Source organism: Methylobacterium pseudosasicola (assembly GCF_900114535.1).
In the GTDB taxonomy this organism is placed as follows: Bacteria; Pseudomonadota; Alphaproteobacteria; order Rhizobiales; family Beijerinckiaceae; genus Methylobacterium; species Methylobacterium pseudosasicola.
In genome coordinates this window covers 1-56750 of the sequence record NZ_FOTK01000032.1, presented here as the reverse complement: position 1 = coordinate 56750, position 56750 = coordinate 1, and the positions used below count along the sequence as shown (strand labels likewise).

Here is a 56750-nt window from a genome sequence, read left to right as displayed (position 1 = left end):
ACGTGCGCATCGACCTACTCGTCACCGACGTCGGTCTGCCAGGCGGCATGAACGGGCGGCAGATGGCGGATGCGGGCCGCGAGCGGCGACCTGACCTCAAAGTGCTGTTCATCACCGGCTACGCGGAGAACGCGTTTCTCGGCAACGGGCACCTGGAGCCCGGCATGCAGGTGCTGACCAAGCCGTTCGCGATGGAAGCGCTCGCCTCGCGGATCAAGGATCTCATCCACGCACCGTGAGCACACCAAGGATCGTAGGCGGAACGTCCGCTTCCCGCTGAAAGGCCAAAGTCTGTTCCCCACCCTTCTCGGACCATCGCAAGGTCTTCTGGTGGGTGTCCGTGTGTTCACAATCGGAACCGATAAGTAAGAAATTTACATCCAGCCCGCAATCGAGATCGAATGTAAAAGATATACGATACTGAACGATTTACATTATTTCTATTGATCACCATATATTCACTGTGGTCAGCTCGTTTCAGGGCGCTGACGATTGAGGGACAGTGTGTGCTCTTGCCCGGAACGCAAGAGCACACGTGGCACCCCTCAAGCAGACCGACCTACGCAATCGCCTCCTGCGCGCGCTGCCGCCAGAGGACTTTGCTGCCCTGGCGCCTGCGCTTCGTCCCGAGGTGATACCCCTCAAGCGAGTGCTCATCTCGGCCAACACGCAGATCAGGACCGTCCACTTCGTGGAGGCGGGCATCGTCTCCGTCACCTCCGATGCGCCCAGCGGTCGCGTCGAGATTGGATTGCTCGGCCATGAGGCCCTGGTTGGTGCCGCTCCGGTCTTGCTCGGCGACGATCGCAGCCCGTTTACCCACTTCGTGCAGGCAGCTGGGCACATATTGTCGGTCGATGTGTCCGACCTGCGCGCTGAAGTGGAGCGACGCCCCGCCCTGCGCGGTCTCCTGCACCGTTACATCCAGGCCCAAACTATCCAGACCGCGCAAACGGCGTTCGCAAACGCACGGGGCGGTACGCCAACCCGCCTCGCCCGCTGGCTGCTGATGTGCGACGATCGGGTTGAGGGCGATGAGATCACGGTCACGCAGGAGTTCATGTCGCTGATGCTGGGCGTAGAACGGCCTGGCGTGACGATTGCGATGCAGTCGCTGGTGAAGGATGGCCTCGTCGCCACGCGCCGGGGCTGCGTCCAAATCATCGACCGTGAACGCCTGCTTGACCTGGCGGGGGACAGCTACGGCTTGGCCGAGATCGAGTACGCCCGACTGATCGAGGGGAGCGCCGACCCGGAGGCGCAGTAGCCCGAACTATCATCACGTTGTGGACGAGATTGAATGTCCGCTCTCGGGCTTTGTGCTAACCACTGCTTTCCACCCCAAGCCGAAGTTGCCGGATGGCTGACGAACGGTCCCTTTGGAGGAGTGCCGTCAGCGCTTCGCGCGGCTGGCATCGTCGGACAGCAGTCATGCAAGCTCGTCGCAGGCTCCCGGGACAGCATATTTCAGAGATAGCGCACCGTTAGCGCAGCTGTCCAAGATCGCCTTCCAATCAATGGCTTAGCGCTACTCTAGATCTATCATAACCTACTGCTCCGGCGACGCTGTCACCTTCTGCAACGGCAAGGATCCGGACAGCCCCGAGATGGACGCCTGCTTCAAGGCGAACTTGGACAAGATCTCGGAGAACTGCCGGCGCGCGATCACGGCTTACAAAGGCGGTGGGGGCAAGTAGCACCTCCATCGTGCTTATGAGATAGAAGCCGGCGCTGCAGGCGCTTGGCCATAGGAGCAGATGAGGGTGATCACGGGTCCCCAGCTCCGCGCAGCACGCGTGGCACTCGGCTGGAGACAGCAGGTCTTGGCTACCAGAGCAAAGGTCCCGCTGGGTGTGGTGGAGCGGGCTGAGAGCAGCCCCGGTGAGCCGGCCGTCACGATCGCGCAGCTGAACGCTCTGATGCAGACACTGCGCGCTGCGGGTGCCAGCTTCCCGGTGGCTGGCCCTGATGAAAACGTCAGCGACGCTCCGCCGTGAGCCGCTTCAGAGGCTGATGCTAGGGGAGTAGTCCGGTCCACTTCGCAATCACGAGTGCGACGAGGCCCACGACCGTCGCGGCGATGAAGCTGGAGAAACCGACGGCGGGCCTTTCCTTCGAGCGCATGGTCACGCCGGTGAGAGCACCGCAATGGGCGCAGATCCTGGCAGATTGATTGATGTGCCTGCCGCATGTCCGGCACGTCGAGTACAGCATCGGACCGCCCTATCGGCCTGAGCAGCGAGAGGGTGAGATAGGGCGCGAGGTAGCAAAATCCGCATCTACATTTGGATGGACTGCCGCTTGCAGAGACCTCCGCAGATGCGGAGGACTAGCGCGTGCGTCTCGATCTCGACAAGCAGGGTGGTTGGCGGATCAAACCTGCAGAACTGGCTCGCCGGCTTGGTGTAGAAGAATGGATACTGCGAAGGCAGGTCGCTCTCGATCGCATCGATAGCCGTCTCGATCGTGGATATGGCCGTGATGAAGGCCGCTCGCGGGTGACGATCACCGGCGACAAATTTGGCTGGCAGGGCATCTTTGGCGCCGATGGCCAGCTACTGACCGAATTCCGTTGGGAGCCTCGGCCCAGCGCCATGGCTGTCAACAGGCGCGAGGCTCTGCGGGACGTCGAGGCTGACCGGCACGGCAGCAAGGAGAGTACAGCTAACCTGAAGAGCGCCTGACCCTTCCCGTTCCGGGACCCTAGCCGGTCCTAGTCGTAGTGCTTCGACTAACTGTTCCCCGGCATCCTGTAACCCGTGCCGCGTTGCGTATCGGCTCCGCCGCAGGACCTGATAGCCCCGCCATCCCATGATCAGATCGGGCGGCGGGGCAGCAACGTTCGGATCAGGCTGCCTTGCGAGCTTTCCGACCACGCCCGGCCATAACGCTGGGCTGGCCGAGCCCGAACGACTTGGCGAGGGCGGAACGCCACTCGGCGTAGCTCGGTGCAACCATCGGGTAATCGGCAGGCAGGCCGTAGCGCTCGCGGTAGCCCTGCGGGCTCAGGCCGTTGGCTGTCAGGTGCCGCTTCAAGGTCTTGTAGGTCTTGCCATCGATGAAGCTGACGATCCCCTCCTGCTGGACCGACTTGCGGATCTGGGCCGGGCTCGGCCTTTGCACATCGGCGTCCATGACGACGGCATCGGGAACGCCGCCTAAGGTTAGCCCTGAAACTGTGCGTCGCACGCTGTGAATGAGCCCCGGAAGTCCGGCTACCGGCACAGAGTTGTTCGAGATGTACGCGGCGACGATGTCCGCGGTTAAGGTGACGATATCGCTAGGGCGATCGAATTTTGTATTTTCTTTCATGATTGAACCTGATAATTTTCGCTTTGCTGACGCTGATCATGATTATTAAATTCGGGACCGATTAATAAATCAAATCTGCGTCAGGCTGACGGCAATCTTCCACCGTAAGATGTACAGATCAGTGTGAACGATGCCGCTCACGCTTCACTGTGCGGATTTACCGGCACCTGCTTCCGCTGCGATCGGGGTGCTCTCCAACAAGACCCGGATCATCTCGGAGCGGTCTTCGAGCATCGTGGCAGGCGGCTCCCCCACCAGCGCTTTCCAGCCCGCGATGAATTCAGAGCGCGACATCTGGGTCAGCGTGTCCTCGGGCTGGGGAACCGGCTCGGTCGGTATGATGCGTTCGCTGCTCATGAGAGGGGTACGCACACCGCCCCACGCATGTTTCGACGCGCTAGGGTCAGGGTAAAGAAGTCGTTGCCTTGATCGCGGCGGCGGGGCCGAGGTGGTCAGGGCTTTACCAGCAGAACGTTCACGGCCTTGGCGAGGACGTGGACGGTGTCACCCTCCTTGAGGTTCAACTCCTCCACCGAGTCGATCGTCATCACCGAGGACATCCGGTAGCTCGTACCGACCAGTTCGACCTCGACCTGGGCCATCACGCCGCCGCGCTTGATCGCCGTCACGGTGGCAAGGATGTCGTTGCGGGCACCGTGCTTCATAGATCGTCACTTACGAGGTTGAGGTTACGCTCGCCCTATCGTCTCGAAACGGGACTAGTCTAGCGCTATCAAAGGAAGCCCAGTCAGAGCCCGATTTCCTCACGAAATCGTATGGGCTGTGCCTGGATCTATAGCTCGCAATCAGAGTTGGGCAACACAATGAGGCTCAGGCCTTTAGCCATCCAATAAGGTATGTCGTGTGACTAAGATCGTTCTGGCTGCAGCTCTCGCCGCGCTTTGCACTACAACCGTGCTCGCCCAGGCTGTCATCGAGACGCCGACCAGCACTACGGTCATCGTGCCGCCCGGTGCGCCTGGAGTGGTCACGCGCCAGCCCGGCTCGACCGGCGATGAGCCTGCCGCAACCTATTCGCCGACCGGACGCGCCGCCGATGGCATCGCCACCGACTCGGCCGCCGCGGGCAATGAAGGTCAGCCCTCTCGGATGGGATCGACGGGTAGCGGTGGCGGAAAGTGATAGTTCAGGCACAGGCATGGACCAGGCTTTGCTCCAAGCAATCCTGAGTTCGTTTCTGAGACCACGAACCATCTCAGCCCGCCCGGTTCGCCGGAGCGGGCTTTTTTGTTGGCTTTGTCTCGGCGTTCAAGCTGGAAGGATGTGGAGCATCGCGCCGATCGCCCCGAGCGTCCCCATACCGATCAGCCCCGCGGCGATGTACACTCGCATCCAACTTTGGTTGGCCGTCTCCGAAAAGCGACCTTCTTCAAGGTAATCAGACCAATCGACCACGGGTCCTCATCGGTTTGCGCAACCAGAGGGCGTGCTCCTATGCCAGTGCTACGACGTTGAGATGACCTTGGCCGTGTCGTGTGAGTTCGCTTAGCAAGCCTACTGCAAGTTCACTGAGCGTCCTCGTGGCTCTCAAACCGCACCTCGGTTCGAAGTCGCCTCAGAATATATGCCGAAGGATGAAGAACAGTGTTCCGGCGATCAGCATCGCCGCCGGCAGGGTCATGATCCAGGCGAGGGCCATGTTACGCACCGTGGCCAGCTGCAGGCCCGAGCCATTGGCCGCCATCGTCCCGGCGACGCCCGACGACAGGATATGCGTGGTCGAGACCGGCAGGCCGTAGAGTTCGGCCAGCCCGATCGTGCCCGCAGCGACGATCTCGGCGGAGGCGCCCTGGGCGTAGGTCAGGTGGGTCTTGCCAATCTTCTCGCCCACCGTGACGACGATGCGCTTCCACCCGACCATGGTGCCGAGGCCGAGCGCCAGGGCGACGCAGACCTTCACCCAGCTCGGGATGTAGCGGGTGCCGTCGTTGAGCAGCTCGGTGTAGCCCTTGAGGGTCTTGGTGTCCGCCTCTGACAGGGTTGCTCCGGACTTCGGCAGCAGGCGGATCGCGTCGGAGGCGAGGTACATGTCATTGCGCACGTTCGAGGTCGCCCCCGCCGGGACCTGCTGCAGCGAGCCGTAATTCTTCACCGAGGCCGCGATGTCGGTCGAGAGTGCGGCCAGGGCTCCGAACACCTCCGGCTTGTTGAGCTCTTTCGCCTTCAGGGCGTCGGCTACGGTCTTGCGGGCCTGGGCAGCATCGGGACGCGCGCCTCCACCGGCATGGCCCGCGAACACACCGCTGGCGGCCTCGGAGGTCTGGACGAAGGCGGGGGTCGCATCGGCATTCATGGTGCGGTTGAGCGCGTAAGCCGTGGGGGCAGCGCCGATCAGGATCAGCATGATCAGGCCCATGCCCTTCTGGCCGTCATTGCCGCCGTGGAAGAACGACACCAGGGTGCAGGTCAGGATCAAGAGGCCGCGGATCCACGCCGGGGGCGGGGCGTCGCCCTTGGGCGCCTCGTACAGGTCCTTGCGCCGGACCGTGAACTTGAGGGCAAGGAGGAGCAAGGCGGCTGCCACGAAGCCGCAGATCGGGCTGAAGGCGAGCGCCTTGAACACGCCGAGCGCCTGGGTCCAGTCGACACCGGAGGTGCCGTCCTGGCCGCCCATGAGCTGATTGGCGAGGCCGACGCCAAGGACCGAACCGATCAGGGCGTGGGAGGACGAGTTCGGCAGGCCGAATGCCCAGGTCCCGAGGTTCCAGATGATAGCCGCGATGAGCAGCGCGAAAATCATGGCATAGCCGGCCCCCGAGCCGACCTGCAGGATCAACTCGACTGGCAGCAGGGTGACGATGGCGTAGGCCACCGCGCCCGACGAGAGCATCACCCCCAGGAAGTTGAAGGTCCCGGACCAGATCACCGCCACCAACGGCGGCATCGAGTGGGTGTAGATCACGGTCGCCACCGCGTTGGCGGTATCGTGGAACCCGTTCACGAACTCGAAGCCAAGGGCGATCAGCAGGGCGAGGCCGAGGAGGACGAAGGCGCTCAGCGCCAAGGGCTCCTGGTGGACGGCGTTCATGTCGGCGATCAGGCTGAAGACGGCGTAGCCAAGCCCAGCGACGAGCACGAGCAGGAAGGCGATAACGCCGCCGGGATGAATGCCGTGGTCGAGCCGGGGCTTTCCCGTCTGCGGTGAGGCGCTAGCCGTTAGACTGGGAGGTGCCGCGATGGCATCGGACATGGAGGCCTCCCAAAAGTGCTTGTAGCGCTAGGCTACGGCCTTATTGAGCCCACATGACGGTCCCGTGACAGTTCTGCATCAAGTAGCCGAGCTTTTTGGCGTCCAACATAGAACCGATAGATTGTATATGCTAGGTATTAAGTCGGATCACGCGCTGGCCAAACGCCGTGAGCACGTTTTTTTTCGAGAGTTTGAAAGATGGCTCAGCGCCGATCCCGTCCTGAGAGCACTGACTAAAAGCGCTGCAGCAGAGCGCCAGATCTGATCTTGCGGATCGCCCCGCATCCTAGAGCGTTTTCGGTTTGGGCTGAGTCGGCTTGGTGGGGTTCACGCGGCGCTGGGAGGCTGATTCACTCGGCCGGTCGACAGCCGGAGTGATGCATGGGCCGCCCCTACAGCTTGGACCTGCGCGAGCGGGTGGTGACCGCGGCTGCGGCAACCTCGCGCCGTCAGGCGGCCGCCCGCTTTGGGGTCGGCCAGGCAACCGCGATCCGCTGGATGGCGGCGCTCGCCGCGACTGGAACGGTGGCCGCCCGGCCGCAGGGGCGTGCCCGCCGCTCCAAGCTCGACCCGTACGAGACGTTCCTGCGTACGCTGATCGACGAGAAGGTTGACATCACCCTGGAGGAGATGCGCGCCCGGTTGCAGGACGAGCATGGCCTCACCGTCGGACTCGGCACGCTGTGGGCTTTCCTCGACGCGCGCGACCTAACGTACAAAAAAAGACGGCCCACGCCGCAGAGCAGGATCGGCTGGACGTGAAGGCCGCCCGGGAAGCGTGGTTCGAGAGCCAGCCCGATCTCGACCCGGACCGGCTGGTGTTCCTCGACGAGACGTGGACCGCCACCAACATGGCCCGCACCCGCGGGCGCTGTCCCCGCGGCCAGCGGCTGCGCTCCCCCGTCCCGCACGGTCATTGGAAGACCACGACCCTGGTGGCGGGCCTGCGCCTGTCCGGGATCGCCGCGCCGTTCGTGCTCGACGGGCCGATCAACCGCGATGCCTTCCAAGTCTACGTCGATCAGGTCCTGGTGCCCGAACTCGCACCCGGGGACATCGTGATCATGGACAATCTCGGCAGCCACAAAGGCCCGGCCGTGCGCGCGGCGATCGAGGCGGCGGGCGCGCGGCTCCTGTTCCTCCCGCCCTACTCGCCGGACTTCAATCCGATCGAGATGGCGTTCTCGAAGTTGAAGGCGGGGCTGCGCAAGGCTGCCGAGCGCACGCGCGAAGGGCTCTGGACAACAATCGGGCGGCTCGCCGATGCCGTCACGCCCGACGAGGCCGCAAACTTCTTCGTCGCAGCAGGATACGACCCCGATTAAACCGAAACCGCTCTAGCGCAGATTTGAACAGGGTGGAGGGGTTCCAATCCCGCGGTCGTCTTCCTGTCGCGGAGTAGTGCCTACATTTCCGCCATGGCAAAGCGCCCGATGACACTCGACTTGTTCGTCACACTCGACATCGTCGATGATGATGTCTCGGCGGTCGTGGACGCCTATCTGGCCGATCCCACGTCTCGAACCATGAAGTTCGGCGAGGGCTATCGGATCAATCCGGCGGCGGCAGTAGCCTCATATCCATTCGCTCGGACGCTGATCTCACAGCCATGGGCAGATGTCGGCCTTCGACGCGCTGCTGTGCGAGCCGCGATCCTATTGGCGGAGCCGGAGAGGATCTGAAGCTATCTGTGTCCGCACGACGGTTCCGGGCGTCGCGTCATGTGGCTGTCGCACCCGCGATGGTAGCGCCGCCGCCTACGGCGAACCTCCCAAACCCTATGCCGTCACTCAGCCCGCCCGGCGCCGCCGCGGCGGGCCTTCTTTGGCCTGCGGTCCAGAGAGCAACCCAACCTTCGAAAGCCTGAGCGTGATCGCGTCGTCGCGGAGCATGGCGTAAAAGGCCGCACGCAACTCCATGGAGACCGGCAATGACTAAGGACAAAAAAAGTACCTTCCCCGGCTCAATGCGGGACCACCAGGACGCAGTGAAGGCCGAGGCTGTGAAGGTCAGCACCAAGATCGACGAGGCGTTCGGGAAACTCGCCAAGAAGATGCGTAAGCGTGCCGACAAGGCCAAGGGAAAGATGGACGGCGCACGGAAGCCCGAGAGGCGCGCTATCCTGCTGCGACGCTTCGAGTTGTACGCGGATGCCGCTAATCATCTCGAAGAGCGTCTTCCCCGCAGCGACGACTAAAGGCTTAGATAGCCCCGAGCCCCGCCAGCCCGTGATCGGATCGAGCGGTGGGGCCAAGTCGGATCACCACAGGCACGTAGAGCGATCAAAACAACGCTGGCGTGGTGAACGAGTAATCGATTTTGATGCCGACCTGATACTGGTTCGGGCTTCCAAACGGGCGGCGCACCAGAGGGCTATCGCCGGATGCACCTAGGATGCGAGTGTAGCCAGCAAAGGCCGTGTAAGCCCAGGTTTCATTCTGCGTGTAGGTCACCGCGCCGAGCGCGCCTGCCGAGTAAAAACTTCGTGGATCATAGGGCGTGACCCGGCCGTTCAGAGCCGCTTCAGCCGGCGATACGCCGAAATACTTTCGGGCAAAGCTCGCATCGCCGATATTGAAGCGTGGTCCGATGGAGAAAAGTAGCTTTTCTGTTGGGATCAGATAGTCGGCCGCCACGGAACCGACCGTGCCGTGATGTCCGTATACGCCCTGCCGAGCCTCGACACGGGTGCGGATGAAGGAGACGGGGTAGAATTCCGCGAACACGCCGGGCTCGACCGCGAACCGCGCGTCGCGGAGCCCGAACAGGTGGCGTCGGTCGTCGCCATAGTAGCGGCCGGGCACGATGCGAGCGGTCGGGCCGATGCGAAACACCGGATCATCATAGAGGGACAGACTGAAGCCGTCGTCTGGAGCCGAGAAGCGGCGCGGCTCTCCGAGACGACGAATGTCGATGGAGGGATAGCCGACAGGCGTGTAGTTGCTGGCGCCGGGATAACGGGGCACAACCTGGAGCGAACCGCTGACAGTCACCACCCAAGTGCTTGGGTCGACTTGAGTAAAGGTTGGCACCGGACGCGGCAGAACCGCGCTCAGATCCGCCGCATGGGGCGCTGCCGTACCGCATACGGCAAAGACTGCGCCTGCGCCGAGGAAGGCAGGAAACCGCAGCGCACGATGGGGTGATGATGACATGGCCACGCTTTATGGCGCCTTTTCATCCCGCCCGCATACGCATGACGTGCAATAACCGTCCGAACGCCTCGCAATAGGATCGGCCGTGACCATTCAGCAACGTTTCGCTTTGGCCGGATTTCCGAGAGTGAGGCCGCTTGGGCCGGGGAAACCCGGTGCTCAGATCAGCATTTAAATCCGCGCGATCTGTTAACGCGAACATTTATCCACGGCGAATTAGACCACTATCAATTCGGTGTCTCAATCCAGATAAACAGCGCTGTCGCGACTACTAGCAGCGCCCCAAAAATATAGGCCGCATAAAATTCTAACCGGCTCTGGGACGTTTTTCCGAACGCAGACATGATCAGCTTTACCGCCGTAGCGATACTGGCTCCCCCGAAGAATAGGATGAGGGCGAACAGGATCCAGCCAGCAAGCGTCTGAGGCATGGATCGCTCTACTGCAGTCTGCTAAGGGCGTCCATCGGACCACGGTGCAAACGGCTGACGAGACTGTTACCGCCATCGTTTCTTCATACAGGCCAGCACATAGACGGTCCGCATGCTCCGCTCCTTATCGCTCTGGGAACGCGCACTGCCCATGCAGGCCTCCATCCCGGAGGAGAGCAAGAGGCGATCAACATCTTTCGCGGTGGCGCAGGTGAAGATCGGTTGGAAGCCTTCGAACCGGCTCACTTGCCAGAAGATGACGACGAGCAACAGTAGGCAGAACGAGCAGACCATCAGCCTGCTGTCGTAGAACCACTGCCTGCCACCGGTGGTCATGGTCGTAGGCTCGATCATCCCTTCACCGGATGCGCCATCAGGATTGCGGTGCGGACAATGTTGCGCTTGTAGGCGTCCCGGTCGGCGAGCAGCGCGTCCTGGGAGGCCTTGTGTTCGGCGACCGCCGCGACCAGGTCGAGGATCCAGCCCTTCGCCAGCGGGTATGCCTCGCTCGCGAGATCTTGGAGCACCGCATCTACCGTGGCGGTGATCTCCTCGTCTGTCACCTCAGAGACCTCGCGGAGGTCGGACACGGTCGGGTTGCTGGCCATGCCGCAGAGCTATGTCAGGGCCCCAGTCCGTCCATCTTCGTCTAGGCATACCGATGAGATCGGCGTCAGCCTGTCTGGGTTCCCAGCCAAAAGAGGTACGTTCGAGGGCGCGGAAACTGCGTAGTGGGGGTCTCACCGATGCTGCTGAGAAGCGCCTCATGCCCCGCTACTTCATCGACTTGCACGACGGGGGTGAGTTGGTTCGGGACAAGATCGGCTACGAGTTGCCCGACCTTGCAGCTGCAAAAGCCCAGGCGGTGCGGATCATGACGAGGATCGCCCAGGGCCTTACGGACCTACCTGGACGGCAGGATTACGTCGCGGCCGTCCGCGATGCCGAGGGCGCCGTGCGCCTGCGGTTGCGTGTCTCGCTGGATGCTGACCCAATCGACTGACCGAACCGGCAGGCTGGTGCAAGCAGTCGAGGTCAACCGGATCGTGTTCGAGCGTAGCGCGGGCGACCGGAACACCTCAAGCAAGGTCTGGGGCGTGCCGGTCTGGGCGTTCAAGGCGAAGACCGGTTGAGGCGGCTCCGGTTGGAACGGGCTACGAACACGGCGAGGCACCGACCGAGAACGTTGCTATTCGTCAGCCGCATGTCACCAGCATCCGTGAACAGAGCGGGTCTCGGTAAGAAATTGTTAACCACGTAGGCCCAGGATGGCCGCTGCGACCAGCTTCGGCTGAGCACCGGAAGAGCAGCACCGGGCCGTTACACGGTCGGTCCCGGGGCGGCCTCGCTGGCGCAGTCGCAGCAGGCTCGCCTCAGTCCCCCTGGGCGGGCCTTGCTCGTTCAAGTGCCTGAACCTGCCCTACGCCGCAGCGACCAGCACAGTTCCAACCCGTCCAAGGGTTGCACCTTCAGGCTGGTAAGAACGCAGGTTACGGAGGCATCGGCCTCAACGTGCTCCAGCGCCGAACGTGAGTTATCGAAAGCCGTGACGGTGTGCCCACCGGCCTCCAGCATCTCTCCCACGGAGCGCCGCACCACGCGGCTCGGATCGACTAGGACGACGTGCACGCTTGCATCTCAGGGTTGTTATCTCGATGTTGACCTACGCCACCGGCCCCTCCCAAGCGCAAGCAATGCGGTCTAAGCTACAATTATATATCGGGCAACCGATCTGCAGCGCAGCATCATCCCTTGTAACGGTAAAGTGTGTGACTTGATTTTTGGAGAGAATAGAAGTGCTGTTGCACCCTATGGTCGGTCTCGGCGCTTAAATAGAATGGCTCTTTACGGTAGATCAAGGCGCCGTATGAGTTCGGTTTCAAACCTCTCGCGTGTCATCAACATGTGGTGGACCGAACTTACCGAGGGGAGGCCTTTGCGGAGCTCAACGCCCGCCGGCCCGGACCGATCCAAGCATTGCCGGAGCGGGAAAGCTCCGCCCGAACCATAATCTTAGGACGTCAGTCATAGGCCCATGCCGCAGCGCTTAATGCGGTCGCCTCCACGGAAGCCGCAACGGGCGCAGCGTCCAGCACGGCATATCCTTGCGTGTTTGGAGCGACAGGAGGAAGAGGGACTTCAATCGCGCGTAGCGCAGTGCTAGCGCAGCACCGTGGCGTCCCCTGCCCTATCAATGACTTAGCCGTGCTCGCGCTCAGATCATAATCCTTGTGTCGGGGGTTCAAATCCCTCCCTCGCTACCACAGTACTCCCACTACCGGCCGCATCAGACCAACTCGAATCGCCGATCAGTTCGTTCAGCCGGCCGCGGATCTCGACGCCGGCCCTTGGCCCCTCGGGGTGGATGGTGACAGTCTCGATCAGCGCCTGCAGATCCACCACAGCCTGAGACCCGCCTGACTGTTTGGTCCCGGTTCTCGGCATCGACTCGGTATTCGGGCCCTGCCAGCGTTGGCGCGACGAGGGGCCGGGCGAGAGCTTGATGCTGGTGCGGCCCGCGGTCGGGCGCCTCCAGGTGATTCAGGGCGGCCGTAGCGTCGCCCGCTGCTCCCGGGACGCGCTGCTCATCACCGCCAGCCGGGGCGCCGTCTTCGACGCGCTGGGCGTCGACTGGATCGACCTCCTAGCGATCGAGAGGGAACGGCTGACCGGCCCGCTCGCCGCGCTGGAGACCGGACGGGTCGTGCGGATCGGCCACGATTATCCCGGCCTGCAGACCCTGACGATCTATGGGGCGAGCCTCTTACGGGGATTGATCCCGGTCGGCTCCTTCGGCATCGCGGAGCTCGTCCGCGCGCATCTCACCGAGCTCCTCGCTTTCACGGTGCACGAGCCGGCGCCCATGACAGCCCCGCCCGGCCCAAGCCGGCGCGAACTGCGGATCCAGGCGCTGAAGGCCGAGGTCAAGCAGCGCCTCGGCCAGCCGGACCTGAGCCTGGAGGCGGTCGCGCAGGCGCAGCAGATCTCCAGCCGGCAGGTCCAGGCGATGTTCCAGGCGGAGGGTGAGATCTTTTCGGGCTTCGTCCTCACCCGCCGCCTCGACCGGGCGATGCAGCGCCTCACCGATGTCGAGGATGCCCGGCCGGTCAGCGCCATCGCCTTCGATGTCGGGTTCGGCGACCTCTCCTACTTCAACCGAACCTTTCGCAAGCGCTTCGGCCTCACGCCCTCAGAGGTCCGCCGGTCGGGCAGAGCCGCCGAATGAACGCTTGCCAAGCTCGAAGCTTGGTCGGCCGGAACGCTCGCGTTGGCGGACGCCCCGTGCGCGGGCAGGGAGAAGCTTCTCGGAGCCTATTTGAGCGCGATCCGTCTGGTGCGTCGAGCGCCACGGCCTCGACATCCACCTCACGACCCCGGCGCAGACGCGCCGCAGGCCCCCTCAAAAGCGCAGCTGCATGCGCGCGGTCCCGGCATGCGAGAGGCGGTTGCCTCCGATTTCGCCCTGATACGCGCCGGTCACCTTGATGCCGTCGCCGAGGCTGATCAGGAAACGAAGCCCTGCAATCATCGCAGGGTCGGTGATTCGCCGGCCTTCAGATGACGGTCCTCGCCCTCGGGACCGCCGAGCGAGACATGCGAATTCAGGCGCTCGAGATGTTCGAAGATGTGCTCGAAGGCGCGCGTGACCGCCTCGTCGAAGGAGCCGTCGCGCTCGCCCTGTGAAGCTCTGAGGGCGCGGAGGAGCTCCTGATGTTTCTCTTGGTCGCTCGACATATCGTTCCTCCCGCTGATCCTATCGCCAGCGAGGGGCCAAGTACTGGTGTCGGCATCGGTTCCTGCCGCAGACCTGTGGCTAACGTTTTGCCGAGGCCGCGACGGTGTTCTTGGCGATCCAGACTGCAAGCGGGATTTCCGTGAGCGAACGCTAACCGAGGAGAAACACCTCGCACAGGTCTTCGTCGGGCCGCTTCTTGCCAACCTCGGCGATCAAGAGGTCGAGGACGACAACGACGGCGTCTGATCTCTCGGACAAGGCGAGGCCGACGGTCTGCAATTCGTCCGTCATCTGTCCCCGTCGAAGGTCGCCGGCGACACGCTTGGCAAGCTGGAGCATTTTGGCCCGTGGGGCATTCACTGGAGCGGGCATCACGGAAGCGGCCTCGTGGATGCGGCGTTGCCAATTGATCTGGCGGTTCCGAGATCGGATCAATCAATTTTGGTCCGGCGGCGCCAGCCCGAGACGAGATCATCCTCGTGAACGCCCGGTCGCCGATTCCCACCGCTCCCCAGACGGAAACGCTCACCGGCATGGTCGCGCGGGTGACTGTCCGTCATGCCGATACCGGTCCGTCAGACCCGAAGCGAGCCGATCAGATCGTCCGCTCCAGCCGCATGAGCGGGCCAAGCGCGGTTTCTACGCGCGGAACGGACCAGAGGGGCAGTTGGACCGTGAGGCCCTGATCCGATACCGGGAAGTATCAACGACGGCCGGTGGTTAACGTCCCAGCCACCGTTCGAGGCCGAGATGGTCGCGAAGCGTCAGGCCGAGGGATAGCCCCCCATGCAGCAGGTCGACGGTGACGTAGAGTTCGCACCGTACATTCACCGAAATGTCCAGGTCAGCGTACGCGCGGCAGGATCTGCTCGGCGAACCGGCGCATCTCGGCCTCGAACGGCTGGAACTGCAGCATGAACAGGTCGATGCCGGCCGCGTGGAAGGCGCGGATCCGGGCCGCCACCGTCTCGTAGCTGCCGACCAAACCGGCTGCGGTGCCGCCGTTGGTGCCGACATGGCGGCTTGCCGCCGCGTCGGTCTTGGCGAACATCACGCTCTCCGTGTCGGTCCTGGCACGAGTATTAGCGCGCAACTCGGCGTCGCGCTGCGCCAGGGCGAGGAGGCGGGCGTGCTCGGCCTGCGCCGCCGCGTCGGTCTCGCGGGCGATGACGAAGGCCGAGAGGCCGTAGCGAGGCGGGCCGTTGGCAGCCGGTCGGCGGGCCACGTCGGCGATCAGGCCGCGGACAGCCTCAAGGGGCTGGCCGTTGATGAACCAGACATCGGCGTGGTCGGCCGCCAGCGCCCGGGCCGGTTCGGATTCGCCGCCGAGATAGATTCGGGGCCGCGGCCGATAAGTGCCGGCGGGGCGAAGCTGGTACTCCTCGATCTGGAAATGCGCGCCCGAGTAGGTGACGCGCTCGCCGCGCATCAGCCGGTCCACCAGGCCGATCCATTCGCGCCCGTAGGCGTAGCGGTCGTCATGGGCTGGGAACGGCAGGCCGGCCCGCTCGAACTCGGCCCGGTTCCAGGCATTCACGAGGTTCAAGGCGAAGCGGCCGCCGCTGATATGCTCGATCTGCAGCGCCATCTTGGCGAGCACCACCGGGTGATAGAGCCCCGGCTTGATCGCCGCGATGATCTCGATCCGCGTCGTCAGTGCCGCCAGGGCTGATGCGGCGGTCCAGGCTTCGAGCTGGTCGCGGCTCGCGTCGTAGGGGTTCATCGTGTGCTGGGCGACCAGCACCGAATCGAAGCCCAAGACCTCCGCCTCGCACACAAGGGCGCGGTTGCGCTCCCAGCTCGCGTCGTCCGGCTCGTCGGGATCGTGATGGGCGGCGCGGGAGCCGTGGACGGCGGCCCAGATGCCGAAACGGGGTGCATCGGCCATCGCCTCAGCCCTTCACAGCCGGCGGCGTCCAGATCCGGACGTCGGTGGCGTCGATCCGGCGCGGGATCAGCTTGGCTTCGAGGAAGGTGTCGGCGATCGCCTGCTGCTCGCCGAGCTGCGCCCGCTCCACAGGTTCCACCTGGTAGGTCCGCCGGGCATTGGCCGCGGCCACGACGGCGGGGGGCAGGTCGCCCCAGACGGGGGTGAGCAACGCCACCGCCGCCTCCGGGTTGGCCTTCACCCACTGGCCGGCCTCGACCAGGGCTTGATAGACCGTGGCGACCACCTTGGGATGCGCGGCGACGAAGCTGTCGTTGACCAGGTAATAGCGGTGGTAGCTGGTCAGGCCAGTTCCGTTCGCGATGGCGCGCACCGGGCGCTTGGCTTCGGCGAAGGCCAGGAACGGGTCCCAGATCGACCAGGCATCCAGGCTGCCCTGCTCGAAGGCGGCTGCCCCCTCGGGTGCCTGGAGATAGGCCGGGCGGATATCGTCGAAGCTCAGCCCGGCCCGCTTCAGGGCCGCGGCCAGGACGTAATGGCTGCCGGAACCGCGCGAGACGCCCACCGTCCGCCCCTTCAGGTCACCGACCGTGCGGATCGGCGAGTCCGCGGGCACGATGATGGCTTCCGCCGCCGGCGACCCGCGCTCGCGGGCGAAGAAGGTCAGCGGCGCCCGGGCGGATTGGGTGAAGATCGGGACCGCGTCGGCTACATCGGCGTGGATGTCGACTGCCCCGGCATTCATCGGTTCGATGACGCTGGTGAACAGGTGCCAGGTCGGCGTGAACCCGAGGGGCGCCAGGCGCTCGGCTAGGGTGCCCTTCACCTTCAGGACCGTGAACAGCACCGAGGAGCGCTGCATGCTGATCTTCACGTCGCGCGCCGCCGCATGCACGGCCGGCGACGCGAAGGGCAGCGCTGCGGCGCCGAGGCCAGCCTTGAGGAGCGTCCGGCGGGACGGGGACCGTCCTGCGGGCGTGTCGTCTGTCATCGTGGTCTCCGGTCGGTGGCCGCCCATCCGCCTACATGCGGGAACCGACGATCCCCGGTTCATCGGCTCCTGGACTGGGCGACCACTATTGAAGCCCGCCCCCGGGGGATCGATCAATGAAACAGAGTTCCGAATTCAGCGCGATTCGAAGGACAGTCCTTCTTCGGCGGCGACGGAAAACAGCACAGAGCCTTTGGAGATCGGGGAATCATGCGATGTCGAGCGACGCTCGGCCGACCGAAAGGTCAGCCGATTGCCAGCTCGGGCAAAAAATCGGTCTCCGTAATGAGGCTTCATAGAAAAATCGTTCTATGAAGCCGGGGAAGTATGTACCCGCCTTTCCTTGACCCCTCTCGGCGCCGACCGTCATACAGATCGCTTCCGTGAGACCTGACGTTGTCGCGGACCGCTTGGTCCCGATCGAGGAGCATCCATAGGCTGTGTCCCACCTGCCGCCGTCCCGCAATCCCGCTGACCGACCCCTCATCCGCTTCGAGAACGTCTCGAAGACCTATCCGGCGCGGAAGGGCGCCGCGCAGGTGGCGGCGCTCTCAGGGATAGACCTCGCCGTCCCGGCCGGCACGATCCTCGGGGTGATCGGACGCTCAGGGGCGGGCAAGTCGACGCTGATCCGGCTGATCAACGGCCTGGAGCGCCCGAGCGCCGGCCGGGTCGTCGTCGGCGACGCGGAGGTGTCGAGTCTGCCGGAGCGGGAGCTGCGGAATGTGCGCGCCCAGGTCGGCATGATCTTCCAGCACTTCAACCTGCTGTCCTCGCGCAATGTGGCCGACAACGTCGCCCTGCCGCTGGAGCTGGCGGGCTGGAAACGCGCGGCGATCCGCGCCCGGGTGGCGGAACTGCTCGCCCTAGTGGGCCTGGAGGCCCAGGCCGGCCGCTACCCGGCGGAGCTATCGGGCGGCCAGAAGCAGCGCGTCGGCATCGCACGGGCGCTTGCCACCGAGCCGGACGTGCTGCTCTCCGACGAGGCCACCTCCGCCCTCGACCCCGAGACCACCCGCTCGATCCTGGCGCTCCTGAAGCGGATCAACCGAGATCTCGGCCTGACCATCGTGCTCATCACCCACGAGATGTCGGTGATCCGGGCGGTGGCGGACGAGGTGGCGGTGATCGATCACGGCGCGATCGTCGAGCGCGGCTCGGTCTATGACGTTTTCACCCGGCCGCAGGCTGAGGTCACGCGCAGCCTGCTCGCCGGCGAGGTCGGGCTCGACTTGCCGGCCGGCCTCGCGGAGCGGATTTCGTCTGATCCGCGCTCCGGCGGCGTGCCGGTGCTGCGCCTCTCGCTTCGGGGGCCGCAGGCCGATACCCCGATCCTCGCCCGGCTCGCCCGCGAGACCGGGATCGAGGCCGCGATCCTCGCCGGGGCGGTGGACGAGATCGGCGGCCGGCGTTTCGGCTCCCTCGCGGTCGGCCTGTCCCCGGGACCGGACGTCACCGCCCGAACCCAAGCCTATCTGGCCGCGCTCGACATACCGGCCGACATCCTCGGCTACCTCCCGCCGGCGCAGGACATAGTCCCAGACAGCAACACAGAGATCGAGCCCGCCGTCGCCCGGGAGGCCGCCCGTGTCGCCTGAACTCATCAACCTCCTGGTCCAGGCCACCCTCGACACGCTGACTATGGTGGCGCTCTCCGCCATCATCGGCACCTTGCTCGGCCTGCCGCTCGGGGTGTTTCTGGCGACCAGCCAGCGGGGCGAATTGCTGGCGGCGCCCGCGCTCAACGCTGCCCTCGGCGTGATCGTCAACGCCACGCGCTCGACGCCCTTCATCATCCTGGTCGTGGCGATCATCCCGTTCACCCGCCTGGTGGCTGGCACTTCCATCGGGACCTACGCCGCCAGCGTGCCGCTGACGGTGGCGGCGGCGCCCTATATTGCCCGGCTGGTGGAGTCGGCGATCCGCGAGGTCGATCAGGGCCTGGTCGAGGCCGCGCGGGCCTTCGGGGCGAGCCCGTCGCAGATCATCCGCAAGGTGCTGATCCCGGAGGCGCTGCCCGCCATCGTCATGGGGCTCACCCTCGCGGTGGTGTCGCTGATCGGCTACTCCGCCATGGCCGGCGCGGTCGGCGGCGGTGGCCTCGGCGATCTGGGCATCCGCTACGGCTACCAGCGCTTCCGGCCCGAGATGATGCTCGCTGTCGTGGTCGTGCTGATCGTCCTCGTGCAGGTGTTCCAGACCGCGGGCGAGCGCTTGGCGCGAGGCCTCAACCGGCGCCATCGCCGGAGCTGATCCCCACGCATCACCCCATAGGCTCGCAGAATCCCGGGACGACGGTCTCGGTCGAAACGATTTGCGCCGAAGCTGCCGAGATGCGTTCGGAATAGGGACGCGCTTGGTGGAAAGAAGGTGCACGGGTCGCTCAACCGCGCTTCCGTCCAGCGAGAACGTTGTTTTCTTTCTCGCGTGTCGGAAGAAGCGGCTATTCGTGCAGAGCATCGCGACGAGATTGCATTTCCAAATCGATCGACAACGGTCGTTTTTCCTGCACGCCGTCTTGAGATCGTGGCCCGACTTGGCGAATCCATTGGTCTCGCGCCGAATGCCTTCGGGGGGGGCGGCAGCGAAGGTCTGGATGGGATGCGCAAGGCGATGTCGCAAAGGGATGCGGGTTGGGGCGCTGGCCCGAGCGAGCGCTACGAGGAGTTGGCCGAACGCTTCCGGCCCGTCTTCGCCGAGATCCGCGCCACGGCAGTCGAGCGCGACCGCACGCATGGCCTGCCGCATGCCGAGATCGGCTGGCTGAAGGAGGCCGGCTTCACCACCTTGCGCCTGCCGGTCGAGGCGGGCGGCCACGGCGCCAGCCTGCCCGAGCTGTTCAACCTGCTGACCGAGCTGTCGCAGGCCGATTCCAACGTCACCAACGCCCTGCGGGCCCATTTCGGCTTCACCGAGGACGTGCTCGGCTCGACCGCGCCGGAGTGGCGCGCACGCTGGATCGCCAAGATCGCCGCCGGCGAAACGGTGGGCAGCGGGGTCTCCGAGACCGGGACCGCCAAGGTCGGCCAGTTCGACACGGTGGTGCGCCGCCGGGGCGCCGACCGGGTCGTGTCGGGCAAAAAGTTCTACACCACCGGGTCGCTCTTCGCGGACTACATTCACCTCTCAGCCGATGACGAGGACGGCACCACCATCGTGGCGGCGGTGCCGACCGGGACGCCGGGGGTCGACATCGTCGACGATTGGGACGGGTTCGGGCAGGCGCTCACCGCAAGTGGCACGATCCGGTTCGACGACGTCGTCCTGTCGCCCGACCTGATCAAGCCGGACCCGGCCCGCTTCCCCTACGCAATGGCGTTCTTCCAGCTTGTCCATCTGGCGACGCTCGCCGGGATCGGGCGCGCCGCGGCCGAGGATGTCGGGCGCCTGGTGGCTGAGCGGACCCGAATCTACAGCCACGGCAATGCCGGGCGGACCGCCGACGATCCGCAGATCCTGGCCGTGGTCGGCCGGGTGCGCGGCAACGCCTACGCGGCCGGCGCCTTGGCGCTGAAGGCGGCCGAGGCGTTGCAGCGGGTCTACGAGCTGCATCGCGATGGAGGCGGCCAGGGAACCGAGGCCGAGGCGGAGCGCGCCATCGCCCTGGCCGATGTCGAGGTCAACCAGGCAGTCACCGTGGTCACGAACCTGGTGCTGGAGGCGACCACCATCCTGTTCGACGCGCTGGGCGCCTCCGCGGTGAAGCAGGGGCTCGGCCTCGACCGCTACTGGCGCAACGCCCGCACCATCGCCTCGCACAATCCCCGGATCTACCGCGATCGGATCGTCGGCGCCTTCGCGGTGAACGGTACGGAGCCGCCGCGCCAGTATCGCGTCGGCACGGCCTGAGGGACGTAGGGATGCCCCGCCGTCACGACCGCATGCGCCTCGGAGCGTTCCTGTATCCCGGCGGCCACCACGTGGCGGCGTGGCGCCATCCGTCGTCGCAGGCCGATGCCGGGATCAACGCCGCCCATTACCGGCAGCTCGCCCGGACGGCCGAGGCCGCGAAGTTCGATCTGATTTTTCTGGCCGACGGGGTCAGCATACGCGGCGACGATCTCGACGCCCTGAGCCGCACGGCGATCCGCTATGTCGGGCAGTTCGAGCCGCTGACCCTGCTGTCGCATCTCGCGGCGGTGACCGAGCGAATCGGCCTCGTCGCCACCGCGTCGACCACCTACAACGAGCCGTTCCACGTGGCGCGCAAATTCGCCTCCCTGGACCATCTGAGCGAGGGCCGGGCCGGCTGGAACCTGGTTACCTCGGCCGACCCGCGCGAGGCCTGGAATTTCAGTCGCGAGAGCCATCTCGCCCATGCCAACCGCTACGCCCGGGCGGAGGAGTTCGTAGACGTGGTCCGCGGCCTCTGGGATTCCTACGAGGACGACGCCTTCGTGCGCGACCGCGAGGCCGGCCGGTTCTTCGACCCGGAGAAGCTGCACCTGTTGGCCCATGAGGGTGCGCATTTCTCGGTGCGCGGCCCGCTCAACGTGCCGCGCCCGCCCCAGGGGCATCCCGTGGTGGTGCAGGCCGGCTCCTCCGAGGCCGGCAAGGCGCTCGCCGCCCGCACCGCCGAGGTGATCTTCACCGCGCAGGATTCGCTGGACGATGCTGTCGCTTTCTACGCCGACGTGAAGGGCCGGATGGCCCGGCACGGCCGCGACCCGGACCATCTCAAGATCATGCCCGGCGCCTTTCCGGTGGTCGGCCGGACGGAGGAGGAGGCCCGGGAAAAGTTCGCCGCCCTGCAGGCGCTGATCCACCCGGTGGTCGGCCGCTCGCTCCTGGAACAGCTCACCGGCGCCGATCTCTCGGCCTACCCGGACGATGCGCCCATGCCGGACCTGCCCGAGACCAATGGCGGCAAAAGCCGGCAGGACCTGTTCCTGCGTCTCGCGCGCCGGGAGGGCCTGACCATCCGCGAGCTGTATCTGCGCGCCGCCGGCGCCCGGGGCCACTGGGTCTTGGTCGGCACACCAGTTCAGATCGCCGACGCGCTGCAGGAGCGCTTCGAAGCCTACGGCGCCGACGGCTTCAACATCATGCCGCCGACGCTCCCGGGCGGCCTCGACGATTTCGTGGCGCTGGTCCTTCCCGAATTACGCCGCCGCGGCTTGTTTTGGGAAGACTACGAGGGAAACACCCTGCGCGCGCATCTCGGCCTGCCGCGGCCCGGTTTCCAGCCGCGCCATCGGTCGGTGTGAGGATTCGAGACCGTACAGGACCATACTGCGGTCGTCTGGCGTGGCGGATTCCATATTGATCCACCGTTACACCTCTATTGCGATTGTGGGCATCCGAGACAGTAAATCAGATCCTTCGCAGATTCTGCCGAAGATATATCTATAGAACTGCTCTTTGGTAGAGTATAAATTCGAAGATTGCGATCCTCTCATCAAGTCTCTGTACCGACTGCTGGCGCCTGTGAGGATGTGGCTCGACCCGGGCGCCCAGCCAACGCCGTGAAGGCGATTCATTCTCGGATTCACGCTGAGCGAGCGAATATCTTTCTTTCGTCGAGAGAAAGATAAGAAAACGCTTTCGTTGACTCGGCTGTGAGTCAATTGAATATTCAAATCGTTGATCCCTCGACGGATCATTCACCGAAATTGAGGACGCATGACCTGTCCGGCCGCGAGGCCGGGCCGTTTCGTGCGTCGATTCAGCCTTGCCGCGCCATCGCGCGGCCCGGAGACTACCGATGACCGACGATCCGTCACATCCGAGACCCACAGGATCGGGCCGGATGCCCTCGCGCCGGCTCTTACTGCGGGCCGGCGCCGCCGCGATGGCCGCGCCCTTCGGCTTCGGCCTCGGCGCCAGCCAGGCCTGGGCGCCCGGGCCGGGCGCGCCGTTCGATCCCGGCCCGCTCTGCCGGCCCGCCGCGGCCGAGACCGCCTCGGGTCCGCTCCGGCCGGTCAAGCTGGCCTGGAACGCCACCGCGATCTGCACCGCCGCCGCGCCGGTCGCCAAGGAGCAGGGCATCTTCGCCAAGCACGGCCTCGACGTGGAATTTGTCAATTTCGGCGGTGCCACCGAGGCCCTGCTGGAGGCCATCGCCACCGGCAAGGCCGATGCCGGGATCGGCATGGCCCTGCGCTGGCTCAAGCCCCTGGAACAAGGTTTCGACGTCAGGATCACCGCAGGTCTGCATGGCGGCTGCCTGAGGCTGCTGGCCGACAAGTCCAAAGGCATCACCGACATCGCATTCCTCAAGGGCAAGACCATCGCGGTCAGCGATCAGGCGAGCCCGGCCAAGAACTTCTTCAGCCTGCAACTGGCCAAAGCCGGGATCGACCCCGATAGCGGCGTCGAGTGGCGGCAATACCCGGTCGATCTCCTGAATCTCGCGGTGGAGAAGGGTGAGGCGCAGGCCCTTGCCGATAGCGACCCGCGCACCTGGATCTGGCTGAAGGACCCGCGCTTCGCCGAGATCTCGACCAACCTCGCGGGGGAATATGCCGACCGCTCCTGCTGCGTGGTGGCGGTCCGCGGCAGCCTGCTCCGCAACGATCGGGCGGTCGCCGCGTCGCTCACCCGGGCGATCCTGGAGGGCGGGCACGCCGTCCACGACAATCCGGAAGCGGCCGCGAAGGCGTTCGCCGGCTACGGCGGCAAGGGCTCGATCGAAGACCTCGCCGCCATGCTGCGCAGCCAGCACCACGGCGACAGCCCGGTCGGTGGCCGGCTCAAGCAGCAACTCGCCCTCTACGGCGATGAACTGAAGCTTGTGAACGTCCTGAAGCGCTCGACCGACACGGCGAAGTTCGCCGAGCGGATCTACGCCGACGTGCTGAGCTGAGGAGCCTCATGTCCGGAAGCATCACCGCCGGCACGGCCCCGCGCAATGTCGCCGTGTCCATGCGCCTGTCCTTCCCGCACTGGCGCGTGCTCGCGGCCGGCATCGTCTGGCTCGCCCTCGGCGGCGCGACCCTGGCGCTGCCGGAGGCGGGCGATTTTCCGAGGACGGCGATCTTCGCGCAGGGCGCGGCACTTATCGGTCTGGCCCTATTGCCGCTTGGCCTGCTCGCCGCCCGGCTTGGGACTTTCGGAAGGCGGTTGCGGCACTGGAGCCCCTGGCTCGCCGCAATCGCCATCGTCCTGCTGGCCTGGGAACTCGTCACGGCGAAGTTCGACCTGCTGCCGATGCCGTTCTTCCCGCCGCCCCAGGCGATCCTGGAGGTGTTCCTGGACGATTGGCCGAAGCTCGGCGGCAGCACGCTTAACTCGCTGATCCTGCTGGCCGGTGGTTACGCCTTCGGGGCGGGGATCGGATTTGTGCTCGGCGTCGCCATCGGGACCTCCAAGGCGGTGGGCTATTGGGCGCATCCGGTGCTGCGCTTCGTCGGCCCGCTGCCCGCGACCGCGTGGCTGCCGCTGGCCTTCTTCGTTTTCCCGTCCTCGTGGTCGGCGAGCACCTTCCTGGTGGCGCTCGCCACCGGCTTTCCCGTGACGGTGCTGACCTGGTCTGGGGTGGCGGGCGTCAACAAAGCCTATTTCGACGTGGCGCGGACGCTCGGCGCCTCGCGCAGCTTCCTGATCCTGCGAGTGGCGATCCCGGCGGCGCTGCCGCACGTCTTCGTCGGCCTGTTCATGGGGCTCGGCGGCTCCTTCGCCGTGCTGGTGGTGGCCGAGATGCTCGGCGTGAAGTCCGGCCTCGGCTGGTACCTGCAATGGGCCCAAGGTTGGGCAGCCTACGCCAACATGTACGCCGCGCTGATCGTGATGGCCCTGATGTGCTCGTCGCTGATCACGCTGCTGTTCCGCCTCCGCGACCGTCTGCTCGCGTGGCAGAAGGGGCTGGTGCAATGGTAACCGCGACGCAGGAACGGCCGGCGGCCCAGGCTATCGGGGCGCGATTGAGCGTGGAGACGGTCACTCACGCCTTTGACATCCGCGGCACGCCTTTGCCGGTGCTGGATCGGGTCGGCCTCACCGTCGAGCCGGGCGGGTTCGTGGCGTTGCTCGGGCCCTCCGGCTGCGGCAAGTCCACCTTGCTGCGGCTGGTCGCCGGCCTGGAGCCGCCGGACCAAGGCCTCATCACGGTTGACGGTGATCTGGTGGAGGGGCCGGACCCGTCCCGGCTGCTCGTGTTCCAGGATCCGACCCTGTACCCGTGGCGCACCGTGCGCGGGAACGTGGCCCTGGGGCTCGAAGCCCAGGGGGTCGGCCGCGCCGCGCGGGCGGCGCGGATCGATCAGGCGCTGAGTCTCGTCGGGCTGTCCGCTTTCGCGGATGCCTACCCGCACCAGCTTTCCGGCGGCATGGCGCAGCGGGCGGCCTTGGCTCGGGCGCTGGTCAACGAGCCGCGCCTGTTGCTCCTCGACGAACCCCTGGGCAAGCTCGACGCCCTGACCCGGCTGGCCATGCAGGCCGAGATCCTGCGCCTTTGGCAGGAGAAACGCTTCACGGCGGTGCTCGTCACCCACGATGTCGAGGAGGCGTTGATCCTGGCCGAGCGCGTGATCGTGCTGGGTGACCGTCCGGCCGCGATCCGGGCCGAGCTCCCGGTCGATGCCCCCTACCCGCGTCACCGGGACGATCCCGACCTCATTCGGCTGCGCCGGACGATCCTGGAGATTCTCGGCCAGACCACCTGATCGCACGAATCCCTGCGGCGCGCGGCGTTGCGGATCCCGAGCTTCGGGCCGCGCGCCGCGAACCTGTGCGTGCACGCCTTCCCCAAAACTTCGCCCGAACTAGGTTCCGCTCATGCGCTCCTCACGCCGATCCCTCCTGGCCGCCGGCCTCGCCCTGATCTCCGCGTCCGGCCTGTTCGGATCTGTGGCTCGGGCTGAGGATCCGAAGGAGATCCGCCTGGATTGGGCGACCTACAACCCGGTGGGTCTCCTCCTGAAGGAGAAGGGGTTTCTGGAAGAAGCCCTCAAACCGAAGGGTATCCGGGTGCGCTGGGTCCAGTCGCTCGGCTCCAACAAGGCGCTCGAATTCCTGAATGCCGGCGCGATCGATATCGGCTCGGCCGCCGGTGCCGCCGCGCTGGTCGCCCGGATCAACGGCAATCCGATCAAGGCGATCTACGCCTTCTCGCGTCCCGAATGGACGGCTTTGGTCACCCGCAAGGAGACCGGGATCGCCAAGCCCGCCGACCTGAAGGGCAAGCGCGTCGCCGTCACCCGGGGCACCGACCCGCATATCTTCCTCATCCGGGCGCTCCAGGGCGCGGGCCTAACCGAGAAGGATGCGAAGCTCGTCCTGCTGCAACACCCGGACGGCCGCACCGCCCTCGACCGCGGCGATGTCGATGCCTGGGCCGGTCTCGATCCGCTGATGGCGGCGGCCGAGATCGAGAACGGCGACGTCCTGTTCTATCGCGACCCGGCGGCCAACACCTGGGGCCTGCTCGACGTACGCGAGGACTTCGCCAACGCCCATCCCGATCTGGTTCGGACGGTGATCGCCGCCTACGAGCAGGCGCGCGCCTACGCGCTCGCCAACCCGCAGGCCCTCTCGGCGGCCCTGGTCGCCGCCACCAAGTTGCCCGAGCCGGTGATCGCCCGCCAGCTGGAGCGCACCGACCTGTCCCAGCCGTCGATCGGGCCGGCGCAGGCCGAATCGATCAAGGCCGCCGGCCTCGCCCTGCAACAGGCCGGCGTGATCCCGGCTGCCACAGATGTCACCGCGGCGGTCGACGGCCTGCTCGATTCCGGCTTCAACCCCGTCGCGGCGCGTTGAGAGCCGGGGCGCTGATGCGGCAGGGCGGCCGCGTCGGTCTCGGGCTCGTCCTGCCGCTGGCTCTGGCGATCGGCTGGGAGATCGCCGTCGATAGCGGCTTGGTCTCCGGGCGCCTGCTGCCGCCGCCGAGCCGGATCGGCGCGACGCTGCTGGACCTCGCGACCTCGGGCGACCTGTTCCTGCATGTCGAGGCGACGCTGATCCGGGTCGGGCTCGGCTTCTTCTGGGGGGCTGCCGCCGGGATCCTGGCGGGTGGGCTGGTGGCCACGCTTCCGACCCTGCGCTGGCTGGTCGATCCGAGTCTGCAGGCCCTGCGGGCCGTGCCATCGCTGGCTTGGGTGCCGCTGTTCATCCTGTGGTTCGGGATCCTCGAGACGCCGAAGGTGCTGCTGATCGCCGTCGGGGTGTTCTTCCCGGTCTATGTCGGGGTCTCCGGCGCGATCGCCTCGGTGGACCGAAAGCTTATCGAGGTCGGGCGCATCTTCCGCTTGTCGCGCCTCGCCCTGGCTTGGCGGATCCTGCTGCCCGCGGTGCTGCCCGCGACCCTGGTCGGGTTGCGCACGGGGCTCGGCCTCGGCTTCCTGTTCGTCGTGGCGGCGGAGCTGATGGGCGCCTCGGAGGGCCTCGGCTACCTGCTGGTGGACGGGCAGCAATTCAGCAAGCCCGATCAGATCGTCGCCGCGATCATCACCTTCGCGCTCGCCGGCAAGCTGGCCGACATGGTCCTGGTGACGCTGACCCGGCCCTTAACGCGCTGGCAGGATACCGCCCGGGAGAGCCTGTGACCGGCGCGCCCCATCGATGCAACCGCTCACGCAAGACACGCCCGTGCTCATCGTAGACGATCTCTCGAAGACCTACGCGGACGGCACGCAGGCGCTGGCCGGGATCACCCTGTCGGTGCGGCCGGGCGAGATCGTCGCGCTCATCGGCGGGTCGGGCTGCGGAAAGACGACCCTGCTGCGGCTGATCGCGGGCCTCGACCAGGCGAGCCGCGGGCGCGTGCAGGTCGACGGCGAGACGATCCGTGAGCCGCATCCGAATGTCGGCGTCGTCTTCCAGGAGGCGCGGCTCTTGCCCTGGCTGGATGTGGCGGGCAATGTCGGCTTCGGCCTCGCCGGGCTCGCCCGATCCGAGCGCCGGGCGCGGGTCGCCCGGGCGCTGGAGCGGATCGGTCTGACCGAGCATAGCGGCCGCTGGCCGCGAGAGCTCTCGGGCGGGCAGCAGCAGCGCGTGGCTATCGCCCGGGCGTTCGTGACCAACCCCCGCGTGCTGCTCCTGGACGAGCCGTTCTCGGCGTTGGACGCCTTCACCCGCAGGGATCTGCACGATCAGCTCCTGAGCCTGTGGGGCGAGACGAAGCCGACGATCCTGCTCGTCACCCACGATGTCGGCGAGGCGGTGACGCTGGCCGACCGGGTGGTGGTGATGCGCCCGCGGCCGGGGCGGCTCGACGAGACCATCGATATCGGGCTCGCCCGCCCACGTGACCCCGTCGCGGCGCATCATGAAGGGGCGGTGCGCCGGGTGATGGCCGCCCTCGACCGTTCCCTGCGGCCGGCCGCAACCCATCAGACGCTCGCCCCCGAGACCCGTGCCGCGTGGTGGTAGGTTCTCTTCCTGAACCCCTCGCCCTGAACCCCTCGCCCTGAACCCCTCGCCCTGGATCACACGATGCCCGCCTCCCGCCGAAGCCTGATCGCCGGTCTCGCCGCCGCCGCGCTCCTCGCACCGCAGCGCGCCGCCCGGGCGGTCGCGACCCTCCGCATTGGCTACCAGCGTTCCTCGACGCTGATCGCGCTGCTGCGCCAGAACGGCAATCTGGAGCGGGCCCTGGCGCCGCTCGGCACCGGGCTGTCGTGGCACGAATTCACCAGCGGGCTTCCAATCATGGAAGCGCTCAATGCGGGGCAGATCGACGTCTCCGCCGACGTGGCCGACACCGTCCCGATCTTCGCCCAGGCTGCCGGCGCCCGGATCAGCTACATCGCCCAGGAAGCCCCCTCCCCGGACGCGCAGGCGATCCTGGTGCCCGAGGCCTCGGCCGCCAAGACGGTTGCGGACCTTCGCGGAAAGCGGGTCGCCGTCACCAAGGGCGCCGGAAGCCACTACCTGCTGCTGGCGGCCCTCACGGAGGCCGGCCTGACCTTCAAGGACATCGTTCCGGCCTACCTGACCCCCGCCGATGGCCGGGCAGCCCTCACCAGCGGCGGGGTCGAGGCCTGGGTCGCCTGGGATCCGTTCCTGTCCGCCGCGCAGCAGCAATCGGGCGCGCGGGTCCTGCGCGACGGCGCCGGGCTCTCGCTGTACAAGCGGTACTATCTGGCGGCCGATCCGTATGTGGCTGCCAACGGCCCGGTGCTCGCCGCGTTGTTCGGCCAGCTTGCCGAGACCGGCGCCTGGGTGAAGGCGCAGCCCGGTGAGGCGGCGGCGCTTCTCGCGCCCCTCTGGAAGATCGAGCCCGACGTGATCCTGCGGGCGAATGCGCGCCGCAGCTACCGGGTTGAGCCGGTCACGCGGGCCGGCCTGTCCGAGCAGCAAAAGATCGCCGACGCATTCAAGGCCGAGGGGCTTCTGCCCCGCCCCGTGGACGCCTCCGCCCTCGGCATCTGGGAGCCGCCGGCGCGTTGAATCCCTAACGCATCGTGCCGGAACCGGAATTGGCGCGATGCGCCAGCTTCTTGATTCGCATCGTCTTTTCCCGAAAGCCGGTAACCCCTTTTCGGGACGATGCCCTAACCGCGGGGCACGCCCAAGACCTTCCGGCTCTCCTCGGCCAGCACCGCGTGACGCACCGCTTCCGGCCCGACGGTGGGCGTCTCCTGAGCGGCCTTCGCGATGAGTGCCTTGAAGCGCTTCTTGTCCCAGGACCGAGAGCGCAGGCTTTTCCGTACAGCCTCGAGCACGACCTGCACGGCGAGCGAGCGCTGCCGCTCCCGCAGGAGTTCCGCGGCCAGCAGCGGATCGCGGAACTGGGCCGCGCCGAGGGGCACGACGAGGACGGCGTTCTCGGCCAGTGCCGGCTCGTCCTCGACGGTCGTCATCCCATCGTCGGGCGTCTTTCGCCGGTTGAGGATTTTCGTCGCCTCCTTGAGCAGGATGTGGTGCTGGATGGGGGCCAACGCATTCGCCGGAACGTCCTGACCCGCCAGCGCGATCTGCTGCCGGAAGCGGCGGCGGTCGAGGCCGAACCGGCCGAGGCTGGCCTGCACGGACGAGAGAACCTTGCGCAGGGCTTGCGCGCGGTACTCGGCCTTCAGGAGCTGGTCACGGAGAAGGCCCGCCGACTCGCTCAGCGGTCCGTCCGGCATTTGGCGCGCCTGCTCGGCGAGTTCGACGATCACGCGTTGCATGAGGGCGGTGCGTTCACGCCGGGCATCGTCGGGGGCCAAGCGCAGCGCGCCCTTGCGAAGCCAAGCGAAGAATTCCGTCGCGTGCTGCTCCTGAAGCTCCTCCACCTGCAGGTCCAAGTAGCCGAGCAGCGATAATTCCAGGATCATCAGGCTGAAGCTTGACGGCACGAACACCCAGGCATGCGCATCGGTATAATCCGGACGCGTCACGGCGGCGTGCCATTGCGGTGCGTCAGTCACTGGATTGGCCGGCTCGGCCACCTGGATGTCGCTTGCGGCCCAAGCCCCGACCCCTCCCGGCTTCAGCGCCATGTTCAGGGCGTAGTCGATATGCGTCCGCAGCGTGTGCCGGTCGCGTCGCTCCAGGAAGGCCGTGACCGCGTCGGCGGTGGCGGAGAGCGGGCGGTAGAAGTCGAAGCACTTGCGCTTGTCCGGGACCGCCAGGATCACGACGCCATCCGGCTTAAGCAACGTCTCCGCGGCGCGCAGGAAGGTGACGATGTCGGTGGTGTGCTCGATGACGTGGCTGGCGATGAAGGCGTCGAACGTCCCATGCTGATCGCTCGGGACCGCGTCGGCCAGGGAACCGCCGGTCCAGACGATGTCCACCGCCTCGATCCGGTCGATCGTCTGGTCGTGGTATTTCTCAAGCAGCTCCTCACGCGAGGCGTGATCGACCACGATCGTGTTCCAACCGTCGCGCTTCGGGGCAAGGGGATTAAAGCTTGGGCCGATCTCGATGATCCGCGCGTCTTTGCTCAGGGATCGCAGAAGTTGCTGCGCTCGCTCCATGTCCAAGCTTAGCTCCTAATTAGCGTCCCGCCGCGTACGATGGCTTCGGATTATCAAACTGCCGTCGCGAAGGAAAATGTCTGGTGGAGAAAAGACCGCTCGCTGTGGTCACCATGGCGTTCAACGAAAAAGCGATGTTGCCGCTCTGGTTGAGGCACTATGAACGGCAGGTCGGGGCCGAGAACTGCTACGTTCTCGATCACGGCTCCGACGATGGCTCGACTGTCGGGATCAAAGCGAACCTGATCCGGCTACCGAGAACGCCCCTGGACGAATGGGAGCGCGTGAACACGATCCGCGACTTCTGTGCTTCGTTGTTCATCGGTTTCAAGGGCGTGCTCTTCGCCGATACCGATGAGCTGGTCGTCGTCGATCCGGATGTGGCGCCGTCGCTGTCCCAATACGTTGCGGCGCGCGAAATACCGCCGATCCTCGACCTGTTCGGTGCGGATGTGCGCCATGTCGAGGGTGAGCCGCCGATCGATCTTCAACGCCTGATATCGCTGCAGCGAGGCTATGTCCGCCCCCTATCGACCCTCTGCAAGGCGACGCTGATCTCGAAACGGACGGACTGGCATATCGGCTTTCACTGCGTGGTCCACGATCACCGGCCGAAATTCGACGACCTCTTCCTGTTTCACCTGGCCCATTGTGACAACGACATCTTGTTCGAGCGTCAGAAGAAGCGGAATTCCGCCCCGCCGGTTGGGATCCCGGACTCGCATCACGCCATCGCGCCGATGGCGTTCCGGGATCATATGAAGTCGGACATTGCCGGACTTGTGCGGAGACGCGTCCAGTTGCGTCGTGGCGACGATCTGTTCGAGACGACGAAGCGGATCTTCGCCGACGCAATTGAGCGCAAGAGTTGGGCACAGGCGGCGGATCTGTGGCAGCTGCCGGACCGCTTCGTCGGATTGTTCTGATGGACCGGGGTACCGGCCCGATCGGACGCTTCGGTTTCACGGCATCGCCGAGAAATTGACGGCTGGTCGGGAGATGCGTAGCAGCATGGCCGACGCGAACCTTTGCAACGGCAGGTCGCCCCGGCCCGCGTCTCTTAATCCATCGAAGCTGCGCCGGAGGGACTGCATTTCTGACCTCGGCGTTCAGGACGAGCTTCACCCGACAGACCTCTGGTCCGAGCGCGTGGCGGATCTCGCCCATGCGGCCCTGATCGACGAGCTCGAAACCTGGCCGAAGCCCGGCCTCGTCAGCCCGGTCGATTCGGGTAGCCATCACGACATGGATGCCGGCACCCTGCGCCGCAGCGCGGCGGCGATCCGGCCGTATTTCGCCGACCTCGTCGCTGCGGGCGCGAGAGGCGCCGAGATGGATGAACTCCGGGCGATCGGCCTGCGGGCCGAGGCGGCGATGCTGGCGGCGACCGGCGGCGTCAACGCCCATCGCGGCGCCATCTTCTCGCTTGGGCTGATCTGTGCCGGCGCGGGCGCGGCCGGGGCTGCACCCGCTGCGGCCGAGGAACGGGCCGAGGCCGTCGGCCGCCTGTGGGGCGCCGCCATCGCCCGGGCGCCGGCCTCGGCGGATAGTCATGGTGGCCGGGCCACGCGCCGCTACGGCGTCGGGGGCGCCAGCGCGGAAGCCGCTGCCGGCTTTCCGACCGTCCGGGCCGTGGGCCTGCCGGCCTTGCGCCTCGGCCGGGCTCGCGCACCGGACGATCCCGAGGCCGCCCGGGTGCAGTGCTTCTTCGCGTTGCTGGCTGTCGTGGACGACACCAACCTGCTCCATCGCGGCGGCGCGGACGGGCTGGACCGGGCGCAGGCCGCCGCGGCGGGCTTCCTCGAGGCCGGCGGGATCGCGGCGCCGGATTGGCAGGACCGTGCTATCGCGATCCATCGCAATTTCGTGGCAGCGCGCCTGAGCCCGGGCGGTTGTGCCGACCTGCTCGCCACAACCCTGCTCCTCGATGCGCTGTCCAAAGCCGCGTGACGCGTGCTGCACCGTTCGGCCGCATGGGAACAAGCGCGGCCGCTTCCTACATCTGATTCATCTCCCGCCACGCCCCGGCCTATCCCGTGTCCCTGATCAGGTTCGCGCTCGTCGCGCTCGTCCTCCTCTTCCTCGTGCCGGTTGCGGTCTCGGCGACGCTGTACTGGCTGCGCGCGGACGGCGACTGGCGCTCGGCCGATCGGTCCAGTGCCGGCCTCCTTCCGGCGGCCGAGACCCATCCGGCGGCAATCGTCCGGATCTTTTCCGCCCGCACGGTGAGCTGGCGCGGCATCGTCGCGACCCATAGCTGGATCGTGATCAAGGGCGCCGGCGAGCGCCGCTACCGCCGCTACGACTACACGGCCTGGGGCCAGCCCATCTGGATCGACCGCTTCGTGCCGGATGGGCGCTGGTTCGGCAACGCGCCCGAGACCGTGTTCGCCGCGGACGGCCCGGAGGCAGAGGCGATGCTGCCGCGCATCCGCAAGGCCGTGGCCGAGTACCGCTACGCCCGCCCCGGGGATTACGTGGTCTGGCCGGGGCCAAACTCGAACACCTTCGTGGCGGCGGTGATGGCCGCGGTGCCGGAGATGCGTGCGAGCCTGCCCGCGACTGCGATCGGCAAGGATTTTCCCTACGACGGTAGCTGGATCGGGTGGACGCCCTCGGGCACCGGCATCCGGACCAATCTCGGCGGCTATCTCGGGCTGACGCTCGCCTGGGTCGAAGGCCTGGAGCTGAACCTGCTCGGCGGCGTGGCCGGGATCGACCTGCGCCGCCCGGGGATCAAGCTGCCGGCCATCGGGCGCGTGGGGATCTGACCGCCGCTGGAGCGCTCGCTGCCGATACTAGCTGGGCGGTGCACACTTACGGAGGATATACTTTGTGTAGAAAAGAAACTCGCGACGTGTCCAGACATTTATCGCGACGAATGCAATGTAAATTATAATATATCGGGATTTTATGCTAATCTTTGCCGGCAGTGCATGCGATGTAACAGCTCCGAAATGGCGCACAAGCTATTTCGTCGGTTGGATCACGTGATTGCCAGCCCTACAGGTCGAGAGTTGTTTCTCCGGCGTGACGTGCGAAAACTCCCTCTAATCAGATAGTGATGTTGAACCAAATTGGTACAAAATTACCCTGAGTATTGGATTTCAAAACGATTTTTGACTTCCCTATTGAACGCACGATTCCCCTGAATGTTGACCTGGGAGCCATATGTGAGTTGAAGGGATCGTCCACAGATTGAATACGGCATGCCACCCTCCTCAACAGAAGGCATCTGGAGACGCGTTCATGAGTCAGGGGTCTGACGGTGCGGAGGCCGAGTTCAGAGGGCGGCTTGCACGCATCTCGGAGGCTCTGGGATTGTCCGTGTCGACTTTCTTCGGTGCGAGCTCGGACCCGACGACGGCTCACGACCTGGAGGACGAAGCGGAGGCCTATCTGCTCAGGCTCGTCGCGTCCTATCTGCGGGAGGCGGAGCCCGAAGCGCGCTGCCGCTTCGCAGCGTCGGTCGAAGCGCTGCTGCAGGCCGATTCGCAATAGCGCACCGCCGAACGCAGTTCGCCATGTCCGCGTATGCGCCGCGACAGGAGACGCCGTCGCCGGCGACCGAAGAACCCGAGCTCAGGTGCCGTTCCGGGCGATCCTGGTGCGAATGGGCGTTTCGGCGAGGCTCGGCAGCGGATCCTGGGTGCCGGCCACGACCACGAGGCGCTGGACCTCGCCGCGCAAGAAGGCTTGCAGGAACCGGTCGTAGTCGCGGAACGAGACGCAACCGTTCGAATCGCCGCGCTGGCCGAGCATGAAGGTATGGGCCAAGAGCCCGACACGGCCGTAGACGGCCTCGGGGCCGCCGACTGGTGTCAGGCGGATCGCCCGGACGCCGTGGAACAGCTGCTCTCGCTCCTTGAGGTCGTAGGTGCCGGGGGGCGTCGGACCGCGCATGCGGACATTGACCAAGCGCGGCTCGTCAAAGCCCTCGCCGAGGCCGGAATGCGCTTCCAGGCGCTCGCCGTTCGGCAGCGTCACGACGCGTGCCGCGATGTTGTAGACCGCCGTTCCGGCCGTGGGGCGCGCATCCGTCGGGGCAAGCGGCGGCGAGATCCGCCGCTGCGGGACGAGATCCGCGGGCCTGCTTTCGAGGGCGGCGTAGGCGAGCGCGGGGGCGCGCTCGACCCCAAACAGCTTCTCTAGGAACGAGCGGTCGTCCTCCCGGGGCGGGATCGGCACCGGCGGAAGCTCCCGGCGGGCGACCCGCCGTTCGGACCTGCGCGCCATGTCCGGTCCCCGGTAGAAGCGGAACTCGGGCGGTCTCGGCATCGGGAGAGGGACGGTCATCGCTGCACGGGGCGGCTCGGCGTCCTGAGCTTCCGGGGCCGGCGCTTCGTCTGGGATCGGCGTCGGGGCGGGCGGCTCGATTTGCGTCCAGGCCCAACGCGACAGGGGTCCGCCGGTGGCCTCGCGCCAGGCTTCGGTCGCCGAGGGCTCCGGATTCGCCGCCAGGGTGGCGGCCTCACCGGGCGATTCGACCGTCGTGGCCGAGGTTTCGATGCCGACCAGCGGGATCGCCGGCGAGCTTTGGAAACGGGGAAGGCCGCTGCCCAGCGCGGCCAGCGCCACGGCGGCGGTCAGGACCGCCAGGGGGGCCGCGCAGCCGCGGCGGCTGGTCCGGGTGGTGGGGCCGTCCAGCGGCGCGGGATCGATAGCCATGCGGGCGCCCATGCTCTCGTCGCGGAGCGGGCACCTGCCGGATCATCGGCGCTGCAGCCTCGAAGAGCCGTCAGCGGATGTCGATGGACCGGCTGGCCCCGCCGGAAGGAAACAGCGGGGCCGGGCGGGCTTTTCTGGGGCGACTGCATGGTCGATTGAGGATCGATCGGGACCATTTTCGGGCGGATAGAGGTTTCGTGCCTCAATTCCGTGTCTTGGCCGCCTTCGAATAAGTCTCAATCGTTGTCGATCTGCTTGCCCAGCAGGGCGATGGCCTTCTCGTAGACCGGCGCGGCATTCCAGCCCTGGATCGCGACGAAGTTCGGCTCGCCGGGCTGATAGCCGGCACCCGCGCGCCAGCCATGCGCCTTCAGGAAGTTCGCGGTCGAGGACAGGGCGGCGCCGACATTGTTCAGGTCGCCGGTGCCGTAGGTAAGGACGTTCTTCGGCAGGAACTGCGTGTGGCCAACCTCGCCATGGGCCGCGCCGCGGGTGCTCGCCGAGAGCAGGCCGCGATCGACCAGGGTCAGGGCCGCGTAGAGCTGGTCGGTGAAGTATTCGGAACGCCGGCAATCATACGCCAGGGTCGCGACCGCCGAGAGGGTGTTGACGTTGCCGCGGACCGCGCCGAAGCCGGTCTCCATGCCCCAGATCGCCAGGAGCGGGCCCGGCGGCACGCCGTAGCGCTGCTCGATCGACTCGAACAAGGCGGCGTTGGTGCGCTTGAGCTGGCGCCCCTTCGACACGATGGTCGGGCCGCCCCGCTTGGCCAGGAACTGGTCCAGGGACAGCTTGAAGCTGCGCTGGCCGCGGTCGGCCGAGATCGTGGCGGTGGAGTAGCTCGTGCCCTCCAGCGCCGCCAGGCTCGCCGCGCTGGCCTTGCCGCGCGCCTCCTGGGCGAATTCCCGCTTCCAGGCCTCGAAGCCGGCCGCCGTGTTGCCGCACTGCGCGGCCTCCGCCTGCCCGGCTAGTCCGGCGAGCCCGACGATCGCCGCCACAGCAAGGGTCATACGCCGCATTTGTTCGATCACGCGAAACACTCCTTCGGCGCGAAGCCGCGCCATGGTCTTCAACCGAGTACCGGGGAACATCTCGTCGACAACAGGGCGAGATGATGTCGGACACACCGCCCGTCGGCATTGTGGTATTCGCACCATAGCGCAAGCCCGCACGACCGCTGAGACATCCCGGCCTGCGTTTCTCATCATCGTAAATCAGATCGGCGCCCGATCGGGGCCGCCGGCTGGCCGCAGCCCCGGCTCGGCCGTATCCGGATCGACGCATCCGTCGTCTAAGAGCTTTCTGAAGACGATCAGGAGCATGATGCGATGTTGTCGGCGGATCAATGCTTTGCCAGCGAAGCGTATCTCCGTAAAAGACACTTTTTTGATGTCACAACATCGTCAAACGACAATCATAGCTTTGCCGGCGGAAAGAGTGCTTCGGGGATACGCTGTGGGGCCGATGACGTTCCGCTTGGCTATGCGCCTCCGGCGCAACCGTTTCTGCTGACCGCGGCCTCACCATGTCTGTGACGTCATCGGCGGATCGTCCGCATCCCGCCAGCGACAGTGCCGACACCAGGTGCCTCGATCCGTTTCGCGCCCTCGGGTCCGCAACGCCGAAACCGGCGCCGCGACCGGGATGTGCGGCGGGGCTCGAATCCGGCGTGATCCGAACCCGGGCCTGAACCCGGCCTTCCTCCGAATCCCGGATCCTTCGGCTTGCGATGCGGCCGGCGGCCGGGTGCCTCAGCCCGACAGACAGCGAGAGACAGGACCCTCATGGCCCTCGGAACGCAAAGCACCGGTTCACCGCGGGCGGCGACGCTCGGCCCCGACCTCGATCGCGACGGCGTCGCCAAGGCCTATGGCCGCTGGGCGCCGGTCTACGATCTCGTGTTCGGCCCAGTCTTCGCCCAGGGCCGAACCCTGGCGGCGGCGGCGGCCGAGCGGATCGGCGGGCGCGTCCTCGAAGTCGGCGTCGGCACCGGGCTGTCCCTGCCGGCCTATCGGCGGGCGGCTAGCATCGTCGGCATCGATATCTCGGCGCCGATGCTGGAGAAGGCGCGCAGCCGCGTGGCGCGGCTCGGTCTGCGCAACGTCGAGCGCCTCGCCGTGATGGATGCCGAGCATCTCGACTTCTCGGACGCCTCCTTCGACGTGGTCGTCGCCCAGTATGTCGTGACCGCGGTGCCGAACCCGGAACAGGCCCTCGACGAGTTCGCCCGGGTGCTGCGCCCCGGCGGCGAGATCGTCATCACCACCCGGATCGGGGCCGAGGGCGGCCTGCGCCGCCTGATCGAGCACACGCTGATGCCGGTCACGAGCCGGCTGGGCTGGCGGACCGAGTTTTCCTGGGATCGCTACGCTGCCTGGGCCGCGACCGCGCCGGTGGAGGTGGTCGAGCGCCGGGCCCTGCCGCCGCTGGGCCACTTCTCGCTCATCCGCCTGCGCAAACGCGACGCCTGAGCGCGCGAATTTTCCTACCAGCCCACCCACGATCGATCGGAGACATACGGCATGGCGAGCTTTCTCGAGACGCTGCGCGTCCAGCGCTGGGACGACCACCGCTACTACCATCACAACCGGATCAACCAGAGCCTGCACTTCGTCAGCGCGGTGAGCTTTCTGGTCGCCTACGCGATGGCGTTCAAGGATCCCGCGACGGCGGCCCTGATCGGTTGGCTTCTGGCGATGACGAGCCGGCAATCCGGCCACCTGTTCTTTGAGCCGAAGGGCTACGACCACGTCAACAACGCGACGCACGAGCACAAGGAAGAGATCAAGGTCGGCTACAATCTCCAGCGTAAGATCGTGCTGCTGGCGATCTGGGCGCTCTCGCCGCTGCCGCTCTACTTCGATCCCACCCTGTTCGGCCTACTCTCGCCGCACCAGACGACTGCCGACCTGATCCGCAATGTCGGTTGGATCTGGCTGTGGCTCGCCGGGGCGGGCCTGCTGTTCCGCACCGTGCAGCTGTTCTTCGTGCGCGACGTGCAGACCGGTCTGGTCTGGGCGACCAAGATCCTCACGGACCCGTTCCACGACATCAAGCTCTACCACAAGGCGCCGCTGGCGCTGCTGCAAGGCGAGATGGTCGAGGAGCACGAGCCCCACGAGCGGGGCGCCTGAGCGTCGCCGGGCGGGGGCTCCCCCGCCTCGGCGATCCCTGGAGAGTCTCGGTTTCAAAAGGTCGTCGACCTTTTGCGGGTGCAGGGCAGAGCCCTGCAAGCTCGGGGCTGCACGCCCCGAACCCCGCCAAAGGGCCGGGGGGCCCTTTGGAAACCCGATCAGGCTTGGTCCGGCGCCTTGAGTCCGAGGCGGGTACCCAGCGTGCCAAGCCGGATCGCCGCGACCTCCCGCAGGATCGTCCGGCGGATCGCTTTGTCGGTGGGGGCGCCGCCCTCCCACCAGCCATCCGCCCGCATGGCATGCGCTGCCGCCACGAACCGCGTGGCGACGGCCTCAAAGGCCGCGTCGTCGTAGGCGAGGCTGAAGATCAGGCGGCCGGTTCCGACCCAGGACAGGGCCAGCCCCTCGGCACGCAGGTAGAATTGCAGCATCCAATTGTAGCGCGACGGCCGCGTGTAGAGCACCGTCCAGACCGTGGACAGGTTGGCCACCCGCACCGGCAGGTCGGCCTCGGCCAGCAGGGCGTTGAGCCGTTGGGCTCGGGCATCCCAAGTCGCGTCGAGGTCGCGATACAGGGCGGCGACCTCCGGCGTCTCCAGCCGATCGAGGAACGCGCTCATGGCGCCCATCACGTAGGGATGGGCGTTGAAGGTGCCGCGGGCGAAGCAGATGTCCACGGGCCGGTCGTCGCGGAAGCGGCGCATCAGGTCGGCACGGCCACAGAGCACGCCCACCGGCAGGCCGCCCCCCAGGGTCTTGCCGTAGGTGACCATGTCGGCGCGCACCCCGAAGTAGTCCTGCGCTCCGCCAGGAGCGAGGCGGAAACCAAGGAAAACCTCGTCGAGGATCATCACGATCCCGTTCTGTGTGCAGACCGCGCGCAGCTCCTTCAACCACTTGGTGTAGGCGGCGCGATCGAAGGAAGCCTTGCGGGCACTGTCGACCAGGGCGGAATCGGACGGCGCGCCGGCATTCGGGTGCATGGCCTGGAGCGGGTTGATGAGCACGCAAGCCACGTCCCGGCGGCTGGCCAGCACTCGCAGCGTCCGCTCGGACATGTCGGCCAGGGTGAGGGTGTCGCGCGTCGGCACCGGGTTGCCGATGCCGGGCTGCACCTCGCCCCACCAGCCGTGATAGGCGCCGCAGAAGCGCACGATCCGGCGCCGGCCGGTATGGTAGCGGGCGAGCCGCACCGCCTGCATCACCGCCTCGGTGCCGGACATGTGGAACGAGACTTCGTCGAGGCCCGACAGCGCCTTGAGCCGCGCGACGTTGCCGGAGACCACCGGGTGCAGCGGCCCCAGCACCGGGCCGAGGGCGGCGACCTTCGCGGCCCCCTCCTCCAGGCAGGCACGGTAGAAATCCACGCCGAACAGGTTGACCCCGTAGGACCCGGCCAGATCGTAGAAGACGTTGCCGTCGAGATCCGTGAGGGTCACGCCCTCCGATGCGGCCGCGAAGGCTCCGGCACCGAGATGCGCGCGCACGTGGCCGGCATACTGGAACGGCACCCGGTACAGCCCGGTGAATTGCAGGTCCGACAGCCCGTCGCGCACCGCCTCGGTCTCGGCCCGGGTGCGGGCGAACCGTGTCCGGTAGAGTTCGCTAAGCTGGGTGAAGCCGTTCTCGCGCCGCAGCGCCACCGTCTCGTCCGGATCGTCGGAGCGGAAGAAGGCGCGTTCGGAATAGGCGTAGTGCGGGATCAGCCCGGCGATGCGCCGGGCCATCCGGGCATGGCCGGTCAGGGATGGATGCTTGGCCCGGGACAAGTGAAGGCGCTGCGCGGCCTTCGGAAGAGCGATCACCGCAGCTGCGGCGGTGGCGGACAGGGTGGCGAGGAGTGCGGACATCGCGCCACGCCGTATCGGAGGCGGTTCACGGCATGATGACGGTTTCGGCGGGATCGCGGCTGCGGCGTGCCCTGGCGCAGGTCGGCGCCCAGGAGGATCTGAATTTTTTGCTCACCAACCGGTTGCCGCGACGGTTGGCGACGAGGTTCATGGGCTGGTTCAGCCGGATCGAGCAGCCGATGGTGCGCGACGTCTCGATCGCGACCTGGCGCCTGTTCTGCGATGTCGATCTGAGCGACGCGGCCGAGACCCGATTCCCGAGCCTTCACGCCGCCTTCGTGCGTGCGCTGCGCCCGGGTGCCCGAGCCATCGCCCTGGACCCGACGATCCTGGTGAGCCCGAGCGATGCGATCCTGGGGGCGCATGGCCGGATCGAGGCCGGCCGGCTGCTCCAGATCAAGGGCCTGTCCTACAGCCTCGCCGACCTGCTCGGCGGCGACGCAGAGCTGGCCCGGGCCCACGAGGGCGGCGCCTACGCGACCCTGCGGCTCACCGCCGGGATGTATCACCGCTTCCACGCGCCCCACGACCTGCGGGTCGACTCGGTCCGCCACATCTGGGGGGACACCTGGAACGTGAACCCGATCGCGCTGAAGCGTGTCGAGGCCCTGTTCTGCCGCAACGAGCGCGCAGTGCTCCGCCTGCGCATCGCCGGCCATGCCGTAACCCTGGTGCCGGTGGCGGCGATCCTGGTGGCGGGCCTGCGCCTCGGCTTCCTGCCGGAGGGCGTCGCCCTGCGCCGCACCGGCGGCCGTCCCCTGCCCTGCACCGCCCGCCTGGAGAAGGGCGCGGAGATGGGCTGGTTCGAGCACGGCTCGACTATTGTGGTCCTGGCCCCGCCGGGCTTCACCCTGTGGCCGAATCTGCAGGAGGGCGCCCGCCTGCGGATGGGCGAGCCGCTGATGCGGCTGCCGCAGGGCGAATCGGCGTAGCGTTCGGTTTCAGGCCGCCTGGACCTTAGCCAGAAAGTCCGCGACCTCGACGGTCAGCCGTTCCGATTGACGGGACAGTTCCGTCGCCGCGGTGAGGACCTGCGACGCCGAGGTTCCGGTCTCGCCGACGGCCGTGGTGACCGCGCCGATATTGGTCGTCACCGCCTGCGTGCCCTGGGCTGCCTGGGTGACGCTCCGCACGATCTCCTGAGTGACCGCCCTCTGCTCCTCCATCGACGCCGTGACGCCGACCGCGATGGCGCGCAGTTCCACGATGGTCGCCGAGATCGCCTGGATAGCCTCTACGGCGCGGTGCGTCTCGCCCTGGATGGTGGTGATCTGGTGAGAGATGGTCTCGGTGGCCTTCGCGGTCTGCGCGGCGAGTTCCTTGACCTCGCCGGCGACGACGGCGAAGCCGCGGCCCGCCTCGCCGGCACGCGCCGCCTCGATCGTCGCGTTTAGGGCGAGAAGGTTGGTCTGCGCGGCGATTCCGGTGATCAGTTCGACCACCGCCCCGATTTTTTGCGCGCCATCGGCCAGCCCCTGCATGATGGTGTTGGTCTGGACGGCATCGGTGGCGGCGCGCTCGGCCATGTCGGAGGACCGGACGATCTGGACGTTGATCTCGCCGATCGACGCCGCCAGCTCCTCGCTCGCCGCGGCGACGGTCTGCACGTTGGCCGACGTTTGCTCTGCGCCGGACGCGACGCTGACTGATTGTGCGGCGGTCTGGTCGGCCGTCCGGCTCATCGCTGCGGCTGTGGCCTCCATCTCTTCGGCGGCGGCCGACAAGGTGGCCGTCATCTTCGAAACTTCGGCGCGGAACGTGCTCGTGGCGTCGTTCAACACCTGCGCACGGCGATTCTTGGCCTCGTTCTCCACGGCCGCATCCGCGTCCGCCCGGCGTTTGGCGATGAGAGCGTCCTTGAAGACCTGCACGGCGCCGGCCATGGCGCCGATCTCGTCCCGGCGATCCGCGCCGACAACCGGCGCGTCGAGGTCCCCCGAGGCGAGACGGGTCATCGCGGCCGTCATGCCGGTGAGGGGCCGCGCGACCTGCACCAGCACGGTGACGATGCCGTACGCGATGGCGATGATCGCGACGACCAGTGAGGCGACGAGCAGGGCACCCGTCCAGCCCGACGTTGTCTGAGCCTGCTCGAACGCCTCGCGCGCCACCCGGATCTGCAGGGCCGTTAGCTTCCCCAGCGCGGCATGCGTCTGGGTCATCGCGTTGAGGAGCGCGGCATGCGCGTCGGCATAGCCGCCCATCTGGTTCGCCTCGGCGTGCCGCACGAGATCGCCGACGATCGCGTCGTTCCGGTCGATCTGCGTTTGAAGGTCCGCGGCGAGGACCTTCTCTTCAGGCGTCAGATAAGTGGCGAGGTAGTCAGCCCATTGCCGCTTCACCTTGACCTGTTCGCGCTGGATATTCTGAACCCCCGCGCGTTGATCGGTCTTCCCGTCCCGCAGGGCCCGCGACGCCTCGACCGTGGCGTCGTAGGCGTCGCGCAAGCTGCTGAACTGACCGAGCGGAACGACGCGATCCTCGAAGACCGTCTGCAGGCTTTTCGTGTTCCAGTAGAGGGCAAGATTTCCGAGCGCCGTTGTCCCCAACAGTAGCGCGCCCAGGACGGTGAGAAGAGCGACGAGGCGGATTTTTATAGTCAGGCGCATCGACGACGTCCGGTGCTAGGCAATTTGACTCAGGTGCTGAGAGGCCGCGATATCATCAGGCGGGTAAATCTGATATGAAATTGCAAGAAGCGAAAATATCGTCATTTACATCAATTACAGATTGTGTATTTATTTTTAAACTGATAAAGCTGATCATTTATTTGCTAGACAACAATATCTTCAAAAGACAATTTGTGGTGATCAAAATATAGTAACACTTACGCTCAGCTGTTCAAATTATGCGCAGCGATAACGTTTTCGTGTGATGAAAGAACGGCCGACGCTGGTGAGGCATCCGATACATCACCGGCGCGGTCCAATCATGAGGCTCGGATCAAGACAAGCGGCGTGGACGCTGGAGGATGTCGGCTGCCACGGTCGCGCGATTCAGCGCGAGGCCAGTGGCGGGGGCTCGGATCGCCCAACCACGGCATGAAGCGGTCCACGCACATCCCCGGGGCTTCAAAGCGGCCTCAAGCCACCGGGTTACGGGGAAGAACGAAAGATATTCTTTTCTCTGCGGAAACCGTGAAAAACGCGGCTCGAAGAACATCAGACAAGAGATAATCCTGCCTTTGACTCGCGTCTCGATGACTAGCTATCGTTAAGTGTCGCAATAAACGCGATGCGACGATGGTTGGTCGACATCTCTAGCGCACCGCCATCATGCTTCACCTCGATGCAGCTCCCCGGCTGGGTCTGCGCGCAGGCACGTTCGGATGCAGGATGTCTCAGAGCCAACCTCGCCGGTCTCGCGGCCGCAGAGCCGCTCCAAGGTCGCGCGGCTGAGCGACGCCCGCTCTGCGCGGCAGGGTGTGCCGGCACAGGAGGCGGAGCGCACGATTCTGATGGTCGAAGGGCTATCGTTGGCCTTCGGCGGCACCGTCGCCTTCGCGGAGATCGATCTTTCCGTGAGGGCGCACGAGATCCACGCCGTGATCGGTCCGAATGGTGCGGGAAAGTCGTCGCTGATCAACGCGATCAGCGGCCTCTACGCGCCACAGGCCGGACGCGTCCGGATCGGCGAGGAAGCCTTCACCCGGGTCCCGAGCCGGCAGCTCTCCGCCCTCGGCGTGGCGCGGACCTTCCAGAATTTGGCTCTGTTCGCCGGCCTGAGCGTGCGCGACAATGTTTTGTCAGGGCTCGCCGGCGCCCGGAAGGCCGGGCTTGCCGCCCAACTCCTCGGCCTGCCCGCGGCTCGACGCGAGGCGCGGGAGCATCTGGCCCGGGCCTCGGCCGTGATCGCGTTGCTCGAACTCGGATCCGTCGCTGAGCGCCGCGCGGGCAGCCTGCCCTACGGCCTTCAGAAACGTGTGGAGCTGGCGCGCGCCCTGGTCGCCCGCCCGCGCCTCCTGCTGCTCGACGAGCCGATGGCGGGCATGACCGCCACCGAGAAGGCCGAGATGAGCGGCTTCATTCGATCGCCGCGGGAGACCTACGGCACGGCGATCGTGCTGATCGAGCACGATATCGGCGTGGTGATGCGCCTTTTGGATCGGGTCACCGTGCTCGATCACGGCCGCCGCATCGCCACCGGCACCCCAGCCGAAATCCAGGCGAACCCGCGGGTCATCGCCGCCTATCTGGGTCTGGCCAACGACGAATCCAACGAATTCTCCGACGAGGACGCGGCATGAACCCGGACTTCGCCTTCCTCGTCGAGGTAATCGTCGGCGGCCTGCTGTCGGGCGTGATGTACGCCCTCGTCGCGATCGGCTTCGTGCTGATCTACAAGACGTCCGGCGTGCTCAACTTTGCCCAGGGCGCGATGGTCCTGTTCGCCGCGCTCACCTTCGTGAGCCTTCTGGAGCGCGGCCTGCCCTTCGTTGGCGCCCTCGCGGCGACCCTGGCGGTCATGGTCGTTCTGGGCCTCGCGGTCGAGCGGGCGGTGCTCCGCCCTCTCGTGAACCAGCCGCCGATCACCCTGTTCATGGCGACCCTTGGGGTGTCCTACGTGATCGAGGGGGCGGCCCAGCTCGCCTGGGGCACGCAGGTGCACGGGCTCGATCTCGGTATCGACGACACGCCGTTCGAGATCGGCGGCGTGCTGGTCAGCCGGTTCGATCTGTTCGCTGCCGGCGTCGCCGGCCTGATGGTCGCCGCCCTCACCGCCTTCTTCCGCTACACCCACACGGGGCTCGCCTTCCGGGCGGTCGCCGACGACCCGTTCGCGGCCCTGAATGCCGGCTTGCGCCTGCCGCGAATCTGGTCCGCCGTCTGGATCGCGGCCGGTCTGGTCGCCCTTGTGGCGGGCTTGCTCTGGGGCGCGCGCCTCGGCGTGCAGTTCTCCCTGTCGCTGGTGGTGCTCAAGGCCCTGCCGGTGCTGGTCCTGGGCGGCTTCGACTCGATCGCCGGGGCGATCCTGGCCGGCTTGATCGTCGGCGCGGTGGAGAAGCTGTCGGAGGTCTATCTCGGCCCGTTTATCGGCGGCGGGATCGAGGGCTGGATCGCCTATGTCGCCGCCCTCGCCTTCCTGCTGGTCAGGCCCTCCGGGCTGCTCGGCCTGCGCAGCGTCGAACGGGTCTGAGCCCATGGCCGCCACCCTGACCGTTCGCGCGCCGCGCGCCCTCCCCGCGGGCAGCATTTAACTCCTGCTGCTCGCGGTGATCGCCCTCGGGATCGTGCCGCTGGTCGGCACGAGCTACCTGTACGAAGCGATCCTGACCCCATTCCTGGCCCTGGCGCTCGCCGGCCTCGGGTTGAACCTGCTCACAGGCTATGCCGGCCTGCTCTCGCTCGGCTCCGCGGCCTTCATGGCAGTGGGCGCCTACGCGGCCTTCAATCTGTCGCTGCGCCTGCCGATCCTGCCGCTGCCGGTCACAATCTTCGCCGCCGGGCTGGTCGCCGCCTTGGCCGGTGTCATCGGCGGCCTGCCCGCTTTGCGATTGCGCGGCTTCTACCTCGCGGTGTCGACGCTCGCCGTCCAGTTCTTCGTCGCCTGGGCGCTCAACCGCATCGGCTGGCTGTCCAACGACAGCCCGTCCGGAATCGTCACCGCGCCGCGTCTCGTCGTGGCCGGCATCTCCTTCGAGGATGCCCGGGGACGCTACCTGTTCTCCCTCGCGGTGGTCGCGCTCCTGACCTTCGCGGCGTGGCGGCTCGTGCGGTCACCGACCGGGCGGGATCTGGTGGCGATCCGCGATCACGAGACCGCGGCCCGGATCACCGGCGTACGGGTGGCGCGCACCAAGCTGCTCGCCTTCGGGCTGTCCTCGTTCATCGTCGGGGTGGCGGGCGTGCTCTGGGCCTTCGCCTATCTGCGGACGCTGGAACCCGCGGGCTTCAACCTCGATCGCTCCTTCCAGATCCTGTTCATCGTCATCATCGGCGGCCTGGGCACCCTGCGCGGCGCCTTCCTGGGGGCGGGGTTCATCGTCGTCCTGCCGCTGATCCTGGCCCGCCTCGGCGCCGCGATCCTGGGGGACGGCTTCGATTCCGGCACCCTCGAAATGTGCCAGCGCATCGTGCTCGGGATCCTGATCGTCGCCGTGCTGATCCGCGAGCCCGCCGGCCTGACCGCCCTGCTCGACCGCGCGGTCGGCCGGCTTCGCGGCCGGGCGGCCTGATGTCTTTCCACTCTCGACGATTGTGAGACGAATATGCGTTCAAGGACCCGCATGCGCGCCGCTCTGCTGGCCGGCGCCACCCTGCTCGGCCTCGCCGGGGGCGCCCGCGCCGACGAGCAGCACTTCCCGCTCCAGAGCTACCGCGTCGGCCCGTACGCGGCCGGCGGCACCGGCTTTTTCGGCGGCTTCATCGACTACTTGAACCTGATCAACAGCCGCGACGGCGGCGTGAACGGCGTCAAGCTGACCTGGAGCGAGGGCGAGACCCAGTACGAGGTCGAGCGCGGCGTCGAGGTCTATGAGCGGTTGAAGTCGCGCCCGGGCATCGCCGCCTGGAACCCGCTCTCAGTTGGTATCGCCTACGCGATGATCGACCGGATCACCGCCGACAAGGTGCCGCTCATCACCATCAACCACGGCCGCACCGATTCCACCGACGGGCGGGTATTTCCGTACGTCTTCCCGCTGCTGCTCAACCCCTACAGCGAGACGAGCGGCATCGTCGCCTATCTCGGCACCCGGGCGGGCGGGCTCGACAAGCTCAAGGGCAAGACGATCGCGGTGCTCTACCACGGCTCGCCCTACGGCAAGGAGACGATTCCGATCTACGAAAAGCTCGCCAAGACCTACGGCTTCAAGGTCGAGCAGATCGAGGTGCCGCATCCGGGCAACGAGCAGCAATCGCAATGGCTCACGATCCGGCGCCTGAGGCCCGATTTCGTCGTGCTGCGTGGCTGGGGCGTGATGAACCCCGTCGCCCTGAAGACGGCGCAGAAGACCGGTTTCCCGGTCGACCACATCGTCGGCAACGTCTGGTCCAACTCGGAGGAGGACGCGATCCCCGCGGGCGATGCCGCCAAGGGCTACGTCGCCATCACCACCCAGGCATCCGGCACGGAATACCCGGTGATCCAGGAGATCGTGCGGAAGGTCTATGAGCCGGGGAACGGCAACCTCGCCGACAAGAAGCGCATCGGCAGCGTCTATCACAATCTCGGCGTGCTCAACGGCATCCTGAACGTCGAGGCGGTGCGGATCGCGCAAGGGCGCTTCGGCAAGCGCACGCTCACGGGCGACGAGGTGCGCTGGGGCTTCGAGCATCTGCGCCTCGACGAGGCCTGGGTGGCCGAGCTCGGCGCGAAGGGGCTGTTCCACTCGATCAACGTCACCTGCGCCAACCACGAGGGCGAGGGCCGTGTCACCTTCCAGCAGTGGGACGGCACGAAGTGGAAGGTCGTCTCCGACTGGATCGCCCCGGATTGGGCCAGCCTGCGCCCGATCATCGAGGCCTCGTCCACGGCCTACGCCAAGGAGCATGGCCTGACGCCGCGCGACTGCGCCGCCGAGGAGCAGGCGGATGCGGGCGCCAGGAATACCGCGGCCGAACACGCATCGGCGGAAAGCCGGTGACGGAGGCGTCCGGGAACGCCCTCCTGCGCGTCGAGTCGCTGGAGGCCCGCTACGGCGGGGCGGTCCGCGCGCTGGGCGGCGTCGATCTCCATGTCGGCGCGGGCGAGATCGTGGTACTGGTCGGCGGCAACGGTGCGGGCAAGACGACCCTGCTGCGGGCCGTCTCCAACTTGCTGCCGGCGCAGCGGGGCCAGGTGACCGGCGGGCGCATCACCTATGCCGGCCAGGATGTCGGGCGGAGCCGCACCGACGCGTTGGTGCGGCGCGGCCTCGTCGGCGTGCTGGAGGGTCGCCATTGCTTCCGGGCACTCACGGTCGAGGAGAACCTCGTGACCGGCGGCCTCGGCCGCGGCGCGTCGCGCGCGGAACTTCGGACGGATCTGGAGCGGGTCTACACGCTGTTCCCGCGGCTCCGGCAGAAGCGCGCTATCGCGGCGGGCCTCGTCTCCGGCGGCGAGCAGCAGATGGCCGCGATCGGTCGCGCCCTGATGGGCCGTCCGAAACTCCTCGTCCTCGACGAACCGTCCATGGGCCTCGCCCCGAAGATCGTGGAGGAGATCTACCGGAGCCTCACCACCCTCAACCGCGAGGCGGGTCTCACCCTGCTGGTCGCCGAGCAGAATGTCCGGCTCGCCCTGCGTCACGCCCACCGGGCGGTGGTGCTTGAGAATGGCCGCAGCGTGCTCGAAGGCACTGCCGCTTCCCTGCGCAGCCGCGACGACGTGAAGACCTTCTATCTCGGCGCCGGGGTTGCACCGCGGCCGGGGGCACTCGCCCTGGCGTGATCAGCGGCCGGATGACCAGCGGTCCGTCAGGGCGGTGAGGGCGATGCTTGCCCCTCACAATGAGGCCGGCTCGTCGCCTCTCAGCCATCAATGTGCGCTGCCGGTCTCGACGAACTTGAACAGGAACAGGGCCGCGATCACCCAAACCACCGGCTTCACCTCGCGCACCCGGCCGGTCAGCAGCTTCAGGGCCGCGTAGGTGATGAAGCCGAAGGCGACGCCGGTGGCGATCGAGTAGGTGAACGGCATCAGGAGCGCGGTCACGCAGGCCGGGATCACCTCAGTGGGGTCGTCCCAGGCCAGGTCGACCAGTTCGTGCAGCATCAGGCAGGCGACGTAGAGCAGGGCCGGCGCCGTGGCGTAGGGCGGGACCGCGCCCGCGAGCGGCGCGAAGAACAGGCAGGCCAGGAACAGCACGGCCACGGTCGCGGCGGTGAGCCCGGTGCGGCCGCCCTCGGCCACTCCGGAGGCGCTTTCCAGATAGGCGGTGGTGCTCGACGTGCCGAGCAGCGAGCCTACGAAGATCGCAGTGGAATCGGCCATCAGGGCCCGGTCGAGGCGCTGCAACTTGCCTTCAGTGAGCAGCCCGGCGCGGTTCGCTACGCCCATCAGCGTGCCGGTGGCGTCGAACAGCTCGACCAGGAAGAGCACCAGGACGACGTGGAGCAGGCCGCCCGAGAGGGCACCGGAGAGATCGAGGGCGAACAGGGTCGGGGCGATTGAGGGCGGTAGCGAGACCACGCCCTGGAAGGCGTTGCCGGCCCAGATAAAGCTCAGGACCGTCACGGTCAGGATGCTGGTGAGGAGCGCCGCCTTCACCTTCCGGGCGGAGAGTGCGGCGACCATCAGGAAGCCGATCACCGCCAGCACCGTGCTCGGCTGGTGCAGATCGCCGAGCGTCACGAAGGTGGCCGGGCTGGCGGCGACGATGCCGGCATTCTTGAGGGCGATCACGGCCAGGAACAGGCCGATCCCCACCGTCAGGGCGATCCGCATCGAGTGCGGGATGCCGTCGACAATCATCGCCCGCAGGCCCGTGAGAGTCACGACGAAGAAGCACAGCCCGGAGATGAACACCGCCCCGAGCGCGGCCTGCCAGGTGAAGCCCATGCCGAGCACCACCACGTAGGCGAAATAGGCGTTGAGCCCCATCCCGGGCGCCAGGGCGATCGGGTAATTGGCGTAGAGCGCCATCACCAGGGAGCCCAGCGCCGCCACCAGGCAGGTGGCCACGAACACCGCGCCCTTGGGCATGCCGGCATCGGCCAGGATGCTGGGGTTGATGAAGACGATGTAGGCCATCGTCAGGAAGGTGGTCAGGCCGGCGAGCAGCTCCGTGCGCGCGGTGGTGCCGTGCTCGGCGAGCCGGAACTGGCGCTCCAGGAAGCCCGCCCGGCCGGGAGCCGAGATCGCGGCCTCGCGCTTGATGTCCATCACCCCTCCCCGCTCACGCCGGCCAGGACGGCGCGGAAGATCCTGTCGGGCGCGAACGGCGTGGCGGTGAGCCGGGCCCCGGTGGCGTCGCGGATCGCGTTGCCGAGCGCCGCCGCCACCGGATTGTAGGGCGACTCGCTCATCGATTTCGCGCCGAGCGGCCCGACGCTGTCATGGGTGTTCGCGAACAGCACCTCGGTCTCCGGCACGTCGGCGCAAGCAGGGATGTGATAGTCGCGCAACGCCTGGGTGACGACCCGGCCAGCGGAATCGATCGCAAGATCTTCGTAGAGGGCGGCGCCGATCGCCTGGGCGACACCGCCCTCGACCTGGCCGCGGCACTGCATCGGATTGATCACCGTGCCGGCGTCCGCAGCATGGATGCTGCGGAGGATGCGGATCTCGCCGCTCACCGGATGGACCGCCACCCGGAAGGCCTGGACGTTGAACGCCACCGAGCGGGGGCTGCCATCGGCCCGGCCCCGGGCGGCGAGCGGGCCGAGTTCTTCAAGCGCCAGCGGGCCGCTCGGCGTCGTCATCACGTCGCCCACGAGCCGGCAGGCGACCGGCTCCGCGCCGGACAGCTCCGCGGCGCGCTCGCGAGTCAGCGCTGCCAGCGCCTCGGATGCGCGCAGCACCGCGAGGCCGGCCACCACCGTGCCGGTGCTGCCATAGGCGCCGGTATCGTGGCCGACCGCATCGGTGTCGGCGCCCGCAACGTGGACGCGGTCCGGCGCGAGGCCGAGCGCCGAGGCGGCGATTTGGCGATGGACCGTGGTGGTGCCGTTGCCGAACTCGGCGGTGCCGACCCGCACGGTGACGCGGCCGTCCGGATCCAGGCTCACCTGCGCGTCAGCGTGGTGGCCGCGGGGCGGGATCGTGTCGATCATGGCCATCGCCATCCCGGTGCCGGCGCGCCAGCCAGGCTCCGGATCCGGCCCGGGATCGGCCCGCAGGGCCCGCTGGACGAGGTCCAGGCACTGGTCAAGGCCATAACTGCCATAGACCACGTCGTGCGGTTCCAGGCTGTTCGATACCATCGGGTCGCCTGGCCGCACGGCGTTGATCCGGCGTAGGTCGAACGGGTCGATCGCCAGCGCGCGGGCGACTTCGTCGAGAGCGGATTCGAGCGCAAAAATCGTCTGGCTGAGGCCGTAGCCCCGGAAGGCGCCGGACGGCAGCGTGTTGGTGTAGACCGCGTAGCCGTCGACCCGCTTGTTCGGGCAGGCATAGGCGGCCAGCACCTCGTTGCAGCCGTGATGGATCACGCCGCCGGCATGGTTGCCGTAGGCGCCGGTCTCCGAGAGCACGGCGAGGCTGATCGCGGTGAGCCGCCCATCCTTGCGAGCGCCCACCTTCACGGTGACCCGCATCGGGTGGCGGGTGGTGGTGGCGGTGAACTGTTCCTGGCGGGTCATCTCCCATTGCACGGGCCTGCCGGTGCGCAGCATTGCCAGCGTCACGAGATCCTCGGTGAGCATCTCCTGCTTGCCGCCGAAGCCGCCGCCGACCCGGTTGCAGACCACGCGCACGGCGTCGCGTTCCAGGCCGAACAGGTCGCACAGGGCATCGCGGGTCAGGAACGGCACCTGGCTGCTGGTCCGGAGCGTGAGGCGCCCGTCTGGGTCGCGCCATCCGACGCAGCCATGGGTCTCCAGGGCGACGTGCTGGACCCGCTGCGACCGGAAGGTATTTTCGTACACGACATCGGCTATGGCGAACCCCGCCGCGACGTCGCCGACCTCGCCGTGGACTTCCGCCGCCAGGTTCGGGTGGCGCGTCAGCGGCGGCGCGTCGATGCCCGGCTTGTCCACCGGATCGTGGACTTTTGGCGCGTCGGCCGCGAGGGCCTGATCCGGGTCGAGCAGGGCCGGGCGGACTTCGTAGGTGACGCGCAAAGCCCGGCAGCCTGCTTCCGCGGCCGCGACGGAGTTGGCAACCACCGCGGCGACCCGCTGGCCGACGAAGCGCAGGATCGGATCGAGCACCATGGTGTCGGCCGCGTCGTCGCGCGGATCCTGGTGGCGGCCGGTGGAGAACCGGCGCTGCGGTGAGTCCGCATGGGTCAGCACCGCAACGACGCCGGGAACGGCGTAGGCGTCCGCGGTGTCGATCGCCACGATGCGGGCATGGGCGTGGGGCGAGCGCAGGACTTTTAGGTGGAGCGCGTCGGCCGGCGGCGCGTCGAGAGTGAAGCAGGCGCGTCCGGTCACAACTTGAGGGGCGGCCGGGGCGGGCAGGTTCCGGCCGATCGGATCGCTGGCCTCGGCGGTGTCGCAATGTGCGACCCCCGCGATGGCGTCCCGGACGGCCCGGTAGCCGGTGCAGCGGCAGAGATTCCCCTTGAGGGCGGAGCCGAGGTCCCGCTTCTGGCCCTGATCTAAGGCGGCGGCGGTCATGATCATGCCCGCCGTGCAGAAGCCGCACTGGAAGCCTTGGGCGGCCAGGAAGGCCGCCTGCATCGGGTGCAGGGCCTCGGGTCCGGGCTCCTCCGGCCGGCAGGAGCCGGCCAGACCCTCGATGGTGGTGACGCTGCGCCCCTCCGCCCGGAACGCCGGGAGCAGGCAGCTATGGACGGGCTCGCCGTCGAGATGGATCGTGCAGGCGCCGCAATCGCCAGCGTCGCAACCCTTCTTCACGCCGAACCAGCCGGCCTCGCGCAGATAGGTGCGCAGGCATTGGCCGGGACGCGGCGCGCCATCGTGCACGTGGCCGTTGATCGTGAGCCTCATGCCGATGCCTCATCCGCCAGCGCCGCGCGGATTTCTTCTGCGAGGTGCCGGGTCATGTGTTGGCGCCAGTCCGGCGTTCCGTGCACGTCGTCGTAATAGAGCTCGTTCGGGATCGTCTCGGCGATTGCCCGCCCGAGGGCGTCGCGATCCGGCATGTTCGCGAAGGCGAGTCGCACGGGCCGGCGGATCGAAGCCGTAATGGTGAGCGCGAAGGCGCCGGCCGAATCGCGCGTGCCGATCAGCAGCGCTCCGGAACGGCCGTTCGGGCTCAGACTGATACGCCGGAACGCGGTACGCCGGGTCAGGGCGGTGGCCGGGAGGACCAGACTACGCAGGATCTCCCCGGGGCGAAGCGCATTTCGCTGCGGCCCGAGCACGAACTCCGTCACCGGCAGATGCCGCTCGCCCCCGTCCGGCGCCCAGACCGTACAGGTGGCCTCCAGGGCCGCGGCCAGGGCGGTCATCGGCCCGGCCGGCAGGGCCATGCACAGGTTGCCGCCCACCGTAGCGAGGTTCCAGATCTTGAACGATCCGAGCAGGGCCCGGCAGCATTGCCCGACAAGCGGGGCGGCGATCCAGTCCGGCGGCAGCTCCAGCCGGTCGAGCTGGGCGATGGTGCAGGTCGCGGCCAGCGTCAGGCCCTCCGGCGTGATCGCGTGGGGCGTCCAGCCGAGCGCTGTCAGGTCGACGAGCCGGCGCGTTCCGGGCTGCGGCTCCGAGAACAGCCAGGTCCCGCCGGCGAGGCAAGCATCGCCGTTTCGCCAATCCGGCAGGTCGGCCCGGCCCTGGGGTCGGAGGACAGTCTCGATCGTGTTGAGATCCACGGCCCCTCGCTGCCTCCTTTCGACAGAATACCGCGCAGCCTAGCAATATGCCTGCCGGTGGTTTGCCGCAGCGTGGAGAAGCCATGGCTCCGGTCTTACGGCTCCGCGCACGGCCTCGCTTCGGGCCACCCCGCGGAGATCATCATGGCTCTGACGGCATCGCGATACGGCGAGGACCGGGTCCGAGTGATGCGGCTGACCCGCTCGGGCGATCACCACGTCCCGCGGGAGCTGACGCTCTCCGTGCTCCTGACGGGGCACTTGGACGCCGCCTGGACTGAGGGCGACAACCGCGCCTGCATCGCCACCGACAGCGTCAAGAACATCGTCAACGTCACGGCGGCCAGGAATCTGTCCCTCGACACGGAAGGTTTCGCGGCGGCGTTCACGCAGGCCCTGCTCAAGACCTATCCGCAGATGGAGACCGTCACGATCGAGGCCGAAGAGACCCGCTGGCTGCGCCACGCCGTCGACGGCGTACCGCACGGCCACACCTTCATCCGGGACGGCAACGGATTTGGCTATGTTGGGCTGGAAGCCGCGGCCGGACCGGATCGGTGCTGAAATTCGGTCTTCGCGGCTACACCTTCATGAAGACCACGCAATTGCCGTGCAGTTGCGCGGGCAAGCATGCTGGACGCTGCCCGCGTCAAATTCTCGTGACCGCAGCCGCCCACCACGGTGCGACATGCCGGCGATCAGTGCGCGTCTACGTTGTAGCGCCGAGCGATCCTGCACAGGACGATCAAGCGCATCCCTGCCAGACGCGCCCGCCTCGGACGAGGCATAGCACGGCGCCGGAGACGCGGAGCGTATTCCCTCAATCTGAGAGGCGCCCCGAACATCGCGGTCTGCGAATATCACTCATCCACCGCGATGAGAGATTGATATAAGGCATCAAAAGATGGGAATTTGGCTTGCATGAATGGGATTTGATTTTCTCGAGGCCTTCATCGATCGATGTCGCGTGATAGGAATGCAAGATAAATCCCTGCAACTCCTGCGTGCGAAGACGGATCTGTGCTCGGTTATGGTCCGATCAAAAACCGATCTGCCGCGGTTTATTCCCGATGTGTTGATTTAACTCGCGATCAAGACCCCACGGCTACTGCCGACGGAGGGCGGTCGAACCCACGGCATGCGAGCCGCGGACCTGACGCAGGTTCGCGCGATCAGCGCCGTGCTTTGACCCCGGGCCTCTGGAGGACACGATGTTCAAGCGCCTGACGGGCGGACGGGACCATCAGGCGAAGCTGGCGGCCTTGAGTCGTTCCCTCGCCACGATCGAATTCGCCCTGGATGGCACGATCCTGGACGCCAACGCGAATTTTCTGGCGGTGATGGGCTACACGCTGGCCGAGATACGCGGTCGCCATCACAGCCTGTTCGTCGACCTGGCGGAGCGCGAGGGCGAGGCCTACCGGCTGTTCTGGGATGGACTCCGGCGCGGCGCGTTTCAGACGGCCGAGTACAAGCGCATCGGCAAGGACGGACGTGAAGTCTGGATTCAAGCGACCTACAACCCGGTGCTCGATCGGGCCGGCAAGCCGATCACAATCGTCAAGTTCGCCACCGATATTACCTCCCAGAAGCTGCGCGCCCTCGATCTCGACGGGCAGATCGCCGCCCTACACCACTCGCAGGCTGTGATCGCCTTCACCCTCGACGGGACGATCTTGAGCGCCAACCAGAACTTTCTCGACGCCGTGGGATACAGGCTCGACGAAATCGTGGGCCGCCACCACGGCCTGTTCGTGACCGATGCGGAGCGGTCGAGCGAAGCCTATCGGGCCTTTTGGGCGGCCCTGGCGCGCGGCGAGTTCCAGTCCGCCGAGTATCGGCGGATCGGCAAGGACGGCCGGGAGGTCTGGATCCAGGCGACCTACAACCCGATCAGCGATGGCAGCGGCCGCCCGATCAAGGTGGTCAAGTTCGCAACCGACATCACCCGACAGGTCCGCGAACGCCAGCGCCGGGCCGAGGCCCGGCAGGCGATTGATACGGATCTCGATGCGATCGGCCAAGCCGTCGCGGACGTCACGCGCCAGACTGGCACGGCGGCCGATACGGCCAGCCGGGTGTCCATCGATATCCAGGCCATGGCGTCGGGCGCGGAGCAGCTTTCGATCTCGGTGAACGAGATCAGCCAGCAGGTGAGCCACGCCGCGTCGATCGCCGGGCAAGCCGTGACGCAGACCCAGCACACCGGCGGCATCGTGGCCGGCCTGAGCGATCAGGCCACCCAGATCGGCGACGTGGTCGGGCTTATCGCCGGGATCGCAGCCCAGACGAACCTGCTGGCGCTCAACGCGACGATCGAGGCGGCGCGGGCCGGAGAGGCCGGCCGCGGCTTCGCGGTGGTCGCCTCGGAGGTAAAGGCGCTGGCCGAGCAGACGGGCCGAGCCACGGACCAGATCCGCGGCCAGATCGCCGCGACCCAATCGGCCACGCGGGAGGCCGTGGGTGCGATCGACGCGATCCAGGGCACGATCCGGACGTTGAACGAAGTCTCCTCGACCATCGCGGCCGCCGTGGAGGAGCAATCGGCGGTGACCCGCGAGATGTCCGGCAGCATGCAGACCGCCTCCCACGGCGTCTCAACCATCGCGGCCGGCATGGACACGATCGCCCAGGCGAGTGTCCAGGTCGACCGCGCGACCCGCCAGGTGCGAGAGGCTTCGCGGGCGGTGGGGTGAGGGAACGGTATGGCGGCAGGCGCCTGGCTGATGCTCGGCGCACTACCTGATCGTTGGCTTTGGAGTGGGCGAGACAGTGTGCGTTGAATGAGCGGGCGAGGATGAAATGATTCTACCATTCATCTGGAAGAGGTCGTTTAGAGCCGTGCCCGCTTATGTAGCGACGGCCAAGTCGTGTTCGTAACCGGCGGTTGTGAGACAGTGACGGCACTCGTCTGGTGTGAATCCGGTGCAGGCATCGCGGATGGCCGCCCAGAGGGCGGGCACGGTGCGGGCGACCGCGGTTCGCAACAGATGCTTCAACTTGGCGAAGATTTGCTCGATGGGGTTGAAGTCGGGACTGTAGGGCGGAAGGTAGAGGGCCCGCGCCCCCACCGCCTCGATCGCCTGGCGCACGCCGGCCACTTTGTGGGCCTGTAGGTTGTCGAGGATTACGGTGTCGCCGTGGCGCAGCACCGGGACGAGGCTGTCTTCGAC

Annotated in this window: 57 protein-coding genes (1 of these 57 running past the window's edge); 34 read left to right on the top strand and 23 right to left on the bottom strand. The window is 66.9% G+C overall.

The window, feature by feature from the left end:
• From BM228_RS35510 to BM228_RS34005, 3 genes are all read left to right on the top strand, one after another.
• Window positions 1–239, top strand: the final stretch of a protein-coding gene (locus tag BM228_RS35510; RefSeq protein WP_092044743.1) for a PAS domain S-box protein. Its footprint begins 3595 nt before the window's first position; 239 of the gene's 3834 nt are visible here — the last part of the coding sequence; its start codon lies beyond the left edge, outside the window; its stop codon occupies window positions 237–239.
• A 296-nt stretch (window positions 240–535) separates the two neighbouring features.
• The gene (locus tag BM228_RS24680) at window positions 536–1267 is read left to right on the top strand and encodes a Crp/Fnr family transcriptional regulator (protein ID WP_092044741.1); all 732 of its coding nucleotides are present in this window, start codon (window positions 536–538) and stop codon (window positions 1265–1267) included.
• 1069 nt (window positions 1268–2336) lie between these two features.
• Entirely contained in the window at window positions 2337–2684 is a 348-nt protein-coding gene (locus BM228_RS34005; RefSeq protein WP_139234181.1) for a DUF6522 family protein, read from the top strand.
• A gap of 163 nt (window positions 2685–2847) precedes the next feature.
• Here the strand turns inward: BM228_RS34005 and BM228_RS24655 are convergent, their stop codons facing one another.
• The 3 genes from BM228_RS24655 to BM228_RS24645 form a co-directional block, all read right to left on the bottom strand.
• Window positions 2848–3312 carry a Ros/MucR family transcriptional regulator gene (locus BM228_RS24655; RefSeq protein ID WP_092044735.1) on the bottom strand — a complete coding sequence of 155 codons (465 nt, stop codon included), beginning with the start codon at window positions 3310–3312 and terminating at the stop codon, window positions 2848–2850.
• Window positions 3313–3456: 144 nt separating this feature from the next.
• Window positions 3457–3669, bottom strand: coding sequence for a hypothetical protein (locus BM228_RS24650; protein WP_092044733.1), 213 nt, complete (start codon window positions 3667–3669; stop codon window positions 3457–3459).
• A gap of 95 nt (window positions 3670–3764) precedes the next feature.
• Entirely contained in the window at window positions 3765–3977 is a 213-nt protein-coding gene (locus tag BM228_RS24645) for a TOBE domain-containing protein (RefSeq protein ID WP_092044732.1), read from the bottom strand.
• Window positions 3978–4176: 199 nt separating this feature from the next.
• On the opposite strand from BM228_RS24645, the gene BM228_RS24640 reads away from it, so the two are divergent.
• Window positions 4177–4455: a hypothetical protein gene (locus tag BM228_RS24640; protein ID WP_092044731.1), complete on the top strand. Its 279-nt coding sequence runs from the start codon at window positions 4177–4179 to the stop codon at window positions 4453–4455.
• A gap of 433 nt (window positions 4456–4888) precedes the next feature.
• Here the strand turns inward: BM228_RS24640 and BM228_RS24635 are convergent, their stop codons facing one another.
• On the bottom strand, window positions 4889–6523 hold the full coding sequence (locus tag BM228_RS24635; RefSeq protein WP_092044729.1) for an inorganic phosphate transporter: 1635 nt from the start codon (window positions 6521–6523) through the stop codon (window positions 4889–4891).
• Between the two features lie 381 nt (window positions 6524–6904).
• Here BM228_RS24635 and BM228_RS24630 point away from each other — a divergent pair.
• From BM228_RS24630 to BM228_RS24620, 3 genes are all read left to right on the top strand, one after another.
• Window positions 6905–7848, top strand: a protein-coding gene (locus BM228_RS24630; protein ID WP_092044728.1) for an IS630 family transposase whose coding sequence is annotated in 2 segments (ribosomal slippage) — window positions 6905–7241 and window positions 7241–7848 — 945 coding nt in all. Because the reading frame shifts where the segments join, the coding sequence is not laid out codon by codon here.
• A gap of 108 nt (window positions 7849–7956) precedes the next feature.
• Window positions 7957–8205, top strand: coding sequence for a hypothetical protein (locus tag BM228_RS24625; RefSeq protein WP_139234180.1), 249 nt, complete (start codon window positions 7957–7959; stop codon window positions 8203–8205).
• A gap of 248 nt (window positions 8206–8453) precedes the next feature.
• Complete coding sequence (locus BM228_RS24620; protein ID WP_092044724.1) at window positions 8454–8720, top strand: hypothetical protein; 267 nt, start codon at window positions 8454–8456, stop codon at window positions 8718–8720.
• 85 nt (window positions 8721–8805) lie between these two features.
• On the opposite strand, the gene BM228_RS24615 is transcribed toward BM228_RS24620, so the two are convergent.
• The 4 genes from BM228_RS24615 to BM228_RS24600 all read right to left on the bottom strand — a co-directional run bounded on the left by BM228_RS24615 (window position 8806) and on the right by BM228_RS24600 (window position 10699).
• Entirely contained in the window at window positions 8806–9684 is an 879-nt protein-coding gene (locus BM228_RS24615) for a MipA/OmpV family protein (RefSeq protein WP_092044723.1), read from the bottom strand.
• 221 nt (window positions 9685–9905) lie between these two features.
• Window positions 9906–10109: a hypothetical protein gene (locus BM228_RS24610; protein WP_092044721.1), complete on the bottom strand. Its 204-nt coding sequence runs from the start codon at window positions 10107–10109 to the stop codon at window positions 9906–9908.
• A gap of 66 nt (window positions 10110–10175) precedes the next feature.
• Window positions 10176–10463: a hypothetical protein gene (locus BM228_RS24605; RefSeq protein WP_092044720.1), complete on the bottom strand. Its 288-nt coding sequence runs from the start codon at window positions 10461–10463 to the stop codon at window positions 10176–10178.
• The gene (locus BM228_RS24600; RefSeq protein WP_342030180.1) at window positions 10460–10699 is read right to left on the bottom strand and encodes a hypothetical protein; all 240 of its coding nucleotides are present in this window, start codon (window positions 10697–10699) and stop codon (window positions 10460–10462) included. Before BM228_RS24600 ends, BM228_RS24605 begins: the two co-directional genes overlap by 4 nt.
• Window positions 10700–10875: 176 nt before the next feature.
• Here BM228_RS24600 and BM228_RS24595 point away from each other — a divergent pair, with 176 nt between their 5' ends.
• Window positions 10876–11112 (top strand): DUF6894 family protein, encoded by a 237-nt coding sequence (locus tag BM228_RS24595; protein WP_092044717.1) that lies wholly within the window; start codon window positions 10876–10878, stop codon window positions 11110–11112.
• Between the two features lie 398 nt (window positions 11113–11510).
• Here BM228_RS24595 and BM228_RS36130 read toward each other — a convergent pair whose 3' ends face one another.
• Window positions 11511–11738, bottom strand: coding sequence for a response regulator (locus BM228_RS36130; protein WP_092044715.1), 228 nt, complete (start codon window positions 11736–11738; stop codon window positions 11511–11513).
• An 874-nt stretch (window positions 11739–12612) separates the two neighbouring features.
• Between BM228_RS36130 and BM228_RS24585 the strand changes: the two genes are divergently transcribed.
• Window positions 12613–13335, top strand: coding sequence for a helix-turn-helix transcriptional regulator (locus BM228_RS24585; RefSeq protein WP_139234179.1), 723 nt, complete (start codon window positions 12613–12615; stop codon window positions 13333–13335).
• Between the two features lie 174 nt (window positions 13336–13509).
• Here the strand turns inward: BM228_RS24585 and BM228_RS35895 are convergent, their stop codons facing one another.
• From BM228_RS35895 to BM228_RS24565, 5 genes are all read right to left on the bottom strand, one after another.
• Entirely contained in the window at window positions 13510–13638 is a 129-nt protein-coding gene (locus tag BM228_RS35895) for a hypothetical protein (RefSeq protein WP_280142349.1), read from the bottom strand.
• Window positions 13635–13844, bottom strand: coding sequence for a hypothetical protein (locus tag BM228_RS24580; protein WP_092044712.1), 210 nt, complete (start codon window positions 13842–13844; stop codon window positions 13635–13637). Before BM228_RS24580 ends, BM228_RS35895 begins: the two co-directional genes overlap by 4 nt.
• A gap of 151 nt (window positions 13845–13995) precedes the next feature.
• Window positions 13996–14184, bottom strand: coding sequence for a hypothetical protein (locus BM228_RS24575; protein ID WP_092044711.1), 189 nt, complete (start codon window positions 14182–14184; stop codon window positions 13996–13998).
• Window positions 14185–14689: 505 nt separating this feature from the next.
• The gene (locus tag BM228_RS24570; protein WP_092044709.1) at window positions 14690–15733 is read right to left on the bottom strand and encodes an LLM class flavin-dependent oxidoreductase; all 1044 of its coding nucleotides are present in this window, start codon (window positions 15731–15733) and stop codon (window positions 14690–14692) included.
• Window positions 15734–15737: 4 nt separating this feature from the next.
• Window positions 15738–16724 carry an aliphatic sulfonate ABC transporter substrate-binding protein gene (locus tag BM228_RS24565; protein ID WP_092044763.1) on the bottom strand — a complete coding sequence of 329 codons (987 nt, stop codon included), beginning with the start codon at window positions 16722–16724 and terminating at the stop codon, window positions 15738–15740.
• A gap of 440 nt (window positions 16725–17164) precedes the next feature.
• On the opposite strand from BM228_RS24565, the gene BM228_RS24560 reads away from it, so the two are divergent.
• The 11 genes from BM228_RS24560 (at window position 17165) to BM228_RS24510 (ending at window position 29051) form a co-directional block, all read left to right on the top strand.
• A complete protein-coding gene (locus BM228_RS24560) occupies window positions 17165–18322 on the top strand; it encodes a methionine ABC transporter ATP-binding protein (RefSeq protein WP_244537296.1) in 1158 nt (385 codons plus the stop codon).
• Window positions 18312–18977, top strand: a complete 666-nt coding sequence (locus BM228_RS24555; protein ID WP_092044708.1) for a methionine ABC transporter permease — start codon at window positions 18312–18314, stop codon at window positions 18975–18977. The genes BM228_RS24560 and BM228_RS24555 overlap by 11 nt, the downstream gene beginning before the upstream one ends.
• Before the next feature lie 360 nt (window positions 18978–19337).
• On the top strand, window positions 19338–20573 hold the full coding sequence (locus tag BM228_RS24550) for an acyl-CoA dehydrogenase family protein (RefSeq protein ID WP_092044761.1): 1236 nt from the start codon (window positions 19338–19340) through the stop codon (window positions 20571–20573).
• 11 nt (window positions 20574–20584) lie between these two features.
• On the top strand, window positions 20585–21931 hold the full coding sequence (locus tag BM228_RS24545) for an LLM class flavin-dependent oxidoreductase (RefSeq protein ID WP_092044706.1): 1347 nt from the start codon (window positions 20585–20587) through the stop codon (window positions 21929–21931).
• 497 nt (window positions 21932–22428) lie between these two features.
• Window positions 22429–23529 (top strand): ABC transporter substrate-binding protein, encoded by a 1101-nt coding sequence (locus tag BM228_RS24540; protein ID WP_092044705.1) that lies wholly within the window; start codon window positions 22429–22431, stop codon window positions 23527–23529.
• 59 nt (window positions 23530–23588) lie between these two features.
• The gene (locus BM228_RS24535; protein ID WP_244537297.1) at window positions 23589–24542 is read left to right on the top strand and encodes an ABC transporter permease; all 954 of its coding nucleotides are present in this window, start codon (window positions 23589–23591) and stop codon (window positions 24540–24542) included.
• Window positions 24536–25327: an ABC transporter ATP-binding protein gene (locus BM228_RS24530; RefSeq protein WP_092044702.1), complete on the top strand. Its 792-nt coding sequence runs from the start codon at window positions 24536–24538 to the stop codon at window positions 25325–25327. Before BM228_RS24535 ends, BM228_RS24530 begins: the two co-directional genes overlap by 7 nt.
• Before the next feature lie 112 nt (window positions 25328–25439).
• Window positions 25440–26420, top strand: coding sequence for an aliphatic sulfonate ABC transporter substrate-binding protein (locus BM228_RS24525; RefSeq protein WP_092044700.1), 981 nt, complete (start codon window positions 25440–25442; stop codon window positions 26418–26420).
• A 14-nt stretch (window positions 26421–26434) separates the two neighbouring features.
• Window positions 26435–27205, top strand: coding sequence for an ABC transporter permease (locus tag BM228_RS24520; protein WP_092044699.1), 771 nt, complete (start codon window positions 26435–26437; stop codon window positions 27203–27205).
• A gap of 43 nt (window positions 27206–27248) precedes the next feature.
• Window positions 27249–28031 (top strand): ABC transporter ATP-binding protein, encoded by a 783-nt coding sequence (locus BM228_RS24515; RefSeq protein WP_092044760.1) that lies wholly within the window; start codon window positions 27249–27251, stop codon window positions 28029–28031.
• A 63-nt stretch (window positions 28032–28094) separates the two neighbouring features.
• Window positions 28095–29051 carry an aliphatic sulfonate ABC transporter substrate-binding protein gene (locus BM228_RS24510; RefSeq protein ID WP_092044697.1) on the top strand — a complete coding sequence of 319 codons (957 nt, stop codon included), beginning with the start codon at window positions 28095–28097 and terminating at the stop codon, window positions 29049–29051.
• Between the two features lie 104 nt (window positions 29052–29155).
• Here the strand turns inward: BM228_RS24510 and BM228_RS24505 are convergent, their stop codons facing one another.
• Entirely contained in the window at window positions 29156–30565 is a 1410-nt protein-coding gene (locus tag BM228_RS24505) for a class I SAM-dependent methyltransferase (RefSeq protein WP_092044696.1), read from the bottom strand.
• An 83-nt stretch (window positions 30566–30648) separates the two neighbouring features.
• On the opposite strand from BM228_RS24505, the gene BM228_RS24500 reads away from it, so the two are divergent.
• The 4 genes from BM228_RS24500 (at window position 30649) to BM228_RS34820 (ending at window position 34066) form a co-directional block, all read left to right on the top strand.
• Window positions 30649–31491, top strand: a complete 843-nt coding sequence (locus BM228_RS24500) for a glycosyltransferase family 2 protein (protein WP_092044694.1) — start codon at window positions 30649–30651, stop codon at window positions 31489–31491.
• A 223-nt stretch (window positions 31492–31714) separates the two neighbouring features.
• Window positions 31715–32515: a triphosphoribosyl-dephospho-CoA synthase MdcB gene (gene mdcB, locus BM228_RS24495; protein ID WP_425284989.1), complete on the top strand. Its 801-nt coding sequence runs from the start codon at window positions 31715–31717 to the stop codon at window positions 32513–32515.
• Window positions 32516–32601: 86 nt separating this feature from the next.
• A complete protein-coding gene (locus BM228_RS24490; protein ID WP_092044691.1) occupies window positions 32602–33336 on the top strand; it encodes a DUF3750 domain-containing protein in 735 nt (244 codons plus the stop codon).
• 556 nt (window positions 33337–33892) lie between these two features.
• On the top strand, window positions 33893–34066 hold the full coding sequence (locus tag BM228_RS34820) for a hypothetical protein (RefSeq protein ID WP_167367809.1): 174 nt from the start codon (window positions 33893–33895) through the stop codon (window positions 34064–34066).
• 81 nt (window positions 34067–34147) lie between these two features.
• Here BM228_RS34820 and BM228_RS24480 read toward each other — a convergent pair whose 3' ends face one another.
• Window positions 34148–35233 (bottom strand): tlde1 domain-containing protein, encoded by a 1086-nt coding sequence (locus tag BM228_RS24480; RefSeq protein ID WP_092044758.1) that lies wholly within the window; start codon window positions 35231–35233, stop codon window positions 34148–34150.
• 236 nt (window positions 35234–35469) lie between these two features.
• Window positions 35470–36252, bottom strand: coding sequence for a lytic murein transglycosylase (locus BM228_RS24475; RefSeq protein ID WP_208612090.1), 783 nt, complete (start codon window positions 36250–36252; stop codon window positions 35470–35472).
• Window positions 36253–37017: 765 nt separating this feature from the next.
• On the opposite strand from BM228_RS24475, the gene BM228_RS24470 reads away from it, so the two are divergent.
• Window positions 37018–37704: a class I SAM-dependent methyltransferase gene (locus BM228_RS24470; RefSeq protein WP_092044688.1), complete on the top strand. Its 687-nt coding sequence runs from the start codon at window positions 37018–37020 to the stop codon at window positions 37702–37704.
• A 51-nt stretch (window positions 37705–37755) separates the two neighbouring features.
• Window positions 37756–38367 (top strand): hypothetical protein, encoded by a 612-nt coding sequence (locus BM228_RS24465; RefSeq protein WP_092044687.1) that lies wholly within the window; start codon window positions 37756–37758, stop codon window positions 38365–38367.
• Between the two features lie 158 nt (window positions 38368–38525).
• On the opposite strand, the gene BM228_RS24460 is transcribed toward BM228_RS24465, so the two are convergent.
• Window positions 38526–40217 (bottom strand): aminotransferase class III-fold pyridoxal phosphate-dependent enzyme, encoded by a 1692-nt coding sequence (locus BM228_RS24460; RefSeq protein ID WP_092044685.1) that lies wholly within the window; start codon window positions 40215–40217, stop codon window positions 38526–38528.
• A 32-nt stretch (window positions 40218–40249) separates the two neighbouring features.
• Between BM228_RS24460 and asd the strand changes: the two genes are divergently transcribed.
• A complete protein-coding gene (gene asd, locus BM228_RS24455; RefSeq protein ID WP_092044684.1) occupies window positions 40250–41149 on the top strand; it encodes an archaetidylserine decarboxylase in 900 nt (299 codons plus the stop codon).
• 9 nt (window positions 41150–41158) lie between these two features.
• On the opposite strand, the gene BM228_RS24450 is transcribed toward asd, so the two are convergent.
• Window positions 41159–42826 carry a methyl-accepting chemotaxis protein gene (locus BM228_RS24450; RefSeq protein ID WP_092044682.1) on the bottom strand — a complete coding sequence of 556 codons (1668 nt, stop codon included), beginning with the start codon at window positions 42824–42826 and terminating at the stop codon, window positions 41159–41161.
• Between the two features lie 719 nt (window positions 42827–43545).
• On the opposite strand from BM228_RS24450, the gene BM228_RS24445 reads away from it, so the two are divergent.
• The 5 genes from BM228_RS24445 to BM228_RS24425 all read left to right on the top strand — a co-directional run bounded on the left by BM228_RS24445 (window position 43546) and on the right by BM228_RS24425 (window position 48587).
• Window positions 43546–44463, top strand: a complete 918-nt coding sequence (locus BM228_RS24445) for an ABC transporter ATP-binding protein (RefSeq protein ID WP_092044680.1) — start codon at window positions 43546–43548, stop codon at window positions 44461–44463.
• Complete coding sequence (locus tag BM228_RS24440; RefSeq protein ID WP_092044679.1) at window positions 44460–45353, top strand: branched-chain amino acid ABC transporter permease; 894 nt, start codon at window positions 44460–44462, stop codon at window positions 45351–45353. Before BM228_RS24445 ends, BM228_RS24440 begins: the two co-directional genes overlap by 4 nt.
• 64 nt (window positions 45354–45417) lie before the next feature.
• Window positions 45418–46392: a branched-chain amino acid ABC transporter permease gene (locus BM228_RS24435; RefSeq protein WP_167367810.1), complete on the top strand. Its 975-nt coding sequence runs from the start codon at window positions 45418–45420 to the stop codon at window positions 46390–46392.
• Window positions 46393–46443: 51 nt separating this feature from the next.
• The gene (locus BM228_RS24430) at window positions 46444–47802 is read left to right on the top strand and encodes an ABC transporter substrate-binding protein (protein ID WP_244537295.1); all 1359 of its coding nucleotides are present in this window, start codon (window positions 46444–46446) and stop codon (window positions 47800–47802) included.
• Window positions 47799–48587: an ABC transporter ATP-binding protein gene (locus BM228_RS24425; RefSeq protein ID WP_092044675.1), complete on the top strand. Its 789-nt coding sequence runs from the start codon at window positions 47799–47801 to the stop codon at window positions 48585–48587. The genes BM228_RS24430 and BM228_RS24425 overlap by 4 nt, the downstream gene beginning before the upstream one ends.
• A gap of 87 nt (window positions 48588–48674) precedes the next feature.
• Here the strand turns inward: BM228_RS24425 and BM228_RS24420 are convergent, their stop codons facing one another.
• The 3 genes from BM228_RS24420 to BM228_RS24410 are packed head-to-tail and all read right to left on the bottom strand — an operon-like array spanning window position 48675 to window position 53577.
• A complete protein-coding gene (locus BM228_RS24420; protein ID WP_092044674.1) occupies window positions 48675–50021 on the bottom strand; it encodes an NCS2 family permease in 1347 nt (448 codons plus the stop codon).
• A complete protein-coding gene (locus BM228_RS24415; protein ID WP_092044672.1) occupies window positions 50021–52753 on the bottom strand; it encodes a molybdopterin-dependent oxidoreductase in 2733 nt (910 codons plus the stop codon). Before BM228_RS24415 ends, BM228_RS24420 begins: the two co-directional genes overlap by 1 nt.
• A complete protein-coding gene (locus BM228_RS24410) occupies window positions 52750–53577 on the bottom strand; it encodes an FAD binding domain-containing protein (protein ID WP_092044670.1) in 828 nt (275 codons plus the stop codon). Before BM228_RS24410 ends, BM228_RS24415 begins: the two co-directional genes overlap by 4 nt.
• A gap of 144 nt (window positions 53578–53721) precedes the next feature.
• On the opposite strand from BM228_RS24410, the gene BM228_RS24405 reads away from it, so the two are divergent.
• Both BM228_RS24405 and BM228_RS24400 read left to right on the top strand, forming a co-directional pair.
• On the top strand, window positions 53722–54141 hold the full coding sequence (locus BM228_RS24405; protein WP_244537294.1) for a hypothetical protein: 420 nt from the start codon (window positions 53722–53724) through the stop codon (window positions 54139–54141).
• A gap of 647 nt (window positions 54142–54788) precedes the next feature.
• Entirely contained in the window at window positions 54789–56273 is a 1485-nt protein-coding gene (locus BM228_RS24400; RefSeq protein WP_092044668.1) for a methyl-accepting chemotaxis protein, read from the top strand.
• A gap of 153 nt (window positions 56274–56426) precedes the next feature.
• Here BM228_RS24400 and BM228_RS24395 read toward each other — a convergent pair.
• Window positions 56427–56750: transposase (locus BM228_RS24395; RefSeq protein ID WP_208612089.1), on the bottom strand; the 324-nt coding region annotated here is incomplete at its 5' end.

Coding starts and splice junctions, on each gene's coding strand:
- BM228_RS24655 (WP_092044735.1), bottom strand. CDS start 3,312: ATGAAAGAAAATACAAAATTCGATCGCCCTAGCGATATCGTCACCTTA.
- BM228_RS24650 (WP_092044733.1), bottom strand. CDS start 3,669: ATGAGCAGCGAACGCATCATACCGACCGAGCCGGTTCCCCAGCCCGAG.
- BM228_RS24645 (WP_092044732.1), bottom strand. CDS start 3,977: ATGAAGCACGGTGCCCGCAACGACATCCTTGCCACCGTGACGGCGATC.
- BM228_RS24635 (WP_092044729.1), bottom strand. CDS start 6,523: ATGTCCGATGCCATCGCGGCACCTCCCAGTCTAACGGCTAGCGCCTCA.
- BM228_RS24625 (WP_139234180.1), top strand. CDS start 7,957: ATGACACTCGACTTGTTCGTCACACTCGACATCGTCGATGATGATGTC.
- BM228_RS24620 (WP_092044724.1), top strand. CDS start 8,454: ATGACTAAGGACAAAAAAAGTACCTTCCCCGGCTCAATGCGGGACCAC.
- BM228_RS24610 (WP_092044721.1), bottom strand. CDS start 10,109: ATGCCTCAGACGCTTGCTGGCTGGATCCTGTTCGCCCTCATCCTATTC.
- BM228_RS24605 (WP_092044720.1), bottom strand. CDS start 10,463: ATGATCGAGCCTACGACCATGACCACCGGTGGCAGGCAGTGGTTCTAC.
- BM228_RS24595 (WP_092044717.1), top strand. CDS start 10,876: ATGCCCCGCTACTTCATCGACTTGCACGACGGGGGTGAGTTGGTTCGG.
- BM228_RS24585 (WP_139234179.1), top strand. CDS start 12,613: ATGCTGGTGCGGCCCGCGGTCGGGCGCCTCCAGGTGATTCAGGGCGGC.
- BM228_RS35895 (WP_280142349.1), bottom strand. CDS start 13,638: ATGATTGCAGGGCTTCGTTTCCTGATCAGCCTCGGCGACGGCATCAAG.
- BM228_RS24580 (WP_092044712.1), bottom strand. CDS start 13,844: ATGTCGAGCGACCAAGAGAAACATCAGGAGCTCCTCCGCGCCCTCAGA.
- BM228_RS24575 (WP_092044711.1), bottom strand. CDS start 14,184: ATGCTCCAGCTTGCCAAGCGTGTCGCCGGCGACCTTCGACGGGGACAG.
- BM228_RS24570 (WP_092044709.1), bottom strand. CDS start 15,733: ATGGCCGATGCACCCCGTTTCGGCATCTGGGCCGCCGTCCACGGCTCC.
- BM228_RS24565 (WP_092044763.1), bottom strand. CDS start 16,724: ATGACAGACGACACGCCCGCAGGACGGTCCCCGTCCCGCCGGACGCTC.
- BM228_RS24550 (WP_092044761.1), top strand. CDS start 19,338: ATGTCGCAAAGGGATGCGGGTTGGGGCGCTGGCCCGAGCGAGCGCTAC.
- BM228_RS24545 (WP_092044706.1), top strand. CDS start 20,585: ATGCCCCGCCGTCACGACCGCATGCGCCTCGGAGCGTTCCTGTATCCC.
- BM228_RS24540 (WP_092044705.1), top strand. CDS start 22,429: ATGACCGACGATCCGTCACATCCGAGACCCACAGGATCGGGCCGGATG.
- BM228_RS24535 (WP_244537297.1), top strand. CDS start 23,589: ATGCGCCTGTCCTTCCCGCACTGGCGCGTGCTCGCGGCCGGCATCGTC.
- BM228_RS24530 (WP_092044702.1), top strand. CDS start 24,536: ATGGTAACCGCGACGCAGGAACGGCCGGCGGCCCAGGCTATCGGGGCG.
- BM228_RS24525 (WP_092044700.1), top strand. CDS start 25,440: ATGCGCTCCTCACGCCGATCCCTCCTGGCCGCCGGCCTCGCCCTGATC.
- BM228_RS24520 (WP_092044699.1), top strand. CDS start 26,435: ATGCGGCAGGGCGGCCGCGTCGGTCTCGGGCTCGTCCTGCCGCTGGCT.
- BM228_RS24510 (WP_092044697.1), top strand. CDS start 28,095: ATGCCCGCCTCCCGCCGAAGCCTGATCGCCGGTCTCGCCGCCGCCGCG.
- BM228_RS24505 (WP_092044696.1), bottom strand. CDS start 30,565: ATGGAGCGAGCGCAGCAACTTCTGCGATCCCTGAGCAAAGACGCGCGG.
- BM228_RS24480 (WP_092044758.1), bottom strand. CDS start 35,233: ATGGCTATCGATCCCGCGCCGCTGGACGGCCCCACCACCCGGACCAGC.
- BM228_RS24475 (WP_208612090.1), bottom strand. CDS start 36,252: ATGCGGCGTATGACCCTTGCTGTGGCGGCGATCGTCGGGCTCGCCGGA.
- BM228_RS24470 (WP_092044688.1), top strand. CDS start 37,018: ATGGCCCTCGGAACGCAAAGCACCGGTTCACCGCGGGCGGCGACGCTC.
- BM228_RS24465 (WP_092044687.1), top strand. CDS start 37,756: ATGGCGAGCTTTCTCGAGACGCTGCGCGTCCAGCGCTGGGACGACCAC.
- BM228_RS24460 (WP_092044685.1), bottom strand. CDS start 40,217: ATGTCCGCACTCCTCGCCACCCTGTCCGCCACCGCCGCAGCTGCGGTG.
- asd (WP_092044684.1), top strand. CDS start 40,250: ATGATGACGGTTTCGGCGGGATCGCGGCTGCGGCGTGCCCTGGCGCAG.
- BM228_RS24450 (WP_092044682.1), bottom strand. CDS start 42,826: ATGCGCCTGACTATAAAAATCCGCCTCGTCGCTCTTCTCACCGTCCTG.
- BM228_RS24445 (WP_092044680.1), top strand. CDS start 43,546: ATGCAGGATGTCTCAGAGCCAACCTCGCCGGTCTCGCGGCCGCAGAGC.
- BM228_RS24440 (WP_092044679.1), top strand. CDS start 44,460: ATGAACCCGGACTTCGCCTTCCTCGTCGAGGTAATCGTCGGCGGCCTG.
- BM228_RS24430 (WP_244537295.1), top strand. CDS start 46,444: ATGCGCGCCGCTCTGCTGGCCGGCGCCACCCTGCTCGGCCTCGCCGGG.
- BM228_RS24420 (WP_092044674.1), bottom strand. CDS start 50,021: ATGGACATCAAGCGCGAGGCCGCGATCTCGGCTCCCGGCCGGGCGGGC.
- BM228_RS24415 (WP_092044672.1), bottom strand. CDS start 52,753: ATGAGGCTCACGATCAACGGCCACGTGCACGATGGCGCGCCGCGTCCC.
- BM228_RS24405 (WP_244537294.1), top strand. CDS start 53,722: ATGGCTCTGACGGCATCGCGATACGGCGAGGACCGGGTCCGAGTGATG.
- BM228_RS24400 (WP_092044668.1), top strand. CDS start 54,789: ATGTTCAAGCGCCTGACGGGCGGACGGGACCATCAGGCGAAGCTGGCG.